This window comes from Curtobacterium sp. PhB78 (assembly GCF_003751685.1).
GTDB lineage: Bacteria > Actinomycetota > Actinomycetes > Actinomycetales > Microbacteriaceae > Curtobacterium.
On the sequence record NZ_RKIA01000008.1, the window covers coordinates 1 to 57,480 of the forward strand.

At 71.2% G+C, this 57,480-nt stretch carries 54 protein-coding genes (1 of these 54 only partly in view); 33 read left to right on the forward strand and 21 right to left on the reverse strand.

Annotated elements, in window-relative coordinates:
* Positions 1–258 precede the first annotated feature (258 nt).
* Positions 259–1,644 carry an FAD-binding oxidoreductase gene (locus EDF53_RS16880; protein WP_123294641.1) on the reverse strand — a complete coding sequence of 462 codons (1,386 nt, stop codon included), beginning with the start codon at positions 1,642–1,644 and terminating at the stop codon, positions 259–261.
* A gap of 140 nt (positions 1,645–1,784) precedes the next feature.
* On the opposite strand from EDF53_RS16880, the gene EDF53_RS16885 reads away from it, so the two are divergent.
* Positions 1,785–2,738, forward strand: coding sequence for a manganese catalase family protein (locus EDF53_RS16885; protein ID WP_123294642.1), 954 nt, complete (start codon positions 1,785–1,787; stop codon positions 2,736–2,738).
* Between the two features lie 19 nt (positions 2,739–2,757).
* On the opposite strand, the gene EDF53_RS16890 is transcribed toward EDF53_RS16885, so the two are convergent.
* On the reverse strand, positions 2,758–3,192 hold the full coding sequence (locus EDF53_RS16890) for a VOC family protein (RefSeq protein WP_123294643.1): 435 nt from the start codon (positions 3,190–3,192) through the stop codon (positions 2,758–2,760).
* 119 nt (positions 3,193–3,311) lie between these two features.
* Positions 3,312–4,184 (reverse strand): DUF808 domain-containing protein, encoded by an 873-nt coding sequence (locus EDF53_RS16895; RefSeq protein ID WP_123294644.1) that lies wholly within the window; start codon positions 4,182–4,184, stop codon positions 3,312–3,314.
* Positions 4,185–4,282: 98 nt separating this feature from the next.
* Between EDF53_RS16895 and EDF53_RS16900 the strand changes: the two genes are divergently transcribed.
* On the forward strand, positions 4,283–4,552 hold the full coding sequence (locus tag EDF53_RS16900) for a hypothetical protein (RefSeq protein WP_123294645.1): 270 nt from the start codon (positions 4,283–4,285) through the stop codon (positions 4,550–4,552).
* Positions 4,553–4,556: 4 nt separating this feature from the next.
* On the opposite strand, the gene EDF53_RS16905 is transcribed toward EDF53_RS16900, so the two are convergent.
* From EDF53_RS16905 to EDF53_RS16915, 3 genes are all read right to left on the reverse strand, one after another.
* Entirely contained in the window at positions 4,557–4,952 is a 396-nt protein-coding gene (locus EDF53_RS16905; protein WP_123294646.1) for an arsenate reductase ArsC, read from the reverse strand.
* Between the two features lie 70 nt (positions 4,953–5,022).
* The gene (locus EDF53_RS16910) at positions 5,023–5,436 is read right to left on the reverse strand and encodes a VOC family protein (protein ID WP_123294647.1); all 414 of its coding nucleotides are present in this window, start codon (positions 5,434–5,436) and stop codon (positions 5,023–5,025) included.
* 165 nt (positions 5,437–5,601) lie between these two features.
* Positions 5,602–6,123 carry a TetR/AcrR family transcriptional regulator gene (locus EDF53_RS16915; protein ID WP_260216001.1) on the reverse strand — a complete coding sequence of 174 codons (522 nt, stop codon included), beginning with the start codon at positions 6,121–6,123 and terminating at the stop codon, positions 5,602–5,604.
* Positions 6,124–6,278: 155 nt separating this feature from the next.
* Between EDF53_RS16915 and EDF53_RS16920 the strand changes: the two genes are divergently transcribed.
* The 10 genes from EDF53_RS16920 (at position 6,279) to EDF53_RS16965 (ending at position 16,092) form a co-directional block, all read left to right on the forward strand.
* Entirely contained in the window at positions 6,279–7,037 is a 759-nt protein-coding gene (locus EDF53_RS16920; protein ID WP_123294649.1) for an SDR family NAD(P)-dependent oxidoreductase, read from the forward strand.
* 28 nt (positions 7,038–7,065) lie between these two features.
* On the forward strand, positions 7,066–7,479 hold the full coding sequence (locus EDF53_RS16925) for a hypothetical protein (protein ID WP_111086883.1): 414 nt from the start codon (positions 7,066–7,068) through the stop codon (positions 7,477–7,479).
* A gap of 189 nt (positions 7,480–7,668) precedes the next feature.
* Entirely contained in the window at positions 7,669–8,496 is an 828-nt protein-coding gene (locus EDF53_RS16930; protein WP_123294748.1) for an ABC transporter ATP-binding protein, read from the forward strand.
* Positions 8,497–8,509: 13 nt separating this feature from the next.
* Entirely contained in the window at positions 8,510–9,352 is an 843-nt protein-coding gene (locus EDF53_RS16935) for an ABC transporter permease (protein WP_123294650.1), read from the forward strand.
* Between the two features lie 169 nt (positions 9,353–9,521).
* Positions 9,522–10,670, forward strand: a complete 1,149-nt coding sequence (locus EDF53_RS16940; protein WP_260216004.1) for an ABC transporter substrate-binding protein — start codon at positions 9,522–9,524, stop codon at positions 10,668–10,670.
* A gap of 48 nt (positions 10,671–10,718) precedes the next feature.
* Positions 10,719–11,783: an LLM class flavin-dependent oxidoreductase gene (locus EDF53_RS16945; RefSeq protein ID WP_111086881.1), complete on the forward strand. Its 1,065-nt coding sequence runs from the start codon at positions 10,719–10,721 to the stop codon at positions 11,781–11,783.
* A complete protein-coding gene (locus tag EDF53_RS16950; protein WP_123294651.1) occupies positions 11,780–12,532 on the forward strand; it encodes a cysteine hydrolase family protein in 753 nt (250 codons plus the stop codon). The genes EDF53_RS16945 and EDF53_RS16950 overlap by 4 nt, the downstream gene beginning before the upstream one ends.
* Positions 12,529–13,863 carry an NtaA/DmoA family FMN-dependent monooxygenase gene (locus EDF53_RS16955; RefSeq protein WP_123294652.1) on the forward strand — a complete coding sequence of 445 codons (1,335 nt, stop codon included), beginning with the start codon at positions 12,529–12,531 and terminating at the stop codon, positions 13,861–13,863. The genes EDF53_RS16950 and EDF53_RS16955 overlap by 4 nt, the downstream gene beginning before the upstream one ends.
* Before the next feature lies 1 nt (position 13,864).
* Complete coding sequence (locus EDF53_RS16960; RefSeq protein ID WP_260216006.1) at positions 13,865–15,574, forward strand: MDR family MFS transporter; 1,710 nt, start codon at positions 13,865–13,867, stop codon at positions 15,572–15,574.
* 14 nt (positions 15,575–15,588) lie between these two features.
* Positions 15,589–16,092, forward strand: a complete 504-nt coding sequence (locus EDF53_RS16965) for a flavin reductase family protein (RefSeq protein ID WP_123294653.1) — start codon at positions 15,589–15,591, stop codon at positions 16,090–16,092.
* Positions 16,093–16,200: 108 nt separating this feature from the next.
* On the opposite strand, the gene EDF53_RS16970 is transcribed toward EDF53_RS16965, so the two are convergent.
* Together EDF53_RS16970 and EDF53_RS16975 are read right to left on the reverse strand one after the other, a co-directional pair.
* Positions 16,201–16,788 (reverse strand): TetR/AcrR family transcriptional regulator, encoded by a 588-nt coding sequence (locus EDF53_RS16970; RefSeq protein WP_123294654.1) that lies wholly within the window; start codon positions 16,786–16,788, stop codon positions 16,201–16,203.
* Positions 16,789–16,861: 73 nt separating this feature from the next.
* Positions 16,862–19,081 carry an MDR family MFS transporter gene (locus tag EDF53_RS16975; RefSeq protein ID WP_248704294.1) on the reverse strand — a complete coding sequence of 740 codons (2,220 nt, stop codon included), beginning with the start codon at positions 19,079–19,081 and terminating at the stop codon, positions 16,862–16,864.
* A 96-nt stretch (positions 19,082–19,177) separates the two neighbouring features.
* On the opposite strand from EDF53_RS16975, the gene EDF53_RS16980 reads away from it, so the two are divergent.
* From EDF53_RS16980 to EDF53_RS16990, 3 genes are all read left to right on the forward strand, one after another.
* Positions 19,178–19,642, forward strand: a complete 465-nt coding sequence (locus EDF53_RS16980) for a MarR family winged helix-turn-helix transcriptional regulator (protein ID WP_123294655.1) — start codon at positions 19,178–19,180, stop codon at positions 19,640–19,642.
* A 105-nt stretch (positions 19,643–19,747) separates the two neighbouring features.
* The gene (locus tag EDF53_RS16985; RefSeq protein ID WP_123294656.1) at positions 19,748–21,526 is read left to right on the forward strand and encodes a DEAD/DEAH box helicase; all 1,779 of its coding nucleotides are present in this window, start codon (positions 19,748–19,750) and stop codon (positions 21,524–21,526) included.
* Between the two features lie 265 nt (positions 21,527–21,791).
* Complete coding sequence (locus EDF53_RS16990) at positions 21,792–23,120, forward strand: fibronectin type III domain-containing protein (protein ID WP_148058381.1); 1,329 nt, start codon at positions 21,792–21,794, stop codon at positions 23,118–23,120.
* Between the two features lie 384 nt (positions 23,121–23,504).
* Here EDF53_RS16990 and EDF53_RS16995 read toward each other — a convergent pair whose 3' ends face one another.
* Complete coding sequence (locus EDF53_RS16995) at positions 23,505–24,431, reverse strand: NAD-dependent epimerase/dehydratase family protein (protein WP_123294658.1); 927 nt, start codon at positions 24,429–24,431, stop codon at positions 23,505–23,507.
* 124 nt (positions 24,432–24,555) lie between these two features.
* On the opposite strand from EDF53_RS16995, the gene EDF53_RS17000 reads away from it, so the two are divergent.
* The 4 genes from EDF53_RS17000 (at position 24,556) to opgC (ending at position 30,483) form a co-directional block, all read left to right on the forward strand.
* The gene (locus EDF53_RS17000; RefSeq protein WP_123294659.1) at positions 24,556–25,296 is read left to right on the forward strand and encodes a TetR/AcrR family transcriptional regulator; all 741 of its coding nucleotides are present in this window, start codon (positions 24,556–24,558) and stop codon (positions 25,294–25,296) included.
* Positions 25,297–25,550: 254 nt separating this feature from the next.
* On the forward strand, positions 25,551–27,575 hold the full coding sequence (locus EDF53_RS17005) for a glycosyltransferase (RefSeq protein WP_395873827.1): 2,025 nt from the start codon (positions 25,551–25,553) through the stop codon (positions 27,573–27,575).
* Positions 27,572–27,982, forward strand: a complete 411-nt coding sequence (locus EDF53_RS17010) for an ATP-binding protein (RefSeq protein ID WP_111084901.1) — start codon at positions 27,572–27,574, stop codon at positions 27,980–27,982. The genes EDF53_RS17005 and EDF53_RS17010 overlap by 4 nt, the downstream gene beginning before the upstream one ends.
* Complete coding sequence (opgC, locus tag EDF53_RS17015) at positions 27,979–30,483, forward strand: OpgC domain-containing protein (RefSeq protein ID WP_148058382.1); 2,505 nt, start codon at positions 27,979–27,981, stop codon at positions 30,481–30,483. Before EDF53_RS17010 ends, opgC begins: the two co-directional genes overlap by 4 nt.
* A 68-nt stretch (positions 30,484–30,551) precedes the next feature.
* Here the strand turns inward: opgC and EDF53_RS17020 are convergent, their stop codons facing one another.
* The 8 genes from EDF53_RS17020 to EDF53_RS17055 all read right to left on the reverse strand — a co-directional run bounded on the left by EDF53_RS17020 (position 30,552) and on the right by EDF53_RS17055 (position 38,868).
* Positions 30,552–31,445 (reverse strand): hypothetical protein, encoded by an 894-nt coding sequence (locus EDF53_RS17020; RefSeq protein WP_123294662.1) that lies wholly within the window; start codon positions 31,443–31,445, stop codon positions 30,552–30,554.
* A 95-nt stretch (positions 31,446–31,540) separates the two neighbouring features.
* Positions 31,541–32,155, reverse strand: coding sequence for a response regulator transcription factor (locus EDF53_RS17025; protein WP_221181228.1), 615 nt, complete (start codon positions 32,153–32,155; stop codon positions 31,541–31,543).
* Positions 32,152–33,525, reverse strand: a complete 1,374-nt coding sequence (locus EDF53_RS17030) for a sensor histidine kinase (protein ID WP_123294664.1) — start codon at positions 33,523–33,525, stop codon at positions 32,152–32,154. The genes EDF53_RS17025 and EDF53_RS17030 overlap by 4 nt, the downstream gene beginning before the upstream one ends.
* Before the next feature lie 257 nt (positions 33,526–33,782).
* The gene (locus EDF53_RS17035) at positions 33,783–34,886 is read right to left on the reverse strand and encodes a Gfo/Idh/MocA family protein (protein WP_260216014.1); all 1,104 of its coding nucleotides are present in this window, start codon (positions 34,884–34,886) and stop codon (positions 33,783–33,785) included.
* Positions 34,883–35,713 carry a ThuA domain-containing protein gene (locus tag EDF53_RS17040; RefSeq protein WP_123294665.1) on the reverse strand — a complete coding sequence of 277 codons (831 nt, stop codon included), beginning with the start codon at positions 35,711–35,713 and terminating at the stop codon, positions 34,883–34,885. The genes EDF53_RS17035 and EDF53_RS17040 overlap by 4 nt, the downstream gene beginning before the upstream one ends.
* A gap of 47 nt (positions 35,714–35,760) precedes the next feature.
* Complete coding sequence (locus tag EDF53_RS17045; RefSeq protein WP_111084887.1) at positions 35,761–36,651, reverse strand: carbohydrate ABC transporter permease; 891 nt, start codon at positions 36,649–36,651, stop codon at positions 35,761–35,763.
* Positions 36,648–37,508, reverse strand: coding sequence for a carbohydrate ABC transporter permease (locus tag EDF53_RS17050; RefSeq protein WP_111084886.1), 861 nt, complete (start codon positions 37,506–37,508; stop codon positions 36,648–36,650). The genes EDF53_RS17045 and EDF53_RS17050 overlap by 4 nt, the downstream gene beginning before the upstream one ends.
* Positions 37,509–37,656: 148 nt before the next feature.
* Positions 37,657–38,868, reverse strand: coding sequence for a sugar ABC transporter substrate-binding protein (locus EDF53_RS17055; RefSeq protein WP_123294666.1), 1,212 nt, complete (start codon positions 38,866–38,868; stop codon positions 37,657–37,659).
* Between the two features lie 174 nt (positions 38,869–39,042).
* Between EDF53_RS17055 and EDF53_RS17060 the strand changes: the two genes are divergently transcribed.
* The 8 genes from EDF53_RS17060 to EDF53_RS17095 all read left to right on the forward strand — a co-directional run bounded on the left by EDF53_RS17060 (position 39,043) and on the right by EDF53_RS17095 (position 47,551).
* Positions 39,043–40,059: a LacI family DNA-binding transcriptional regulator gene (locus EDF53_RS17060; RefSeq protein WP_173170643.1), complete on the forward strand. Its 1,017-nt coding sequence runs from the start codon at positions 39,043–39,045 to the stop codon at positions 40,057–40,059.
* A 363-nt stretch (positions 40,060–40,422) separates the two neighbouring features.
* Positions 40,423–41,742, forward strand: coding sequence for an ABC transporter substrate-binding protein (locus EDF53_RS17065; protein ID WP_123294667.1), 1,320 nt, complete (start codon positions 40,423–40,425; stop codon positions 41,740–41,742).
* Entirely contained in the window at positions 41,739–42,710 is a 972-nt protein-coding gene (locus tag EDF53_RS17070; RefSeq protein ID WP_185021092.1) for a carbohydrate ABC transporter permease, read from the forward strand. Before EDF53_RS17065 ends, EDF53_RS17070 begins: the two co-directional genes overlap by 4 nt.
* Positions 42,710–43,558: a carbohydrate ABC transporter permease gene (locus tag EDF53_RS17075; RefSeq protein WP_228510603.1), complete on the forward strand. Its 849-nt coding sequence runs from the start codon at positions 42,710–42,712 to the stop codon at positions 43,556–43,558. The genes EDF53_RS17070 and EDF53_RS17075 overlap by 1 nt, the downstream gene beginning before the upstream one ends.
* 123 nt (positions 43,559–43,681) lie before the next feature.
* Complete coding sequence (locus EDF53_RS17080; protein WP_185021093.1) at positions 43,682–44,416, forward strand: acyl-CoA dehydrogenase; 735 nt, start codon at positions 43,682–43,684, stop codon at positions 44,414–44,416.
* An 8-nt stretch (positions 44,417–44,424) separates the two neighbouring features.
* Positions 44,425–44,976: a signal peptidase I gene (locus EDF53_RS17085; RefSeq protein ID WP_185021094.1), complete on the forward strand. Its 552-nt coding sequence runs from the start codon at positions 44,425–44,427 to the stop codon at positions 44,974–44,976.
* Positions 44,973–45,707 carry a hypothetical protein gene (locus EDF53_RS17090; protein ID WP_123294670.1) on the forward strand — a complete coding sequence of 245 codons (735 nt, stop codon included), beginning with the start codon at positions 44,973–44,975 and terminating at the stop codon, positions 45,705–45,707. Before EDF53_RS17085 ends, EDF53_RS17090 begins: the two co-directional genes overlap by 4 nt.
* Positions 45,704–47,551, forward strand: coding sequence for a choice-of-anchor G family protein (locus EDF53_RS17095; RefSeq protein ID WP_123294671.1), 1,848 nt, complete (start codon positions 45,704–45,706; stop codon positions 47,549–47,551). Before EDF53_RS17090 ends, EDF53_RS17095 begins: the two co-directional genes overlap by 4 nt.
* 67 nt (positions 47,552–47,618) lie before the next feature.
* Here the strand turns inward: EDF53_RS17095 and EDF53_RS17100 are convergent, their stop codons facing one another.
* Complete coding sequence (locus EDF53_RS17100; RefSeq protein WP_123294672.1) at positions 47,619–48,065, reverse strand: MarR family winged helix-turn-helix transcriptional regulator; 447 nt, start codon at positions 48,063–48,065, stop codon at positions 47,619–47,621.
* 121 nt (positions 48,066–48,186) lie between these two features.
* On the opposite strand from EDF53_RS17100, the gene EDF53_RS17105 reads away from it, so the two are divergent.
* The gene (locus EDF53_RS17105) at positions 48,187–49,170 is read left to right on the forward strand and encodes an AraC family transcriptional regulator (RefSeq protein WP_123294673.1); all 984 of its coding nucleotides are present in this window, start codon (positions 48,187–48,189) and stop codon (positions 49,168–49,170) included.
* 7 nt (positions 49,171–49,177) lie between these two features.
* Here EDF53_RS17105 and EDF53_RS17110 read toward each other — a convergent pair whose 3' ends face one another.
* Complete coding sequence (locus EDF53_RS17110; RefSeq protein ID WP_123294674.1) at positions 49,178–50,209, reverse strand: LacI family DNA-binding transcriptional regulator; 1,032 nt, start codon at positions 50,207–50,209, stop codon at positions 49,178–49,180.
* A gap of 145 nt (positions 50,210–50,354) precedes the next feature.
* Here EDF53_RS17110 and EDF53_RS17115 point away from each other — a divergent pair, with 145 nt between their 5' ends.
* The 4 genes from EDF53_RS17115 to EDF53_RS17130 all read left to right on the forward strand — a co-directional run bounded on the left by EDF53_RS17115 (position 50,355) and on the right by EDF53_RS17130 (position 56,096).
* Positions 50,355–51,653 carry an ABC transporter substrate-binding protein gene (locus EDF53_RS17115; RefSeq protein ID WP_123294675.1) on the forward strand — a complete coding sequence of 433 codons (1,299 nt, stop codon included), beginning with the start codon at positions 50,355–50,357 and terminating at the stop codon, positions 51,651–51,653.
* Positions 51,654–51,655: 2 nt separating this feature from the next.
* On the forward strand, positions 51,656–52,678 hold the full coding sequence (locus EDF53_RS17120; RefSeq protein WP_111084878.1) for a carbohydrate ABC transporter permease: 1,023 nt from the start codon (positions 51,656–51,658) through the stop codon (positions 52,676–52,678).
* Positions 52,678–53,559, forward strand: coding sequence for a carbohydrate ABC transporter permease (locus EDF53_RS17125; protein WP_123294676.1), 882 nt, complete (start codon positions 52,678–52,680; stop codon positions 53,557–53,559). Before EDF53_RS17120 ends, EDF53_RS17125 begins: the two co-directional genes overlap by 1 nt.
* A gap of 125 nt (positions 53,560–53,684) precedes the next feature.
* Complete coding sequence (locus EDF53_RS17130; protein WP_123294756.1) at positions 53,685–56,096, forward strand: beta-glucosidase; 2,412 nt, start codon at positions 53,685–53,687, stop codon at positions 56,094–56,096.
* Positions 56,097–56,160: 64 nt separating this feature from the next.
* On the opposite strand, the gene EDF53_RS17135 is transcribed toward EDF53_RS17130, so the two are convergent.
* A complete protein-coding gene (locus EDF53_RS17135; RefSeq protein WP_123294677.1) occupies positions 56,161–56,340 on the reverse strand; it encodes a hypothetical protein in 180 nt (59 codons plus the stop codon).
* Positions 56,341–56,462: 122 nt separating this feature from the next.
* Positions 56,463–57,317 carry a helix-turn-helix transcriptional regulator gene (locus EDF53_RS17140; RefSeq protein WP_123294678.1) on the reverse strand — a complete coding sequence of 285 codons (855 nt, stop codon included), beginning with the start codon at positions 57,315–57,317 and terminating at the stop codon, positions 56,463–56,465.
* A 101-nt stretch (positions 57,318–57,418) separates the two neighbouring features.
* On the opposite strand from EDF53_RS17140, the gene EDF53_RS17145 reads away from it, so the two are divergent.
* Positions 57,419–57,480: the beginning of an aldo/keto reductase gene (locus EDF53_RS17145; protein ID WP_123294679.1), read on the forward strand. The gene runs 796 nt beyond the window's last position; the window shows 62 of its 858 coding nt (coding positions 1–62); the start codon lies at positions 57,419–57,421; the stop codon falls past the right edge of the window.

A 57,480-nucleotide genomic window follows, 5' to 3' on the forward strand; every position in this document is an offset into this window, starting at 1 on the left:
GGTGTCGCGCTCGGCGCGGCTGCTGTGTGCGCGCCGAACACACCCTGGTGCAGGGTGGAGAACCAGCAATGTGCGGCTGGTGAGCGCTCCGGGTGGTTCCCGGTCTGTGCAGGTGATTCGGGGGCCTCCGGCAAAAGGTTTGGACCGATCTGTCCTCGTTACCGGTCTGTGACCTTCGCGCCCTGGACGCGACCAGCGGACGGACGGGAGGCCCGGTGCCAGCTGGCACTGGGCCTCCCGTCCGTCGTCCACGTGGGTTCAGAACGCCTTGCCGGGATTCAGGGTGCCCTCCGGGTCCAGGGCGTCCTTGACGGCACGGTGCATCGCGAGGACCCGCTCGCCCAGCTCCTGCCGCAGGCCGGGCAGCTTGAGCAGGCCGACGCCGTGCTCACCCGTGACGGTGCCGCCGAGTGCCAGGCAGTCCGCGACGATCTGGTCGAACGCCTGCTTCGCGCGGGCCTTCGCGGCGTCGTCGCCCTCGGGAGCGATGATCAGCGGGTGCAGGTTGCCGTCGCCGGCGTGCGCGATGTTCGCGATGGTGACGTCGTGCGCTGCCGCCGTCGCCTGGATCCGTCGGAGCATCTCGGGCACCGCGCTGCGGGGCACGCAGATGTCCTCGGTGAGCACCGGTCCGAGCCGCTCGAGTGCCGGGTACGCGAGTCGCCGTGCCTGGAACAGCCGGTCGATGTCGTCGGGGTCCGTGGCGCGCTCGACGTCGGTGCCGCCGGCCTGCGCGAAGACGGCTGCGACCTGGTCGGCGAGCTCGTCCCCCGCGGCACCACGCTCGTCGACCCGGGCCAGCAGCAGGGTGTCGACGTCGGACGGCAGCCCGAGGTGCATCCAGTCGTCGACGGCCCGCAGGCAGGTCCGGTCCACGATCTCGAGTGCGGCGGGGATGATCCCGGCAAGCGAGATCGCAGCGACGGCGTCCCCGGCGGCGCTGAGCGAGGGGAAGTACCCGATCACAGCACGTTCGTCGCGTCCGGCAAGGGGGAGCAGCTTGACGGTGACCGACACGACGATGCCGAGCGTGCCCTCGGACCCGACCATCAGGCCGGCCAGGTCGTACCCGGCGACGCCCTTCGCCGTGCGGCGTCCGAGCTCCACCACGGAACCGTCTGCCAGCACCACGGTCATCCCGAGCACGTAGTCGCGGGTGACGCCGTACTTCACGCAGCAGATCCCGCCGGCGTTCGTCGCGACGTTGCCGCCGATCGTCGAGATCGCCGAGCTCGCCGGGTCCGGCGGGTACCAGAGTCCGTGTTCCGCGACGGCAGCCCGCAGTGCGTCGTTGACCACACCGGGCTGGGCGATGGCGTAGCGCTCGTCGGTGTTCACCTCGAGCACCGCGTCCATCAGCTCGAGGGACAGGACGACCGATCCGGCCATCGCGTTCGCCCCGCCGGACAGCCCGGTTCCGGCGCCGCGCGGCACGACCCGCACGCCGGCGGCTGCCGCCCACCGGACGGTGGCGACGACGTCGTCGGTGCTGCGTGCGAGGACGACGGCGAGCGGTGCGGTTGAGTCGGCCCACTCGGCGTCGTCGTGGCGGTACCGCTCGAGCGACGCCGGGTCGCGGAGGACCTGGTCCGGCTCGAGCAGGTCGTCGAGGGCGGCTGTGTCGACGGCGTGACTGACGGTCATCGGTTCGGGGGTCCTTCCGGGCGCGGCGGTGCGGCGCCGACGACGATACCGCGCTGAGTGGACGACCCGTGTCGCCTGCCAGGGACGCCGGACGACGGTGAGGCACGCGGCGGATCCGTCGCGGTGAGCAAGGAGGCCCCATGTACTTCCACGCACAGACCTGGATCAACGAGATCGCCGACGGCGAGCCCGACCCGGCAGCCGCCAACGCCCTGCAGGAAGGGCTCGGCGGGCAGTTCGGCGAGATGCGCACGATGATGCAGTACCTGTTCCAGGCGATGAACTTCCGTGGCCCGGCGGCGAAGCCGTACCGCGACCTCATCCAGGGCGTCGGCACCGAGGAGATCAGCCACGTCGAGCTCATCGGCACCACGATTTCCCGCCTGCTCGACGGCTCGCCCGAGTACACCGGCAAGCTCACCGACCCGCTCGACAAGCCGGGCGCGAAGGGTGCGACGCCGCTCAACATCGCGCTCGACACGAGCAACATCCACCACTACCTGGTCGGCGCCCAGGGTGCCCTGCCGGTCGACGCGGCCGGCAACCCGTGGAGCGGCAGTTACGTCTACAACTCCGGCAACCTGCCGCTCGACCTGCTCTACAACCTGATGCTCGAGTCCACCGGTCGGCTGCAGAAGTGCCGCATCTACGAGATGACGGACAACCCCACCGCCCGCAGCACCGTCGCGTACCTGATCGTCCGCGACCAGGCGCACGAGAACGCCTACGCGAAGGCGCTCGAGACCCTCGGCGTCGACTGGAAGACCCTGCTGCCGATCCCGAAGACGAACGCCGAGCGGTTCCCGGAGGTCAAGGAGCTCCTCGACCTCGGGCTGCAGAGCAAGCAGTACAGCTTCGACCTCGACGGGGCGTCCGAGGCGGGCAAGATCTTCCGCGGGGCGTCACCGTCGAAGGACGGCACGGACCTGACGGCGACCGAGCAGGCCCCCGCCGGCGTGCCGTCGTTCATCGCTCCGGAGCGCCTCGAGGAGTTCGCTCCCGGGCTCGACGCCGACCTGCTGGCGCTCATCCAGCAGACGGCGGAGCTCGAGCTCGACGCCGTCGAGGTGAGCACGTACGGGCCGGTGGCCTGAACCTGCGCGGGCTCGCGGATCAGTCGAGGCAGAACTCGTTGCCCTCGACGTCCTGCATCACGATGCAGGACTCGTTGACCTGATCCGCGAGCATGCGGTGGAACTGCGTCGCGCCGAGCGCGACGAGGCGAGCGCTTTCTGCATCGAGCGCTGCGAGACGTTCCTCGCCGACCAGACCGGTGCCGACCCGGACGTCCAGGTGCACGCGGTTCTTCACCGTCTTGCCCTCGGGCACCCGTTGGAAGAACAGCCGCGGCCCGACGCCCGTCGGGTCGACGCACGCGAAGGCGGAGTCCTGGTGCTCGTGCGGGAGCGAGGCGTTGAACGCCTGCCAGTCGTCGAACCCGGGCGGGGGAGCAGGCACCTCGTAGCCGAGGACCTCGCACCAGAACCGGGCGACCCGCTCCGGCTCGGCGCAGTCGAACGTCACCTGGACCTGTCGCACCGTTGCCATGCGCGCCAGGGTAGGCGCGCGGCGCGGGTCGCGCGCACCCGTTCTGCGACGCTCCACGAGTCGTTCGACGCGTGCACCGTCGGAACACTCGTGTTCCGACGGCGGAACAGAAGTGTCAGTCAGTGCTTCCCGCGGAGGCGACCGATGCCGAGGACGATCGCCACGACGACCATGCCGAGGACGACGCCGGCGACCGCCGAGACCGCGGTGTCGACGATCCACGTGATGACCGGGCCTGTTGCCTCGATCGCGTGCTCGATCGTGTGCAGCAGGTCGTACGGGCCGTGCCAGAAGGTCTCGGCGAGGTTCGCGATGACCAGGTGCCCGCCCACCCAGAGCATGGCCACGGTGCCGATGACGCTGATGACCCGGAAGACCGTCGGCATCGCCCGCACGATCCGCGCTCCTGTGCGACGGGTCCGGCGGACCGAGTTCTTCATCATCTGGAGACCGACGTCGTCGATCTTCACCAGCAGGGCCACCGCTCCGTAGACGACCGCGGTCATGACGAGCCCGATCACGATGAGGGCACCGAGCGTCGGCCAGAGCCCGAGGTCGGGGTCGAGCCCGGCCAGGGCGATGAGCATGATCTCGGTGCTCAGGATGAGGTCGGTCCGGATGGCGCCGAACACGAGCTTCGGTTCGGTGACCGAGTCGGTGGAACCGGCGCCGTGGTGGACACCGAACCACTCGGTGACCTTCTCCGCGCCCTCGAAGCACAGGTACGTCCCGCCGATGAGCAGGAGGTACGGCAGCACCCAGGGCGCGAACGCGGTGAGCAGCAGCGCCAGCGGGATGATGATGATGAACTTGTTGAACAGGCTGCCGAGCGCGATGCGTCCGACGACCGGCAGTTCCCGGGCCGGCGCGAGTCCCTGCACGTACTGCGGGGTGACCGCGGCGTCGTCGATGACGACCCCGGCGGTCTTCGCGCTCGCCTTCAGGGCCGCGGAGAGGATGTCGTCCACCACGGCGAGCAATCCGACTGACATGACTTCGTTCTCCGCTCGTCCGGGCCTGTGACGGTGCTCAGCGTAGTGGGCGCGGCGGACCCTGAACGCCGCCGGGGCACCGTCCGTAGGCTGACGGCATGGCTGACTTCACCGCTGCACAGGCCGCCGTCGTGCGGATCGAACGCGCCGAGGAGGGGCGTTGGGACCTCACGGTGATCAGCGACTCGGGCGTGAAGATGGGGCACGGCGTGTACCTGTTCGACGCCGCGCACGACGACGCCGAGGACGAGCAGGCCGCCGCACTCGACTTCGTGCGGGACTACGGCTTCCGCTTCGAGCGCGACGCCGTGCAGGCCGACGGCGCGGACGCCTACTGGGCGCCGCTGCTGCCGTCCGACCAGCAGTAGCCGACTACAGGGACGCGATCAGCCGCTCGACCCGCACCCGGATGTCGTCGCGGATCGGGCGGACCTGCTCGATCCCCAGCCCGGCCGGGTCGGCGAGGTCCCAGTCCTCGTACCGCTTGCCGGGGAACACCGGGCAGGCGTCCCCGCAGCCCATGGTGATGACGACGTCCGACTCGCGCACGGTCTCGGTCTCGAGCACCGCCGGTCGGGCGTCGGCGATGTCGATGCCCTGCTCGGCCATGGCCTGCACGGCGACGGCGTTGACCTGGTCGGCGGGCTCGCTGCCAGCGGAGAACACCCGGACGCGGTCACCGGCGAGGTGCTGCAGCCACCCCGCGGCCATCTGGGAGCGTCCGGCGTTGTGGACGCACACGAACAGGACGGCGGGGCGGTCGGTCATGCGCCCATCATCCCAGCGAGGGCGCCCGTCATCCCAGCGAGTGCGCCCGTCATCCCAGCGAGTGCGCCCGTCATTCCCGCGCTGACGCCTCGAACCCGATCAGCCACGTGACACCGAACGCGTCCCGCACGGTGCCGTCCCAGTCACCCCACGGCCGTTGCTGCAGTGCATCGACGACCGTGCCACCCTCGGCGAGCGCGTCGAACCACCGCCGCAGCACGTCGGGTTCTTCGGCCCCGAGGAGCGAGAACAGCAGGCCGGTCGCCGCGAACGGCTCGTCGGTCTCGCTCGCGTCGGCGGCGAAGAGCTGCAGCCCGCCGGTGAGCTGTCCGTGGGCGACCGCGTCGGCGGGGCCGTCGGTCCGTGAGAAGTCGGCGTAGGTCGCGATCTGGACCTCGCCGCCGAAGACACCCTGCCAGTGCTCGAGGGCCTGCCTGGCGGTGCCGACGAGTTGGAAGTACGGCGACGGTCCGGTGACGTTCATGCCCGGACGATACCGCCGAGCGACGGCGCGCGCACCGACGCGCTGTCGCGCGACGTCCGTGGGAAGCGAGCGATGGGCTGAGCCCGGCCGGGTGCCGGACGGGAGGCCCGTGGCACGCCCGCCACGGGCCTCCCGTCCGTCTGGTGGTCGTGTCCAGGGCGCGTCTCAGGAGAGCAGGGCGAGTGCGCGGTCCACGACGTCCTCCGGTCGGCCGTCGCCGTGCAGCGCCCACCACGTGAGGGCCGCGCTCGCCGCGGCCGCCAGGGCGTGCGCGCGCACCGACACCGCGAGGTCGTCGGGCGTCGCGCCGTCCCGCTCGGCCACGAACCGGACGATCGCGTCGGTCAGGGTCGTGACCGTGGCCGCGCCGACGTGCTCGAGGGAGGGGTTGGCGCGGATGACGCGGAGTCGGTGGCGGGTGACCTCGACGGCGTCGTCGGGGAAGGTCGCGCCGATCCGGTACGCCGCGCGGAGGGCGTCCGACGACGACTCCGTGGACGGCCGCTGTCGGAGTGCGTCACCGAACCGCGAGGCGAACTCGTCGAGCCCGCCCCAGACGAGCGCCGCCTTGTTCGGGAACAGCCGGAACAACGACCGGCGGCTCACCCCGGCAGCTGTCGCGACGTCGTCCATCGACACGGCGTCGAAGCCCTGCTCGTCGAACAGCCGGAGCGCCACGAGGGACACCGCGTCTGGGTCGATCGTGCGGGGGCGTCCCGTCGGTCGATCGTTCGCTGGCCGGTCGCTCGTCGGGTGGTCACTCGTCGGGCGCATGGAGTCCTTTCGGCACTGAGTGCTATAACCATCGTGGCGCAGCGAGCGCCTCTCAGTGAGGAGACGACATGACCGACACCACCGCCGGACGTTTCACCGGCAGGACCATCATCGTCACCGGGGCGGGTTCCGGCATCGGACGCGCCACGGCGACGCGCATCGCGAACGAGGGCGGGCGGGTGATCGCGACCGACGTCGTCGCCGACCGCCTCGACGCGCTCCGCTCCGAACTCGACGGCCTCGAACTCGAGAGCGTCGTCGGGGACGTCGCCGCGACCGAGACCATCGACGCCCTCATCGCGGCCGCGGGCGATCGCATCGACGGACTGGCGAACATCGCCGGCATCATGGACGCTTTCTTGCCGCCGAGCGAGGTCGACGACGCCACCTGGGACCGCGTCTTCAGCGTCAACGTCACCGGGCCGATGCGCCTCACCCGCGCCGTCCTGCCGCACATGATCGCCGCCGGCCGCGGCGCCGTTGTGAACGTCGCCTCCGAGGCCGCACTCCGTGCCTCGGCAGCGGGTGCCGCGTACACGGCGTCGAAGCACGCGATCGCCGGGTTCACCAAGAGCGTGGCGTTCTTCCACGGGCCGCAGGGCATCCGCGCCAACGCGGTCGCGCCGGGCGCGGTCGCGACGAACATCGAGGCGCCGATGCGCAGCGAGTACGCCGCCAGCCGGGTCGGCCCCATCATGCAGGTCGCCATCCCGCCGGTCGCGCAGCCGGAGCAGCTCGCAGCGGCCATCACCTGGCTGCTCAGCGACGACTCCGCCAACGTGAACGGCGCCGTGCTGCCGAGCGACGGCGGGTGGTCGGTCGTCTGAGGCGGGACGCGCCGCCTACACTGCCGACATGACCGAGGTCCCCGTCGCGCGCTCCGAGTGGGGCCGGTTCGCCCCCGACTCCGTCGAACGCCGGATGCTCGAGCACACCGGCACCGCCCTCGGCCTCGTCCTCCGCCCGCGCACGGTCGTGCTCGATCGCGCCCGGGTCGAGGTCGAGGGCATCGACGACGCCGACCGCGTCGTCGTGCAGCTCGTCGCGAACCAGGGCGCCTACAAGCCCGCCTGGCGCAACAAGGTGATGGCTGACCTGTTCAAGCTGCTGTGGCTGCGGCAGTCGGTCCCCGGCGTGGAACGAGCAGTGCTCGTCGTCGCCGAACCCGCGGCGAGGGCGCTCGCCGGGTGGGTGGCGGTGGCCGCCGAGGACCTCGGTGTCGAGGTGCTGCTCTGGGACGGGCAGACCGCGGTACCCTCGCCGCGCTGAGCCCAGTCGACCCGACCCGCGCACTCGTTCACACGTTCGCAACACATGTGGTCCGACTCCGTAACACGGGCGTCCTAGCCTCGTCACCAGCAGCGGATTTCCGCGTCGCAGACCAACCCGAGCTCGCGACGCACGCTCTCCGCCATACGAGACCGAGCCTGCGTGCTCGCCGACGGTATGGAGGAACGGATGACCACATCAGCGGTCCGCGTGGACGCGGTGCGCAAGGTGTACGGCAGCGGCCCGAGCGCCATGGTCGCGCTCGACGACGTCGAGTTGACCATCGAGCCCGGGAAGTTCGTGTCGCTCATCGGCCCGAGCGGCTGCGGGAAGTCGACGCTGCTCCGCCTGGTGGCCGGGCTCGAGCCCGCCGACCGCGGTGACGTCCGGGTGCACGGTGTCACGCCGGCCCAGGCCTGCGCGGCGAAGCTCATCGGACTCGTGCCCCAGGCACCGGCGCTGCTGCCCTGGCTCACCGTGCTGCAGAACGTGTCGCTCGCCGGGCGCGTGAACCCGGGTGCCGGTCGCCGCCGCGCCGCCATCGAGGACCTCGAGGAGCGCAGTACCGGCACCGGCCCGGACATGCGCGAACTCCTGCGGATGGCGGGACTCGGCGAGGCGATGGACAAGCTCCCCGCACAGCTGTCCGGCGGCATGCAGCAGCGTGCCGCGATCGTCCGTGCCTTCGGCCTGCGCCCCGACGTCCTGCTGATGGACGAGCCGTTCTCGGCGCTCGACGAGTTCACCCGCGAGAGCCTGCAGGACCAGCTGCTCGACCTGTGGGACGAGCTGCGCACGACGGTGCTCTTCGTGACGCACTCGGTGTCCGAAGCCGTCCGGATGTCGGACACCGTCGTCGTGATGGCGCCGCGCCCCGGCCGGATCGTCGACGTCATCGACATCGACCTGCCCCGCCCGCGCAACCAGCGGCTGTTCGAGGAACAGCGGTTCCACGAGTACGAAGACCTGGTCCGGACCCGTCTGCACAGCGCCTGGCGCATGACCGATGCGGCCTGAGGGAGACGGGACCATGAGCGCCACCACCACCTCCACACCCGCCGCGACCGCCACCACGGCCGACGCCGAACGACGCACCGCCCGCCGACCGGTGCCCGGTTGGCTCCGACCGACCGTCTGGTTGCCCCTCGTCGTGATGCTCGCCGTCCTGGCGGTGCTCTGGCAGATCGGCGCGACGGCGATGCCGTACCTGCTGCCGCCGTTGCCCGCGGTGGGGGAGACCCTCGCCACGCAGCTGCCCTACTACCTGCAGAACGCCGGCATCACCCTGGCGGAGTCGCTCGTCGGCCTGGCCATCGGGTTCCTCGCCGCCTTCGTGCTCGCGGTGCTGACGAGTGAGCTGCCGATCGTCCGCCGTGCGGTCATGCCGATCGCCATCGTGCTGAACGTCACGCCCCTCGTCGCGATCGCGCCGGCCCTGGTGGTGGCGTTCGGGTTCGGGCCGCTGCCGAAGCTCGTCATCACGGCGCTCATCTGCTTCTTCCCGATCCTGATCAACACCGCCGCAGGCCTGCGGTCCGTGCCGCAGCCCGTGCTGCAGGTCTACAAGACGATCGATGCCTCCCGGTTCGAGATGCTCGTGCACCTGCGGATCCCGAACGCCCTGCCGTTCGTGTTCGCAGCCCTCCGGATCGTGTTCCCGCTGTCGATCATCGGCGCGGTCGTCGCGGAGCTCTCCGCCTCGGGATCCACCGGAGGACTCGGCACCGTGATCAGCACGGCGTCGTCGATGAACCAGCTCGAAGTCGTCTACGCGGCGATCGCGATCCTCGCGGTGATGGGCGTGGTCCTGCTCGGACTCATCACGGTCGTCGAGCGCCGCGTCCTGCACTGGCACCGCTCCGCGAACGACTGACTCGCGGGGCGCCGGCCGCACCACGCGGCCGCCCCGCGGCCCTGCCGCACCACCCGCCGGCGCGAGCCTGCCCGCGCGACGTCAGCCGCGCCTCCAGGCCGACGTCCGGCGACCCACCGACCCACCCGCACCCGCCCTGCACCACCCATCCCTTCCCACAGGAGTGACCATGCAGCACAGCACCATGCAGCACCGCACCATGCACCGCACCACGCACCGCACCAAGGCCGCCCTCGCGGCCCTCGCCACCGCCGTCGTCGCCCTCGCGCTCACCGGCTGCAGCACCGGCTCGAGCGCCGGCACCACCTCGTCCGAGGGCAGCGCGATCTCGGCCGAGCGGTGCAAGGAGAACCAGGACGCCGGCAAGATCACCTACCTGTCCGGCTACCAGTACCAGTCGTCGGCGTCGATCCTCGAGTACATCGCGGCGGACGAGCTCGGCTACTTCAAGGACCTCTGCCTCGACGTGACCCTGAAGCCGGGCTCGGGTGACACCGCCCAGAACACGAAGCTCCTCGCCAGCGGCCAGGCCACCGTGTCCGCCGTCGCCGAGCAGGACCTCATCCAGGCCCGCGCGAACGGCATCGACATCACCGGGATCTCGTCGTACTCGAACGCCGGCCTCGACGTCCTGATGACGAACAAGGACATCACGAAGCTGCCGCAGCTCGACGGCCAGGTCGTCGGCCACAAGGGCTACGTCCCCGCCTCGGTCCGGGCGATGATGGAGAAGGCTGGTGTCGAGTGGGATTCCCTCACGCTCGTCAAGGAGGGCTACGACCCGTCCGTCCTGCCCCGTAAGCAGAACGGCCTCGAGGCGCTGACCGGCTTCGTGTCGAACGAGCCGAACCTGCTCAAGGCCGCCGGTGACGACGTCACCGTCTGGCAGCCCGTCGACTACGACATCCCCTCGTCGATCGGTGCGATGGCCGTGAACCCCGCCTTCGCGAAGGCGCACCCGACCGCGGTCGAGGACGTCCTGCGCGCAGCCCTGCACGCCTACGACTTCTGCTCCGCGAGCGAGGCGAAGACCAAGCAGTGCGTCGGGTACGCCGCGAAGCTGTCCGGCGCCACCTACGACACCGCCCAGAACACCAAGATCTGGACCACCGAGACGAAGGTCATCGCGGACAACCCGACGCCGGACCAGCCGCTCGGCGGGATCGACCCGGAGAACGTGACGAAGCTCGTCGACATGCTGCACCAGTTCGACATCGTCAAGAGCTCGGTGACCGCCGACGACGCGAAGCGCTGGTTCACGAACGAGTACATCGACGCCATCACGAAGGACGGCGAGACCGTGTGGCCCGCACCGTGAGTCCCATCGTCACCGAGTGTTCCGCAACGACCAGAAAGGCGGCGTGAGATGCCCGCGAAGGAGTACGGGATCTTCCTCCCGATCGGCAACGGCGGGTGGATGCTCTCCACCACGGCACCCCACCCCGAGGCGACCTACGCGTGGAACAAGCGCGCGGCGCTGCACGCCGAGACGATCGGCCTGGACTTCGTGATGTCGATGGCGAAGTGGCGCGGCTTCGGCGGCTCCACCGACCACTGGGGTCGCTCCCTCGAGTCGATGACGATGATGGCCGGCATCGCCGAGGCCACCGAGCGGGTCAAGATCTGGGCGACGATGCACGCCAACGTCCACAACCCGGCGGTCGCCGCGAAGATGTACACGACGCTGCAGGACGTCTCCGGCGGCCGGGCCGGCATGAACATCGTCAACGGCGCCTACGCGGCGGAGTTCGAGCAGTTCGGGATCTGGGACGCGGCCCTCAGCCACGCCGACCGGTACCGGATGACGGAGCTCTGGACCGAGGCGGTCACGCGCCTGTGGACCGAGGACAGCGTGACGATGCACACGCCGTACTTCGACCTCGACGCGTGCGAGTCCCGCCCCCACCCCGCATCGCGGCCGACCATCATCAGCGCCGGCAAGTCCGAGGCGGCCCGGGCGTTCCAGGCGAAGCACGCCGACGGCGCCTTCCTGGCAGCGGACAGCCTGGACGAGATGCGCGACCTGTCCCGCGACGTCCACGACCGCGCCGCCGCCGAGGGACGCGAGTGCCGCACCTACTCGATGCTCACGGTCGTGCAGGGCGAGACCGACGCCGCCGCGCAGCGGAAGGTGCGCGAGTGGGGTGCCGGCGTCGACCGCGAAGCACTGGCCTCGATGCGGGCGTCGTGGGGCGTCCCCGCCGAGCAGGCGCGTGCCTGGGCGGACGGTGCTGCCGGTGAGGACGCGTTCCAGACCGCGTACGTCGCCGGGTCCGCCGAGACCGTCACCGAGCACATCGAGTACATCGTCGACCGGGGCGAGCTCGACGGCCTGATGCTGATCTTCCCCGAGTACGACCAGGACATGGTGCTGTTCGGGGAGACCGTCCTGCCGGCGCTCCGCCAGCACGACGCGGCGGTCGTCCGGTGACCGGGGGACTCGACGCGGGTCGCGACCCGCGGCTGGCGCAGTTGCTGTCCGCTCCGCTCCGCCCCGCGCTCGTCGTCGTCGACGTGCAGCGCGACTTCGGTGAGCCGGCGCGGATCGCCCCCTACGGACTCGACGACCGCGCGTCCGTCGCCGTGGACGCCGCCGTCACCCGCATCGGCTCGCTCGTCGACGAGGCCCGCGCAGCGGGCGTCCCCGTCGTCTGGGTCGAACTCGGCAGCGACCCGGCCTCGCCGTGGCGCTCCAGCACGTGGCTGCGCGGCGGTGACCCGGACGGCCCGATGCCGGACGACGAGCCCTGCCGGATCGGCACGGAGGGCGCCGAGTGGTACCGCACGGCGCCCGAGCCCGGTGAGACACGCGTCGTCAAGCGCGGCTACAGCGGGTTCCTGGGCACCGACCTGGAGGCCCGGCTCACCGCCGCAGGGATCGGCTGGGTCACCGTCGTGGGACTCACGACCGAGTGCTGCGTCCTCGCCACCGCACAGGACGCGATGCAGCTCGGCTGGCCCGTGGTGGTCCCGCAGGACGCCACCGCCGCGTACGACACCGACGTGCACGACGCCGCACTGACCCTGATCGACCTCAACGTGGGCGTCGTGACCGACGCCGACGAGACGGTGGCGCTGTGGCGCGCGGCTGCTGACGCTGCTGCGTCTGATGCTGCTGCGTCTGCGTCTGCGTCTGCTGCGTCTGCGTCTGCGTCCGCTTCGCCGGTGGGTGCCCGATGAGCGGCATGCACCTGGCCTACGACCTGTCCTTCACCCACACCGAGGGGCGGTGGGCAGCGGCCGGCAGCTGGGTCGGCCAGGACTTCCCCGACGTCCGCATGTACATGGAGGTCGCCAGGACCGCCGAGCGCGCAGGCGTGGACATGCTGTTCTTCGGCGACGGGTCCGGTGTGCCGAGCACGTGGCGCGGCAGCATCGACCCGGCCGTCGAATGGGGCATCCAGTGGCCCCGGCAGGACATGTCGCCCGTGATCGCCGCGATGTCCACCGTCACGGAGCACATCGGGTTCGGGCTCACCTACTCGTCCACGTTCACCCACCCCTTCTCCGTCGCCCGACTGCTCAACTCGCTCGACCACGTCACCGGCGGACGGATGGCGTTCAACGTCGTCGCCTCGTCGCGGGGCGCGGACGCGGCGAACTACGGGTCCGACCACCTGATCGACCACGACCTGCGGTACGAACGGATGGAGGAGTTCATCGGCGTCTGCCGTGCGCTCTGGGACTCCGTCGCCCCCGACGCGATCGTCCGCGACCGCGCGACCGGCCGGTTCGCCGACCCGGCCGGGGTGCACCCGATCGACCACGACGGCCGCTTCTTCAAGGTGCGCGGCCCGCTCGCGAGCGTCCCGAGTCCGCAGCGGCACCCCGTCGTCGTGCAGGCCGGCAACTCGCCGCGCGGCATCGCCGCCAGTGCGTCGTTCGCCGACCTGGTGTTCGGGTTCGGGTCGAGCGTCGCCGGACAGCTCCGGCACCGGAACGCCCTCGACGCAGCGCTCACCGACGCCGGTCGGGACCCGTCCGGCGTCGGGATCCTCTGGGCGACCCAGGTCATCGTCGGCGCCACCGACGCCGAGGCCGCCGCCCGCCGTGACTCGCTGCTGTCGTTCTGGAACCGCGAGGCCGTCGGCACCTTCATCTCGCACAACGCCGGGTACGACTTCTCCACGCTCCCGGAGACGTTCCGCCTCGGCGAGCTGCGCGACGAGATCGTCGCCGCGCAGGCGAGCCCGGCCGGCCTGGTCGGCAGCCTGGTCGCCGAGTTCGGCGAGGACCACACCATGGACCGCGACGACTTCTTCGAGCACGGCTGGCGTGCCGCGACGGGCCTCGACCACATGCTGGTCGGCGACGCCGCGGGGGTCGCCGACGCCCTGCAGGCGAACTTCGCGGCCACCGGCGGACGCGGCGGCTACATGCTGTCCAGCCCGCTCGGCATGCCCACCGGGTTCGCCGACCTGAGCGAGCTGCTCGTGCCGGAGCTACGTGCCCGAGGTGCCCTGGCGCCCCGGTACCCGGGGTCGACGCTCCGCGAGAACCTGGCGGTGTGAGGTGACCCCGGCCCGTCGGTGGCTCGCGCTCGGCGGGCTCTGCCTCGGCTTCTTCATGCTGCTGCTGGACAGCACGATCGTGTCCGTCGCCCTGCCGGACATCGGCAGCGACCTCGGCACCGACGCGTCGCTGTCGGTCTGGGTGAACAGCGCCTACCTGTTCGCGTTCGCCGTGCCGCTCCTCGTCGCCGGACGGCTCGGCGACCGCTTCGGTCACCGCCGGGTCTACCTGCTCGGGCTCGCGGTGTTCACCGTCGCGTCGGTCGGGTGCGCGTTCGCACCGGGGATCGGCGCGCTCATCGTCTGGCGCGCCGTGCAGGGCGTCGGTGCCGCGCTGCTGACACCCCAGTGCCTGACCGTGATCCGCTCGTTGTTCGAACCACCCCGGCTCGCCGTCGCGCTCGCCGTCTGGAGCGCCGGTGGCGGTGCGGCGACCGTCGCCGGCCCGATCGTCGGCGGCGTGCTCGTCGAGGCGTGGGGGTGGCCGTCGGTCTTCCTGGTGAACGTGCCCGTCGGCATCGTCACCGCCGTCGCCGTGCTGCGGTTCGTGCCGGTGTCCCGACGCATCGCGGTGCCCCTGCCGGTGCTCGCCGTCGTCGGGGTGACCGCCGGGGTGTTCGCGGTGGTCGTCGGTGTCCAGGGAACGGGCGACGGCGTCCTCGCCGCACCCCTGCCGAGGGTCGGTCTGGTGGTGCTCGGCGCACTCGTCGTCGCCGCGGTGCTCACGGTGCAGCGCCGCGCGGGGGACCGGGCGCTCGTCCCGCTCGGGTTGTTCGGTGACCGCGGGTTCGTGACCGGTTCGTGGGGCGCGACCGCCGCGTCGTTCTGCGTCGGCTCTGCCCCGATCCCGCTCATGCTCGACCTGCAGGACGGACGTGGTCTCGGACCGGGGGCCGCGGCCCTCGTGCTCGTGCCGATGGGGGTCGCCTGCCTGGCCGCCGCACCGTTCGTCGGCCGCACGACGAACACCGCGGGCCCCCGTGCGACGGCGACCATCGGCGCCGTCCTGCTCGTCGTCTCGGTGGCACTGACCGCCGTGCTCATCGGGACCGCCGCACCCCTCTGGGCGGTGGCGACGGCGTTCACCGGCTTCGGGGTCGCGAACGCGTTCGTCTGGTCGCCGTTCTCGCTCGCGGCGGTGCTCGGGGCCGGACCGGCGACCATCGGTGCGGCGTCGAGCACCTTCAACACCGTGAAGCAGCTCGGTGCCGTCCTGGGCAGCACGGTGACCGCGGTGCTGCTCGCGGTGTCGACCGACGCGGTGGCCCTCGGCGCCCTGGCGCTGGCGGCCCTCGGGGCACTCGTGGCGGCGGCGTCCCTGCCAGGGCGAGCGCCGGCGGTCCTGACCGGCGCGGTCGTGCACGGCGCCGGGGTCGGGCACGGGCTCGGGTTCCCGACCGCCAACCTGCTGCCCGACGACGCGGGCGCTGTTCCGTCGGACGGGGTCTACGTCGGCTGGCTCACCGCGCCGACGTGGTCCGGTGCCCGTGAGGCGCTCGTGTCGATCGGCAGCAACAGCACCTTCGCCGACCGGCCGCGCACCGTCGAGATCCACGTGCTCGACTTCGACGGCGACCTGTACGGCACCCCCGTCGAGCTCACCGTCGGTCGTCGGCTCCGGCGGCAGCGCACGTTCCCCGGGCCGGACGCCCTCGTCGCCGCGATGCGTGCCGACGAGCGCCGTGCCCGCACCCTGCTCGCCCGCTCCTGAACGAAGGAACCACCATGCAGCACGACTTCACCGACGACCCGCTCGACATCCGCGAGGCGATCGCCGAGGTCCCCTCCGTCGTGGCCGCCATCGCCGCACGGGTCGAGGGCGTGCCGGTCGTCATGGTGGCAACGTCGTTGACCGTCGGGGTCTCGTACGACCCGCCGCTCGCGACGATCGCCGTGCAGCACTCGTCGACGACCTGGCCGGACCTGGCCGGTGCGCCGGTGCTCGGCATCTCCGTCCTCGCCGAGGGCCACGCGGCGCAGACCCGGCAGCTGGCCTCCCGCGACCGGGCACAGCGACTGGTCGGCGTGCCGCACGTCGACACCGGGTCGGGTGCCGTGCTGCTCGACGGCGCGCACTCGTGGCTGGAGTGCTCGGTCGAGGCCGTCCACCGTGCGGGCGACCACGACATCGTGGTGCTGCGGGTGCTCCGCTTCGCCCGCGACCGCGCCAACGCCGCGCTCGTGTGGCACCGGCCAGCTCGGCGGCCAGCAGGCGCCACCACCACCTGACGTTCTTTCCCAGAACGCGGGCGATGGGAAACGGAATCGGGCGTACCTGGTCAGAAGTTCCGACCCGGTACGCCCGAAACGACTCGGTACGCCTCGCGCGGCGCCCCGTCAGGAGGCCAGCGCCGCCATCTCGCGCACCACGGACCGGAGCCGCACCGCGAGCTCGTCGTTGTTCCGCACGGAGTCGCGGTGGGCGGCCTCGCTGAGCGCCGACATCACGAGCGTCACCGCCGTGCGAGCGGTCTGGTCGTCGGTCCTGGTGCCCACGACGCTGAGCAGGGACTGGCGCGACTCGGCCATCCACTGCATCACCATCGACGACATCTCGGGCCGGAGGACCAGCAGCTCCTTCATCCGGCGGCGGTCCTGGGACAGCGGTACGGTCGCCGCGACGAGGGTGCAGAGGTCGTCGACCAGGCCGCCACGAGCCTCGGTGAACCATGCTGCGGAAGGCTCCGGGACCTCGACGGAGTCGAGTCCGAGGGCGGCGTGCGCCTTGGACGAGAAGTAGTTGAAGAAGGTGCGGGGCGAGACGTCGGCATCGGCGCAGATCTGCTCGATGGTGACGCCGTCCAGCCCGTGCGCGGACACCAGCGTCAGGGCCGCGTCGTGCAGCGCCTGCCGGGTCTGCTGCTTCTTGCGCTCCCGCAGGGTGCACGGCTCCGTCGCCACTGCAGCTGCCGGGGTGGTGATCACGTGGACTCCTGGTGGTGGGGGTTGGTGGGCCGCCCGTGCCGGAAAGGGGGCACGGCACGGACGGCCCGGTCGGTCACCGACGGTGCGTCGGCGTGGATCCGGTCGAGCCCGAGCCGGTCGAGCCCGAGCCGGTCGGCACCGATCCGGTCGGCACGGACCCGGTCATCGGACCGGTGAACGAGCCGGCGTCGGCAGCGGCAGCGCCGGCTTCGGCCTCGAGCTGGGCCTCGGCGGACAGGTCGGCACGCTCCTGCAGGGCGGAGCGCTGACGCAGCGGCGGCACCCGGAAGAACCAGGTGAGCACGAACGCGAGCAGGATCACGCCGAGGCCGACCCAGTAGATCGTCACGGACGAGGCGTTGAAGCCCGCCATGAACGGCCGGGTGAGGCGGCTGTCGGCACCGGTCAGGAACGAGGTGTCGTTCGTGCTGGTGGCGCTGTCGCTCGTGGTGTTGCCGTCGTCGATCTTCTTCGCGAGCTCCGGGGTGAGCTCGTCGACCCAGTAGGAGCGCTGCGAGGCGTTCGACCAGTCGACGGACACGGTGCCGTCCTGCACGCTGGCGTGTGCCTGGTCGGCGACCTGCTCGAGGGCGGACTGCTCGGCCGCCGGCGTCGCCGCTGCGACCTGCTGGTCGATGACGGACTGGGCCGAGGCGGCGGGGACCGCACCGGCGGCGACCTGCTGCTGCACGGCTGCCGTGACCTGCTCGGTGACCGCGGCGTCGGCGGCCTGCGTCGCCTTCGCCGAGGCAGCGTCGAGCTGCGACTGCACGGTCTTCGTCAGCGGGGTGACGACGGGCGTCCAGATCTTGTCCATCGCGCCCTGGTTCGCCTTCGCGCTGGCGACGGTGGGGTTGAGCGCGGCGTCGAGTGCCGGGCCGAGGTCCTTCTCGTTCGCGGTGGCGTGCAGGATGTTCGCCGGCATCACCGAGAACAGGATCGACAGCAGGACGGCGGTGCCGAGCGTTCCACCGATCTGGCGGAAGAACGTGGCGGACGACGTGGCGACGCCCATGTCACGGGCCTCGACCGAGCCCTGCGAGGCCAGGGTCAGCGACTGCATGACCGAGCCGAGGCCGAGGCCGATCAGGAACATGCCGATCATCAGGAACCAGAGCGGCTTGTCGATCGACATGAAGGTCAGGACGACGTAGCCGGCGGACACGAGCGCGGTGCCGATGACCGGGAAGATCCGGTAGCGGCCGACGCGGGCGACGATCTGACCGCTCGTGATCGAGGCGATCATGAGACCGCCGACCAGGGGCAGCGTGGCGAAGCCGGACTCGGTCGGGGTGAGCCCCACGACGATCTGCAGGTAGAGCGGGATGGTGAGCATCGCACCGAACATCGCGAAGCCGACCAGGAACCCGATGACGGTCGCCATCGAGAACGTGCCCGAGCGGAAGAGCTTGAGCGGGATGATCGCCGCGTCGCCCATCTTCGACTCGATGAGCAGCAGCCCGACCAGGCCGACGACCCCGACGACGTAGCAGGCGATGGCGGCGGGGGATCCCCAGCCCCAGATGCGGCCCTGTTCGGCGACGAGCAGCAGCGGCACGAGGGTGACGATGACGGCGGTCGCGCCCCACCAGTCGACCTTGGGCTTCGCGTCGTCGGCACTGTGCACCTTCGGCAGGTGCAGGAAGACGATGACCATGAGGAGCGCGGCGACACCGATCGGCACGTTGATCAGCAGGACCCAGCGCCATCCCGTGATCCACAGGATCTCGGAGGAACCGGCGAGCAGCCCACCGATGAGCGGCCCGATGACGGACGAGATGCCGAACACGGCGAGGAAGTAGCCCTGGTACTTGGCACGTTCGCGCGGGGCGAGGATGTCACCCATGATCGCGAGCGGCAGCGACATGAGCGCACCGGCACCGATGCCCTGCACGGCGCGGAAGGCCGCGAGCATGAGCATCGAGGTGGACATCGACGACAGGACGGCGCCGAGGATGAACACGACGATGCCGAAGATGTAGAGGGGCCGGCGGCCGAAGATGTCGGAGAGCTTGCCGTAGATCGGCGTCGCGATCGTCGAGGTGATCAGGTAGGCCGTGGTGACCCAGGCCTGCTGGTCGAGGCCGTGCAGGTCGTCGCCGATGGTGCGGATCGCCGTGCCGAACACCGTCTGGCCGAGGGACGACAGGAACATGCCCGCCATCAGGCCGTAGATCACCAGGAGGATCTGGCGGTGGGTCATCAGGGGCTGCGGGCCGGTCCCGCCGGAGGCTGCTGGGGCCTCGGCGGTGTGCCGACCGTGCTGCACCTGGACGGGTGCGGTGGCGGTCATCGAACTCCTTTTTCGTGCTGTGTAACTTTGCAGACCGCGCAACGATACATCTGTTGCTTCCAGCAAGCAACTAAATGTGCCCACTACGCTGGCCCCATGTGCGACGACCGGCGTGCCGCCGAGCGACTCCTGCGATCCCAGCTCGACCGGCTGTGGGTCCGGCAGACCCTGCGTTCCTCGCTCATCGAGTCCAGCGGCGGCCTCGACCCGACCGCGCGGGTGATCCTGCGAGCCGTCGCCGGTCACGGACCCGTCCGTGCGACCGCGATCGCCGACGCGACGGGCCTGTCCCGCCCGGTGATCAGTCGCCGGGTGGCGTCGCTGGTCGAGGCCGAGCACCTGGTCGGCTCGCCGGACCCCGCCGACGGCCGAGCGACCCTGGTCTCGCTCGCACCCGCGGGCAAGCAGTTGCTCGACCAGCTCGACGCCGCCGGTGCCGAGGTCTTCGACGACCTCACCGAGGAGTTCGCCTCGGACGAGCTGCGCTCGCTCGCCGAGATGCTCACGCGACTGAACGACCGGGCCGACGCGGTCCTCGGGATCGGCACCACGCGCCCGTGACGTGACCAACAAGAGGACGGGAGGCGCGGGGCGGGCCCGCCCCGTTCCTCCCGTCCGCACGCCCCCCGGTCACTGCGGAGCGTGCATTCGAGATACCGTTGGTGTATGAGCACGGACACCGCCACCACCACCGAGACCACCGACGAGGGGCCCGTGGTGACCTTCGCCGATCTCGGCCTGAGCGATGCTGTGCTCAAGGCCGTCAAGGACATCGGCTACGAAACCCCTTCCGCCATCCAGGAAGCCACCATCCCCACACTGCTCGACGGCCGCGACGTCGTCGGCCTCGCGCAGACCGGAACCGGCAAGACCGCCGCCTTCGCGCTGCCGATCCTGTCCCGCATGGAGCCCGGCAGCAAGAAGCCGCAGGCCCTCGTGCTGTCCCCGACGCGTGAGCTCGCCCTGCAGGTGTGCGAGGCGTTCGAGCAGTTCGCGTCGCACATGAAGCACGTCCACGTCCTGCCGGTCTACGGCGGTCAGGCGTACGGCGTGCAGCTGTCCGCCCTGCGCCGCGGCGTCGACGTCATCGTCGGCACCCCCGGTCGCATCATGGACCACCTGGCGAAGGGCACGCTCGACCTGTCCGAGCTGAAGTACCTCGTGCTCGACGAGGCCGACGAGATGCTCAAGATGGGCTTCGCCGAGGACGTCGAGACGATCCTGGCGGACACCCCCGACGACAAGCAGGTCGCCCTGTTCTCCGCGACCATGCCCGCCCAGATCCGCCGCATCTCGCAGCAGTACTTGACGGACCCGGCCGAGATCACCGTCAAGACCAAGACCAAGACCGCCGCGAACATCACGCAGCGCTACCTGATGGTCTCGTACCCGCAGAAGGTCGACGCCCTGACCCGCATCCTCGAGGTCGAGGACTTCGAGGGCATGATCATCTTCGTCCGCACCAAGAGCGAGACCGAGACCCTGGCCGAGAAGCTCCGGGCCCGTGGCTACGCCGCAGCGGCCATCAGCGGTGACGTCGCCCAGGCCCAGCGCGAGCGGACCGTCAACCAGCTGAAGTCCGGCAAGCTCGACATCCTCGTCGCCACCGACGTCGCCGCCCGTGGCCTCGACGTCGACCGCATCACGCACGTCGTGAACTACGACATCCCGGTCGACATCGAGTCCTACGTGCACCGCATCGGCCGCACGGGTCGTGCCGGCCGCTCGGGTGACTCGATCAGCTTCGTCACCCCCCGCGAGCGTCGCCTGCTCTCCGCGATCGAGCGCCACACGAAGCAGCCGCTCACCCAGATGCAGCTGCCGACGATCGACGACGTCAACGAGACGCGCCTGACCCGCTTCGACGACGCGATCACCGCGGCGCTCGAGGACCAGGGTCGCATCGCTGCCTTCCGCGACGTCATCGCGCACTACGTCGAGCACCACGACGTCCCCTCGGACGACGTCGCCGCCGCCCTGGCCGTCGTGGCGCAGGGCGACTCGCCGCTGCTCCTGACCGCAGCCGACGACGCCCTCCGCACGCAGATGGAGCGCGACGCCCGTCGTGGCGAGCGCGACGACCGCGGTGCACGTGACGACCGCGGCCCGCGCAGCGACCGTGGCGGCGACCGTGACCGTGACCGTGCGCCCCGCCGTTCGCAGCCGATGACCGCCTACCGCATCGAGGTCGGCCGCCGCCACCGCGTCGAGCCGCGCCAGATCGTCGGCGCCCTGGCGAACGAGGGTGGCCTCCGCCGCGACGACTTCGGTGCGATCCGCATCCAGCCGGACTTCTCCATCGTCGAGCTGCCCGCCGACATGGACGGCGGCGTGCTCGACCGCCTGACCGACACCCGGATCAGCGGAAAGCTCATCGAGATCAAGCCCGACCGCCGTGGTGGTGGCCGCCGCGACGAGCGTCCGGAGCGCAAGCCGCGCTACTGACGCGAGTCGCGTCGTCGACGCGAGTTGCGTCCTGGACGCGACCACCTCTTGACGGGAGGCACGGTGCCAGCTGGCACCGTTCCTCCCGTCCGTCGTCCGGTCGCGTCTCCCGCCGCGGGCCGCCCCGCGTGCCGGCCTTGCGTCACCAGCTTTGCGGTGCGGGGAACCGCAGATCACGCTCGGATCCGTTCCCCTGGCGCCCGAGCGGTGCTGTGATACCTGGAGCCGTGACGCAGGGAGCCGCGGAGAAGGCAGGGGAACGAACGTGTACCGAGCACTCATCACCGTCGCAGCAGCGGCGGCGCTCGTCATCGGGGGAGTGGCGCCGGCGACGGCAGCCCCCTCGTCCTCGGCGCCCGGAGCGCCCACCACCGTCCGGGTCACCGGAGCCGGCGACAGCGCGACCGTGACCTGGGGCGCCCCGAAGTCGGGCGCGAAGGTGACCGGTTGGAAGGTCACGATCGCCCCCGCGCAGCAGCAGCCCGGCAACGGCGTCGACCGGCTGCCGGCGAAGGCGCGGTCCGACCGCTTCGGTGACCTGACGCCGAAGACGACCTACAAGTTCTCGGTCCGGGCGATCGGCGCGAAGAAGTCCGGCCGCACGATCCTGGTCCGCTACACCACGCCGTCCGTGGTCGACACGACGCAGTCGCTCTTCGCCCTCGACGCGTCCGGCAACGTCGTGCGCTTCGCCGAGGACGGTTCCGGCGCCGGGAAGGTCGTCGCCGCGAAGGGGACGGGCTTCGCCGCGGACGACGTCGGTGACGTGTTCACCCCCTCGGCGGACCTGACCTCGATCCTGTTCCACCCCGCCGACGGAAGTGCCACGCGGACGCTGGCGACCGGGCTGCACCTGACCCCCGACCTGCGTTCCGACGTCGCCGGCAACCTGTACTGGATCGACTCGGTGACGGGTGCGGTGCAGAAGCTCCCCGTCGGCAGTTCCACCGCGACGGCCGTGCTCGACCTGACTGCCACGGGCAGCGGGCAGCGGTTCTGGACCGTCACCCCCGACGGCAAGGTCGTCGTCGTCGGCGGTTCGCAGTTCTCCCCGATCGTCGTGGGCACCGGCATGACCGCACGGGCGATCACCCTCCCCGGCAGCTCCGGCGTCGGGTACCCCGCAGCGGTCCTCGCCGACTCGCACGGCAACGTGTACGTCGACATCCGTTCTCCCGGTGCCGCCGGTTCGTGGGCCTGGTACCAACTGAAGCCCGGTGCCACGGCGTTGACCACGATCGAGCCGCGACTGGCCTTCGAGTACGGTGCCGCGAACGCCGACGGCTTCTCGCTCCTGCAGTCCGCCGAGTGGTGCACCGCTCCGGCCGAGTACCCGACCAGTCCGACCGGCTGCAAGGTCGACCGCACGATCCCGGACAAGCTCGTGGTGGGCACCGGTGGGAAGTCCACCGTGGCGGTCTCCGGCATCACGGCGGGGTCGCGCGGGGCGAACACGGGTGCCGCCTCCGACGACGGCGACGTGTTCGCGAACGTCGACAGCGGGCCCTCGGCCGGGCTGTGGCGCGTGCCGGCCTCCGGCGGGGCTGCGCAGCAGCTGTCGTCGGCGCAGTACTCGCGGCTGCTGGTGATCTGACCGGCAGACCGAGGCAGGACGGGGTGGGACGCAACGGCGCGTCCCACCCCGTCCTGTGTTCCGGGGGTCGGGCGCGGTGGGTGCGGCGGGGCCCGAGGTTCCGAAATCTTGGAGTGTCGGAGCTCTTTCTGCCGCTCCGTGGAACCTCGGCGGCACACCGGCGGCGTGTTGTGGAACCTCGGCGCCACCCGGTGTCGCGGGGTGGGGGCGCGGGGTGGGGTGCAGGGTACGAGGTCCGAGGTTCCGAGATCTCGGAACCTCGCGCTCTCGGCCGTTCCGTGGAACCTCGGCGGCACACCGGCGGCATGTTGTGGAACCTCGGCGGCGCCGCAGCCCACCGCAGCCCGCCCCCGCCGCCCGCCCCCGCAGCGCCCCCAGCCCGCCTCACACCACCCCCACCACGGTCCGGCGACACACCTCGTCCCACGGGGTCGGCTCGATGCCGAACACCGCGCGACTCTCGGCATCGTCGACCACGTACGGCGCAGTCCACTGGTAGCTCATCTCGGCGAGCTCCCGCATCATCGGCGACACGACCCCGAGCGCACGGATCGCCGCCGCGGGCATCCGGTGGACGGCCACGGGTGCCTTGCCCGCCGTGGCCAGCACCTCGGTCAGCGCCTGCCGCTGGGTACGAGGAGGGTTGCTCGGCACCATCCACGTGCGGCCGTGCGCGCCCTCGTCCGAGGCTGCCAGCACCAGCGTCCTGGCGACGTCGAGCACGTCGGTGAAGGTGTGCGGCAGGTCGGTCCTGCCGATCATCGTCACGGCCTTCCCCTGCAGTGCGGCCGGCAGCACCCGCGTGACGTGTCCGTTCGCCCCGATGCCCGGCCCGACGTAGTCCGAAGCGCGGACCTCGACCGTGCGGATGCGTCCGGCACGGTGCGCGGCCAGGGCGTCGGCCCACAGTCGTGCGCGGAGGATCCCCTTGTGGTCGGTCGCCGCGTCCGGGGTGTCGGCGCGCATCGGGCCGTCGACCGGGCCGTACGGGTACAGGTTCCCGGTGATGGCGTAGACGGCTCCGGTCCGCTCGGCAGCGGTCAGCATCGACGCCGCGAGCGGTGGCCAGGTGCGCTCCCACTGGGTGTAGTCGCCGGGGTTCGCGCAGTTGTACAGCACGGCGGCGCCGTCGGCTGCCCGGGTGAGGGCCTCGGCGTCGGAGGCGTCGAGCGCGAGGTGATCGACCCCTGACAGGCCGGTGTCCCGACCCGAGCGGGTGGCGACGGTGACGTGCTCGCCGCGCTCGGCGAGCAGCGCGGCGACGTGGCGGCCCACCGGGCCGGCGCCGATGACGAGGTGGTGGTGCGACATGGTCCCTGCTTCCGTTCTGGTTGTGAGAGCGGTGCTCTCGCAACCAGGATGCGCGTCCGGCGACGAAAGAGCAAGAGCACTGCTCTCATTTGTGTGCAGTGCTCTCTTGTGGCATGGTGACCAGATGGCACCGACAGCACGCGAGCTCGCCCGGCAGACGATCCGGGCGGACATCCTGGCCGCCGCGCGCACCCGCCTCACCGACGAGGGGCCCGCAGCGCTCAGCCTCCGAGCCGTCGCCCGCGACGTCGGCATGGTGTCGTCCGCGGTGTACCGGTACTTCCCGAGTCGCGACGACCTGCTCACCGCGCTGCTCATCGTCGACTACGACGAACTCGGCGCAGCGGTCGAGGCTGCTGACGCTGCGGCCGGCCCGGAACCGGGTGCGCGCTGGGTCGCCGCGTGCCGCGCGATCCGATCGTGGTCCGTCGCGCACCCGGGCGACTTCGCGTTGCTGTTCGGGTCGCCCGTGCCGGGCTACGCCGCACCGCGCGAGACGGTCGTGCCCGCCGCGCGGACGACGCTCGCGCTGGTGCGGGTGGTGGCCGATGCGGTCGCGCCCGGCGGGGACGTCACGTCGGCGTCGGGGGCGGACGGGAGGCCCGGATCACCCGCCGCGCCCACGGCGGCTCCCGGGGTGGCCGGTCCCGCCGTCGCGGACGCAGTGACCACCCTGCGGTCGTTCGGCATCGCACTGCCCGACGAGGTCCTGGTCCGTACCCTGATGGCCTGGTCGACGGTGTTCGGGACGATCTCGTTCGAGCTCTTCGGCCACTTCGTCGGCTCGGTGTCCGACGGCGCGGCCTACTTCGACCAGGTGATCGCGCGGCTCGCCGACGACCTCGGGTTCGCCGCCGCGTTCTGACCCGGTCGTGCGGTCGCCCCGAGCCGTTGTCCACGACTCGCACTCGGGGCCTGACAGAGTGCCGGTCACTGCGGTAGACAGGTCCCTACGCCGAGGTCGTGCCCGACGACCGGAGCGGACGGCCGGCACGGTGTCCCCTGGGCAGCGGCCGGCCGGCACCACACCCGGGCGTGCGCTGCGGCCGGGGTCCGCGCGGATCAGGAGGCACCCTTGCGACGCAGCTCGGCCGGCGACCCCGCAGACGGAGTGACCGGGTGACGGCGCTCGACGTCAGCCGCCAGGACCGCCGCCGGCTCACCACCGGCACGGCCCGCCGACGACTCGTCACGGTGCGCACGGTCGCGCTCCTGGCGTCGATCGCCGGCGTGAACTACGTCGTCTGGCGCTGGGCCGCCTCGGTGAACTGGCACTCCTGGTGGATCGCCGTGCCGCTCATCCTGGCCGAGACCTACAGCGTGATCGACTCGCTCTTGTTCGCGTTCGGGGCGTGGCGGTTGCGCGAGCGTGGCGAGCCCCCGACGAAGCCGTCCTCCGACGTCACGGTCGACGTCTTCATCACGACCTACAACGAGCCCGTCGAGATGGTCGTGCGCACGGCCCGTGCGGCGCAGGCGATCACGCACCCGCACACGACGTGGATCCTCGACGACGGCAACCGCCCCGAGATGCGTGCGGCCGCCGAATCGCTCGGCATCGGTGTCATCACCCGCGGTGCCGACTGGATCGATCGTCCCCGGCACGCCAAGGCCGGCAACCTCAACAACGCCCTGCTCGCGACCCAGGGTGAGTTCCTGCTCATCCTCGACGCCGACCAGGTACCAGAGCCCGGCATCCTCGACCGCACGCTCGGCTACTTCAAGGACTCGCGGATGGCGCTCGTGCAGACGCCGCAGTGGTTCGAGAACGTCCCCGAGGCGGACCTGCTCGGCAGTCAGGCGCCGCTGTTCTACGGGCCGATCCAGCAGTCGAAGGACGGCTGGAACGCCGCGTTCTTCTGCGGGTCGAACGCGATCCTGCGGCGCGAGGCCCTGATGCAGCTCGGCATCTCCCGCTACGTGGTCGAGGTCGAGGCCTCGGTGCAGCGCACGATCACGACGTCGCGGAAGCTGCTGGCCCGTGCGCGTGAGACCGAGACGGACCCGCGGGTGCTCGGCGCTCTGGACGAGGCCGAAGCCGTCGTCGACCGCGCTCGCGACCAGGTCCGGGCCGGCGAACCGCTCGGCGACGTCACCTACGCGTTCCAGCGGGGGATCGACACGATCGCCTTCCGGTTCGCCGCCGCCGACCTCGAGTCGGTGCGGAACGACCTGCAGGAACTCGCCGCGATGTCGACCGACGCGAACACCTTCGCCGGGCTCGACGACGCCGCGCTCGACGTGCTCGGGCGGCGCGACGCATCGCCCGTGGCGGCCATCGAGTCGATCGCGGTCCTCGCACGGGCACTCGACGTCAACCGCGACGACGAGGCGCAGCCGATCATGCCGCTGGCGACGATCTCGGTGACCGAGGACATGGCCACCGCCATGCGGCTGCACGGGCTCGGCTGGAAGTCGGCGTACCACGACGAGATCCTGGCGAAGGGCCTGGCGCCGGAGGACCTGCCGACCATGCTCGTGCAGCGGCTCCGTTGGGCGCAGGGCACCATGCAGGTGTTCTTCCGCGAGAACCCCCTGGTGCAGAAGGGCCTGTCCTGGGGCCAGCGCCTGATGTACTTCTCGACGATGTGGAGCTACCTGTCCGGGTTCGCCGCGATCGTCTACATCGCTGCCCCGGTGCTCTGCCTGTCGTTCGGAGTCGTCCCGGTGCAGGCCTACAGCGTCGACTTCTTCGCACGGCTGATCCCGTTCCTCGTGCTCAACCAGCTGCTGTTCTGGGTGGTGGCCGCCGGCAGACCGACGTGGCGCGGGCAGCAGTACTCGCTCGCGCTCTTCCCGGTGTGGATCGAGGCGGTGACGAGTGCGTTCGAGAACGTGTTCCGCGGCAAGCCGCTCGGGTTCCGGGTCACGCCGAAGGTGCGTGACGAGACCGAGCAGAAGCCCCGGTGGGACCTCGTCAAGCCGCAGCTCATCGCGATGGGGACGCTGGTCGCGGCACTGCTCCTGATCGGCATCCGCTACCTGACCGGGCAGGCGTCGGGCATCGCGCCGCTCGTCAACACCGCGTGGGTCGTCTTCGACCTGTTCATCTTCAGCATCGTGATCCGGGCCGTGCTCTACCGCGGCCCGGGCACGGGAGTCCAGTCAGAGCACGAGTCGAGCACCGCCGGAGGACCACTGTGAGCGCCGAGACCACCTTCGACGTCGCCGCGACGCCCGTGTCGCTCGACGAGGTCCAGGATCGCTTCGGCGCCTGGTGGGACGGGCTCGGTATCGACGATGCCCGGCTCCGCTTCGCGCTGGAGACCGCGCTGGCCGAGGTCGCCGCGAACATCGTCGAGCACACCGCGCGTTCCGACCAGGAGGCCGGTCGGCGCTACACCGTGCGACTCGAGTCGACCGACCGGGCGCTCACCGCGGAGCTCACCGACAACGGTCTGCCCGTGGACATCGACCTGAGCGCCGTCACGATGGCCGACGTCGAGCAGGAGAGCGGACGCGGCCTGGCGCTCGCGATCGCCGCCCTCGACCGGCTGGAGCACCGGCACGAGCACGGGCACAACGTCTGGACGCTGGTGTGCGACCGGTGAGGCTGCTGGCGGCCCGCGTGGTCGCCGTCCTCGTCACGATCGCGACACTCCTGCTCGGCGGTGCACTGCCGGCGTCCGCGGTGACGGTGCACACGGCCGCGGCGACGGAGCCGGCGAGCGGGACGACGTGGTTCGGCCCGGACCTCGACTGGGGCGACGACTCCCCGGCGGGGTACGAGGGACGGCTCGGTGCGACGCCGTCGATGTACGGGGTGGAGATCGACTACCCGCTGGACCGCTCGGCCAGGCGAGAGCTCCTCCGCGCGACGCGTGCCGCGGCGACGCAGGGCGCGGTCCTCGTCGTGAGCCTCGAACCCGGGCAGTCGCTCCGGTCACTCGACGCCGCCGACGCCCGCGCCGCGAACACCGCGTTCCAGGAGATCCACGACCAGTACGACACCCAGGTGCTCGTGCGGTTCGCGCCGCAGATGAACGGCACGTGGGTGCGCTGGGGGCAGCAGCCGACCCAGTTCGTGCAGGCGTTCCGGACGCTCGCGACCGCCGTGCACGGCGGCGACTCCGACGCGCGCATGGTGTGGTCGCCGTCGTACGGTGCGGGGTACCCGTTCGGTGAGTCCGCGGGACGACTGGCAGACCTCTCCGCGACCGACGTCGCGAAGCTCGACACCAACGGCGACGGCGAGCTGACCGCGGCCGACGACCCCTACGAGCCGTACTGGCCGGGCGACGCCTCGGTGGACTGGGTCGGCTTGTCGCTGTACTACTTCGGCAAGGGCAAGTCGACCGAAGCCGCCGGTCGTGACGTCCCCCTCACCCGCAACGACGTGCCGGAGCGCGGCGAGGTCGAGTCCCGGTTCGACGAGACGTGGGGCTACGAGCAGCAGCAGGCGGACAGCTTCTACGAGCGGTTCGCCGTGGACGGTGACCGGTCGATGCTGCTCGACACCGGCGCGCTGTACGACCACACCCGCCGGGGCGATGCAGAGCTCCCGGTCAAACAGGGCTGGTGGCGGCAGGTGATCGCCTCGGTCCAGGACCGCCCGTTGATCCGGGGCGTGACCTTCCTCGAGACGAACCGCCGCGAGCCCGAAGCCGGGAACCGTGTCGCCGACTGGCGCGACACCGCGGTGCCGGGGATCGCCGGGTCGTTCCGCACCGACCTCGAGCGCGGTGACCACTTCGCCTTCGGGCCCGTCACCGACCGCATCACCACGCAGCAGGGCAACGCCGCGACCGACCAGCAGTACGACACCGGCGGCGACCAGATGGCGTGGATCGTCTGGGTCGCCGTGGGCCTGGCGGTGGTGTTCCTGCTGAGCGGGCTGTTCGGACGGTTGCTGCCGAGCTGGCGCTACCCCGACGACGGCAAACCCGGGCGTGACCTGCGGCTCGACCTGTTCCGCGGGTTCATCATCCTGGCGGTGGTGATCACCCACATCGAGATCGGCGGGCCGTACTCGTACCTCACGCTGCACGCGGTCGGTGCGATCACCGGTGCCGAGATGTTCGTGTTCCTGTCCGGCATGGTCCTCGGCATGACCTACCCGTTCGCCATCAAGAAGTTCGGCGAGTGGGCGGCCGCGATCGGGGCGTGGAAGCGTGCCCGCAAGCAGTACCTCGTCACGCTCGTGGTGATCGCGGTCGTCTTCGCGCTGAGCTTCGTCCCGTTCCTGAACACCGACGCGATCACGACGTTCACCGACCGGGGGACCGGCACCGGGGGCGTCGGTGCCGAGGGCCGGGTGTACGACCTGTACCCGAACGCGATGCAGCTGCTCGGCTACCCGCCGCCGTGGTACGCCATCCGACAGTTCCTGCTGCTCGAGATGGGCCCGTGGCCGTTCAACATCATGGGTCTGTTCGTGGTGCTGAGCCTGTTCATCCCACCGCTGCTCTGGCTGATCCGCCGCGGCTTCTGGTGGGTGGTGTTGGTCGTGAGCTGGGCGCTGTACGTGTTCCAGGCCCTCAACCCGGAGTTCCGCCCGCTGAACTCGCAGTTCGAGGCGGTCTTCCCGCTGCTCACCTGGCAGGTCGTGTTCACCCACGGACTCGTGCTCGGGTACTACCGACGGCAGATCATCGGCGCGCTCACCGGGCGACTCGGCAAGGTCCTGGTCGGCATCGGTGTCGGCGGCTACGCGGCGTTCCTGGTGTACGTCTGGGCGGCGAACCACGCCGGGTTCACACCGGTGCCGTTCCCGGCGTCGATGTACGAGGACCTGTACAACACGGCGTACCAGCGGGTGGACCTGCAGTGGGGCCGACTGGTCGACATCGCGTTCTTCGCGATCGTGTCGTACGCGATCCTGACGGTGTTCTGGAAGCCGATCTCGACGGCGATCGGCTGGCTCTGGATCCCGATCGGGCAGGCGAGCCTCTACGTCTTCGTGTGGCAGGTGTTCTTCGCGCTGGCGATCGCGTCGATCCCCGGCGTGCCGTGGGGCGACTTCTGGATCGGCTTCGTGGTGCACTCGGCGTTGATCCTGCTGGCCTGGTACATGGTCCGCAAGAAGTTCCTGTTCTCGGTCATCCCGCGCTGACGCGCGCACCGATGGACAGGAGGCCCGTGGCGGCGTCGCCACGGGCCTCCTGTCCCGCTCCGTCCGCGTCAGCGGATCGCGACCACCAGCGGCTGCGGGTCCACCGGGTCCGGCGGCACCGGCAGGGAGCCACGGATCTGGTTCTGCGCCTGGCACTGGCTCGTGCAGTTGGTGGCACCCTGCGACAGCTCGACGGCGTCCTCGCCGAGCACGCCTCCGAGCCGACCACCGGGCTGGACGGTCCACGTGGTGGTCGTCGCGGTCTGCGACGTCTTCGTGGCGACCTGCGGGCTGTCCTTGCCGAGGAGCATCTGGTGCGAACCACTGCCGGACGCCACGGCCGCGACGCCGTCGCCGAAGTTGATCTTGCCCGTGTACGGGTTCGTGAAGTAGACGAGTCCCGCACCGAGCGTGTGCGTGAACGTCACCGGGCCGGCGAACTCGGTCTCCATCTGGAAGACGCCGCCCTGGGCGCCGTCCTTCGCCTGGACCTTGAGCTTGCCGGCGGCGGTGGCGAAGATCGCGACGAGGGTGTCGTCCTTGACGTCGAGCGAGGACAGCTTGGTGCTGGCGAGCTGCGCGGCGGTGAGCGAGGGGACCTTCGACGCGAACACGACGGTGGGCTTCGTCACCATCCGCTGCGTGTCGGGCGCGCCGGTGAGCGTGTAGTCGTACACACCGAGGTCGGCGATGCGGATGTCGAAGCCGTTGTGCTTGCCACGGACCTTGATCGAGCCCGAGACGGCGACGTCCTTGACCTTGAAGTCCTTGCCCACTGCGGGGTTCGTCGTGGTCCCGTTCACCGTGACGGCGTAGTCGCCACCGGTCGAGGTCTTGCCGGACGCGTTCGCGGGGGAGACCCCGACGAGGGCGGCTGCGGCCACGGCGCCGAGGGAGACCGCGGCGGCGATGCCGGTGAGTCGGCGGCGGGAACGCCGGGTGGTGGGGGATGCCGTGTGCATGGGTGCCTCCTGGGGAGGGGCCGGGGTGGCCCGTACACGTCGATCGTCGCCGGACCCGGTCGTCGGCACCATCGGACCTTGGTACTAGTACCCGGTCACCAGCCGTGGTCGCGGGCCCAGAGCGCGGCGCTCGTCCGGTCGGCGACCCCGATCCGCCGGAACAACGAACCGACGTGCACCTTCACCGTCCGTTCGGCGATCCCGAGCTCCGTGGCGATCTGCCGGTTCGACAGCCCGCGAGCGAGCCGCACCAGGACGTCACGCTCGCGTGGGGGCAGGTCCGGTCCTGGGTCGACGTGCACGGCCCCGGGCAGGAGCGCACGGGCCACCCGCGGGTCGATGGGCGTCTCGTCCCGGGCAGCGGCGCGGACCGCGGCGACGACCTCGTCGGGGGAGGCGTCCTTGAGCAGGTAGCCGGTCGCTCCCGCGGCGAGCGCGGCTCGGACGCGGTGGTCGTCGGAGAACGTCGTGAGGACGAGCACCCGGACAGCGGGCAGCAGGGCGCGCACCTGCCGGGTTGCCTCGACCCCGCCGGCGCCCGGCATCGACAGGTCCATCACCACGACGTCGGGTCGGAGCCCGGGGGCGAGCGCCACCGCGTCCTCGCCCGTCGATGATTCGCCGACGACCGCGCAGTCGTCGGTCGTCGCGAGGACGGCGCGCAGGCCGCTCCGGACGAGGGCGTGGTCGTCGACCAGGAGCACCCTCACCGCAGGTCCTCGGTGTCCGCGGGGACCTCGAGCTCCCAGGTGGTGCCGGTGCCGGACCCGGTGCGGAGGCTCAGGGACCCGCCGGTGTCCTCGGCGACCTCGCGCAGCAGCGTCGTCCCGAGGTGCCCGGCGCGGATCGAGCCGACGACGACCGCCGGGTCGAACCCGGTGCCGTCGTCGGCCACGACCACCCGCACGACGGCTCCGGACCGGTCCACCGTGACCTCGACGCGGTTCGCTCCGGCGTGCTTGACGGCGTTCCAGACGGCCTCGCGGACGAAGCGCACGACCGCGAGGAGCGCCGCCGGCGAGGCGTCGACGACGTCGGGCGAGCGGACGACCGTGGTCAGTCCGGCGGCGCGGGCCCGTGCGCAGGCGTCCTCGAGCGCGGGACCGAGTCCGTCGGGCGTCGGGGCCGCTGGACGGATCGTCGACATCGACGTCCGGAGCGAGGACACCGCCGACCGGAGCACGACCGCGGCGTCGCGCGTGGCGGGGTCGGCGCCCAGGGACAGGGCGAGGCCGGCGACGTCCTGCACCGGGCCGTCGTGCAGTTCCGCGGCCATCCGGCGACGTTCGGCGGCCTCGGCGTCGAGCGCGCGGCCGAGCAGCCGTTCGCGCAGCCGCTGGCCGGAGCGGATGCGGACGAGCAGCCAGAGCAGCAAAGGGACGAGCAGTGCGAGCACGACGGCGACGACGCCGAACGCCAGGGCGGCGAACGACCCGCGCAGGTCCGCAGCTCGGGCGAGCACGTCGTCGTAGGGCTGGTACGCCTCGAACAGCAGCGCTTCCCCCGAGGGCGTGTGCACCGCCTGGTACGCCTCGAGCAGCGGCCCGTGTCCGCGTTCGTAGCGGTTCTCGGGCTCGTCGAGGTCGGACACCTCGGCGTCCGACCGGTCGGACGCCAGCGCCTCGAGGTCCTCGGCGGACAGCGGGAACCGCTCGCCGACCAGCCGCCGTTCATCGGACCACAGGACGGTCCCGTCCGCCGCCCAGAGCTTCATGCGCACGGCCGATCCGGCCCGGAGCTCGCCGGCGACCGCGTCGTCGAGTCGCGTTCGGGCGGCGGCGTGATCGGCGTCCGTCGCGGCCGGGTCAGCGATCACGTCGAGCAGCGCCGGCTCGACCACGACCCGTGCCAACGCCGCGGTGTCGGTGGTCGCGTCGCGGACGGCGAACGACTCGGCGATGCGCTGGGAGACGAGTGCCCCGGCGGTCGCGACGGCGGCGCCGCCGACCACTGCGGCGAGCACGACCCCGACGAGGACGCGGCCCCACGGAGTCCGCCCCGTCCGTCGCCGCGGGTCGGCGGCGACCACCACGACCGGCTGCGCGGTCGTGCCACTGTCCGACGACCGTTGTCCGTGCACAGGGACACCGTAACCGGCGCGCCCTGGTCGTGGGGGAAGGCGGACGGGAGGCCCGTGGCGGCGTCGCCACGGGCCTCCCGTCCGTCCTCGGTCACGTGCACCGCACGCGTCGCGCCCAGCGGAAGTGGTCGCGGTCCCACGACGCGCCGCTCACGTCCGCCGAGGTTCCGATCGGGGGCCTGACGGACGCCGACATGCCGAGATCTCGGAACCTCGGCGGAACACGCGCGGGCGTGCCGGGCGGGTGTGCCGGCGCGCTACGACGCGGGCACGGACGCACTCAGCGCCTCGCGCACCGAGCCCCACGCGGCCAGGTGGTCGCGGACCGCGTCGTGCCGCTCGGCGGCGAGTGCCTCGACGTGTGCGCGCTCGAGCACCTCGTCGATGACGATGCGCTGCCCGGTGCGGGTCGACGCGATCGCCGCCTCGACCATGGCGAGGCTCATGACGTTGCCGTGCACCTCACCGTCCGGGGTCTCGCCGGAACGCACGGCGTGCACGAACGACGTCAGCGCCCCGGCGATCTCGTGCCCGACGCTGGCGGCGGGCGACGGCGCACCGGCGGTGCCGTCGAGGTCGCTGGACGGGTCGTGGTCGCCGTCCCACAGCGCCGTGCCGGCCGCACCCGAGGCCCGCCAGTCGCCGTTCCACGAGGTCTCGGCCCCCGGCGCGCACCACGAGCCGTCGTACACGTACCGGACGTCGTCCTCGAAGGCGAAGACCGCTGCCGCCGCCGCGTCGCCGCGGTACCAGGACCACGACGGGTTCCACGACTCGCAGTACACCGACACCGGGTCCCGTTCGAGCACGTAACGGGCGGAGTCGAACGCGTGGATCGCCATGTCGAGCAGCAGGACGTCGTCCATCTGCTCGCGGAAGCCGCCGAAGTGCGGGGCCTTGGCGAACCGGGTGCCCAGGCCGCCGATCGTGCCCAGGCCGCGCACGTGCTGGCGGAACGCGACGAGCTGGTCGTTGTAGCGCCGCGACTGCGACACCATGAACAGCTTGCCGGTGGCCTCGGCGGCCGCGGCGAGCGACAGCGCCTCGGCGACGGTCTGCGCTGCGGGCTTCTCGCCGAGCACGGGGAGCCCGGCGTGCAGGGCCTGCAGCGTGACGGGGTGGTGCGCGACCGGGACGGTGATGTCGAGCACCGCCTGTGCACCGGTCTCGGCGGCGAGCACGGTCAGGTCGGTGCCGACGGGGATGCTCGGGTCGCCGGCGTGTTCGGCACCGGCCCGGGCGGCGTCGAGGTCGAGGTCGACGATGCCGACCAGCTCGACGTCGGGGTCGGCGGCGACGGTGCCGAGCCAGGCCCGGCCCATGCCGCCGGCACCGACCTGCAGGACGCGGAGCGCGGTCACGCCTGCGCCCCGGCGTGGTCGTCGACGGGGGCGTCGTCGACAGAGGCGTCGTCGACGGGCGCGTCGTCGAACGGGCCGCGGTAGTGCTGGCCCTCGAAGTACTCGCCCAGGTCGTAGCGGCGGAGCGTCGGGATCTCGCGCTCGCGCTCCGGCCGCGCCCACTCGGTGGCGTTCGCGATCACGCGGCGCACGTCCTTGTGGTGGTACACGGGGAAGTCCTGGTCGCCGGGCGAGAAGTAGAAGATCTTCCCCAGGCCACGGCGGTACGTCATGCCGCTCCGGAACACCTCGCCGCCGGTGAAGCCCGAGATGAACACGAGCTCGTCGGGGGTCGGTACGTCGAAGTACTCGCCGTACATCTCCTGCTCGGGGATGACGATCGGGTTCGGGACGCCGCGGGTGATCGGGTGCTGCGGGTTGACGGTCCAGACGAGTTCCTGGTCGTGCTCGCTCCGCCAGCGAAGAGTGCACGTGGTGCCCATCAGCTTGCCGAAGATCTTCGACCAGTGGCCGGAGTGCAGGACGACCAGCCCCATGCCGGACAGGACGTGCTTGTGCACCCGGTCGACCACGGCGTCGTCGACGTCCTGGTGCGCCGCGTGCCCCCACCAGGTCAGGACGTCCGTCGCGGCCAGGACCTCGTCGGTCAGGCCGTGCTCGGGCTCCTGCATGGTGGCGGTCCGGACGACGGCGTCGGGCAGGTTCTCGCGGATGCCGTCGGCGATCGCGCCGTGCATGCCGTCGGGGTACCGCTCGGCGACGTGCTGCTCGACCTGCTCGTGGACGTTCTCGCCCCAGACGGTGATGCGCAGCGGGGTGGTGGTCATGGTGTGCCTTTCAGACGGTGGTACGTGGTGGCGTCGGTCCGGGGCCGTCACTTGACGGCACCGCCGAGGGCACCAGCGGAGATGTACTTCTGCGCGAAGATCAGCAGGACGGCAGCGGGCAGGGACGCCAGCACCGAGGTCGCCATGACGGGTCCCCAGTCGGTGACGTTCGAGCCGATGTAGTTGTAGATGCCGAGCGTGATCGGTCGCACTGCGGTCGTCGACGTCAGGGTCAGTGCGATGAGGAAGTCACCCCACGCGCCGAGGAACGTGAAGAGCGCCGCGGTGACGATGGCGTTCCGGCTGATCGGCACGACGATCGACACGAACGCCCGGAAGTCGCTGGCGCCGTCGACCAGTGCGGCCTCGACCAGGCTCGGCGGGATCGACTCCATGAACGCCCGCATGAGCAGGATGGCGAACGGCACCTGGACCGCGCTGTCGGCCAGGATCAGCCCGACGTAGCTGTTGAGCAGCCCGATGTTGTTGAACAGCGTGTACAGCGCGTTCGCGATGACGATCGCCGGGATCATCTGGGTGATCAGCAGCACGAGCAGGAACACCCGGCCGCCGCGCATCCGGAACCGGGCCAGCCCGTAGGCGGCCGGCGTCGCGATGGCCAGCGTCAGCAGGACGGTTCCGAGGCCGATGATCATGCTCGACAGGAAGTTCTGCCCCTGCTGGGCGAACGCGGCCTCGTACCCGGCGAAGGTGGGGGAGAACGGGAACCACGTCGCCGTGGCAGCCCCGGACGTCGCCTGCAGGCTGGTGTTCACCATCCAGTAGACGGGGAACACCATGATCGCGAGGAACACGCACCCGAGGATCGTGAACGGGATGCCCTTGGCGGAACCGCGCGGGCGGGGTGCCCGGGTGGTCCGCTTCGTCGTGATCGCGCGGGTGGCGGTGACGGTCTGGTTCGCGAGTCCGACGCTCATTCGTCGACCGCCTTCCGGGAGATCGCGATGTAGACCATCGCGAAGACGAACGAGACGACGATGAGCACGTTGCTCACCGCGGCTCCGATGCCGAACTGGAAGTTGATGAACGACTGGTGGTACGCGTTCGTGGCGAGGGTCTGCGTCGAGTTCGCCGGCCCGCCGCCGGTCAGGCCGAGGATGATGTCCACGACCTTCAACGTGTAGACGACCCCGAGCACGACCACGACGCTGACCACCGACCGGATGCTCGGCCACGTGATGTACCAGAACGCCTTGAACCCGGTGGCGCCGTCGAGCGACCCGGCCTCGTAGAGCTCCGGCGGGACGGACTGCAGACCGCTGTACAGGATCGTCGTGTTGAACGGGATGCCGAGCCACACGTTGACGCCGATGACGGCGATGAGCGCGAGGCTCGGGCTGACCAGCCACGGGACCGGGGCGATGCCCACCAGGCCGAGGAGCTGGTTGAGTGCCCCGCTGTCCTGGTCGAGCAGCCACTTCCACACCGCGCTCGAGGCGATGAGCGGCAGGAGCCACGGCAGGAGCAGGAGCCCCCGCAGGAAGCCCGACAGCGGGAAGTGCCGACGGAAGAACAGCGCGAGGCTCAGCCCGATGACGAACTGCAGGATGATCGAGCCGGCCGTGAACAGGGCGGTGTTCACGAGGCTCGTCGTGAAGACCGAGCTCTGGAACACGGAGATGTAGTTGCCGAGTCCCACCCAGGGGGCCTCGCCGGTGAAGAAGGTCGCCGTCGTGTAGTCCTGGAAGGACATGATGATGTTCTTCACCACGGGGTAGCCGAAGAAGACGGCCACGAAGACCGCCGCTGGCACCACGAAGAGCCATCGGGTCACGCCGGATCGGAACCGGGCTCGTCGTTGCCCGGGTCGGGGTGTCGTCACGGGCGGGATCGTCCGTGGTCGTGTCTGTGTCGAGGCGCTCACGCCGGGGTCCTTTCCTGCACGCCGGAGGGAGCCGACCGGTCGGCCGGCTCCCCGTGGACTACTGCTCTTGCGACTGCGCCTGCTTGAGCGCTGCCTCGGGGCTGGCCTTGCCGGTGAGGGCGAGCTGGACGGCGGTGTAGATCTTCGTGGCGGCCTTGGGCCAATCGGGTCCGAGCTCACCGGTGCGCGCGCGGGCGGTCTGCACCGTGGTGACGAAGGACGCGACCTGCGGGTGGTCCTTCGCCCAGGCGGCGCCGGCCTCGAGGTTGGTCGGCACGTTGCCGCTGACCTCGGACAGGGTCTTCTGCATCTTCTGCGAGTGGAGGCAGCCGACGAACTTGCCGGCGAGCTGCATCTTGTCCTTGTCACCGGTCTGCGGGACGGTGAACGCCTCGCCGCCGAGCGGTGCGACCGTGGCCTCGCCGGTGCGTGTCGGGATCGGGACGCTGTCGAACTCGAGGCTCTTCTTCTCGTTGAGCGCCGGCAGCTGCCAGGGACCGTTGATCATCATCGCGGCCTTGCCGGCCAGGAACTGGTTGTTGACGTCCGCCTGGGCCCAGTTGATCGAGCTCTTCGACATCGAGCCGTCGTCCTGCAGGTCCTCGACGAGCTGCAGCGCCTGGGTGGCGTCCGCGGTGGCGATGTCCTTCTCGTCACCGCCGTTCGACCAGAAGAACGGCAGGAACTGCCAGGTGCCCTCGTACGTGTTGATGTTGCTCATCGCGAAGCCGTAGGTCGAGCCCTTGGTGAGCTTCTTCGCCGCGGCCTTGAGCTCGTCCCACGTCTTGGGCGGCTGGACGCCGGCGTCCGCCAGGAGCTTCTTGTTGTAGTAGAGCGCGATGGAGTTCGTGTTCGACTGCAGGCCGTAGAGCTTGCCCTTGTAGGTGCTCGCGGCCTTCACACCGGGGACGTCGCCGTCGGCGTCGAGACCGTAGTCGGACAGGTCGGACAGGGCACCGGAGGAGGCGATCTGCTGGACGTCGGGGTTGTCGAGCATGAGGACGTCGGGAAGCGTCTTCGACGATGCCTGCTGCAGCACCTTCGCGATCAGGCCGGCGCCGGCGACGTGGTTGATCGTGACCGTCGCGCCGACCTCCTTCGCGCACGTCTTGTAGACCGGGTTGTAGTTCGCGTCGTAGTAGTCCTCGATCGTCAGGGCCTTGCTGCCGCCCGACGAGGCCGATCCGGAGCCGGAGCAGCCGGACAGGACCAGGGGGATCGTGGCGACGACGGCGACAGCGCCGACGAGGGCGCGCGTCCGGCGGGACATGGAGGGGAATCTTTGCTTCATTGCAGAGCTCTTCTCTTGACGGGTGCTGGGGCAGGCACGCATCGACGAGGCCGCTGACGTCATCGTCGCTGTGCTCCTGGGGCGAGAAGCTAACAGATAAGCGCTTCACCTGTAAAGCGCTTTTCTGACTTCGTGCGCGCTAGGATCAGCGCCATGGCCACGATGCAGCAGGTCGCCGATCGGGCGGGGGTCTCGATCGCCACCGTGTCCTTCGTGGTGAACGGGACGAAGTACGTGACCCCCGGCACGACCGCGCGGGTGAAGACCGCGATGCGCGAGCTGAAGTTCCGCGGCAACGTCGTCGCCCGGGCCCTGGCGAGTCGGCGGACCCGGATCATCGCGCTGCTGTTCCCGACCACCGGCAACCGCTTCAGCCCGACGACCTCGCAGTTCTTCATGAGTGCGGCGGAACGGGCGTCCGAGCGGGGCTACCACCTCGTGCTCTGGCCGGTGGACCCCGCTGGAGACGACCTCGACGACCTCGTGTCGGGTGGGCTCGTGGACGGCGTCATCCTGATGGAGGTGCGGATGGACGACCCCCGCGTCGCCGTCCTCACCGACCTCGGCGTGCCGTTCACCCTGATCGGCCGGACCCGCGACAGCAGCGGTCTGCCCTTCGTCGACATCGACTTCGAGACGACCATCGAGGACAGCCTCGACCACCTCGAGACGCTCGGGCACCGCCGGTTCGGACTCGTGCTCGAGGACCTCGAGGGCACCCCGATGGCCGGCTACGCGCCACACCTGCGCGTCGAGGCGACCTTCCGGCGCGCGATCGCCGAGCGCGGGCTGGCCGGGACGGTCGTCACCGCCGGGCCGGGCAGCGACGGTGGACGGCAGGCCACGAGCGACCTGCTCGCGGCGGACCCCGACGTCACGGCGCTGCTCGTGATGAAGGACGACTCGTCCGCCGGCGTCCTCGTCGGCCTCTACACCGCCGGGCGGCGGGTCCCCGAGGACGTCTCCGTGCTCAGCATCGCGTCGTCCGAGGCCAACGCCGACCAGCACTACCCGCGGCTGTCGACCATGGTCGCGCCGGGTCAGGAGCTCGGGATCCGGGCCGCCGACGCCCTCATCGAGCAGCTCGACGGCACGTCCGACGACCTGCCGCACTTCCTGCTGCCGTGCACGCTCCGCACCGCGGAGTCCACGGCCCCCGCCCCCGCCTGACCACCTGCCAACCCCGCCCGCGAAAGCGACAGATCTCCGCGAACGGTTCGCGGCACACTGTCGCTTTCGCAGCACTGACGGGGGCACCTGCGCGCGTTCTGTCGCTTTCGCGACCACCTGCCGGACTGGAGGCGCGGGTCGTCCCCGCCACGGGCCTCCAGGCCGCCGCCCCGCGGCCCCACGTCCCCACCCGCGAAAGCGACAGATCCCTCCGAACGTTCCGCGGCAGGGTGTCGCTTTCGCGACAGTGACCGAGCCGCCAGCGACACCGTGCGGCCGCCGCCGCGCGCGCCCACCGGGCGCTCAGGGTCCGTTGGTTGTGTGGACGCACAGGTTCGCAGCACCACACGTCGAGGAGGACGGATGGCCATCGACCGCAGGATGTTCCTGCTCGGGGGAGCGGGGGTGCTGCTCCTCGCGGGTTGCTCCACGCGCCCCGAGCGCACGCTGGTCCAGGACTGGCCCACCGACCCGCCGGAGGGCGAGGCGACGATCAGCTGGTGGGCGGGCCAGGTCGCCTCGAAGGACGGCGGTGACCTGCGGCGCCGGCTCATCGCCGAGTTCCAGAAGGAGCACCCGAACATCCGGGTGCGGATCGTGAGCGCCCCGAGCGACACGGACACGAACCGGACGAGCCTGACGACGCAGATCGCGGCCGGCAGCAGCACGCCGGACGTCTACCTCGGCGACGTCGCGTGGCCCGGGCAGTTCGCGAAGAACAAGCTCGCCACCCCGGTGAACCAGCTCGTGGGCGAGGACTTCTTCGACCAGTTCCCCGAGGGCCTGCGGCAGGCGGCGAGCGTCGACGGGACGTACTACATGTTCCCGCTCTACATCGACGAGTCGTTCTTCCTGTACCGGAAGGACCTGCTCGCGAAGCACTCCCTGCAGGTGCCGGGGTCGTGGGAGGAAGTGCGCGAGACGGCCGCGAAGCTCGTCGACACCGGTGACGTCAGCTACGGGTTCGCGTTCCAGGGCGACGTGTACGAGGGCCTCACCTGCAACGTCACCGAGTTCGTCGCGGACGCCGGCGGCTCGCTGCTCAACGACGACCTGACGAAGCCCGAGACGACGAGCTCGGAGACGAAGCGCGCCTTCGAGTTCATGCGGTCCCTGATCACGGACGGCGCGAGCCCCCGGGCCACCCTGACGTACCAGGAGCAGGACACGAACGACGCCTTCTCGGGCGGCCGGGCGGCGTTCCTGCGCAACTGGTCGTACGCGTGGGGCATCGCGAACGGGCCGGACAGCCAGGTCGCGGGCAAGGTCGGGCTCGCCGCCCGTCCCACGTTCGACGGGCAGGACGAGCACCACTCGACCATCGGTGGGTGGGGGAACTACATCAACCCGCACACGCAGCAGCCCGCGGCGGCACTGACGTTCGCACGCTGGATGTCGAGCGAGACGGCGCAGCAGTTCCTGACCCGCGAGGGCGGCGTGCTGCCGGCCCGCAGCGCGTCGCTCGTCAGCGAGGACGCGAAGCGGCAGAAGCGCCCGACGTACGACACCGCGGCCGGCATCACGCTCGTGCCCCGTCCGACGTCGACGGCGTACTACCCGAAGGTCTCGCAGGGCGTGTACCAGAACGGCAACAGCATCCTCGGCGGACAGGCGTCCGTCGACGGCGGCACGAGCACGATGGCCTCGGCCATCGCGCTCGCCCTGCAGGGGGAAGCGCTGTGAGCGCCGGCACGGCCACACGGTCGGGCACCAGGCCGGGAGGCACGGGTCGCCAAGACCCGCCGCCCCGCCTGAGCGGGCGGTCGCGTCTCGACCGCATCCGCGCGCGGGGCGCGTGGGGCTTCGCGGCCCCGGCGCTCCTGGTCGTCGCGGCGGTGACGATCTTCCCGGTGGTCTACTCGATCGTCCTGAGCTTCGCGGACGTCGAGGTCGGCTACGAGGGGTTCACGATCCAGTCGTTCGGACTCGGCAACTACGCGGCCCTGCTGCAGAGCGCGGACTGGTACCGAGCCCTCGGGTTCACGGTGCTGTACACGGTCGTGACCGTCTCGGTGGAGCTCGTGCTCGGCATGCTCGTCGCCCTCGTGCTCGAGCGGCTCGGGGCCACGCGCGGCTGGATGCTCGCGCTCATGCTCATCCCGTGGTCGCTCGTCACCATCGTCAACGCGCAGCTGTGGAAGTACATCTACGACAGCACCTACGGCGTCGCGACGTGGTTCTTCGGCCTGTTCGGGGACGCCCCGGTGATCCTCGGTGAACCGGTGCCCGCGATCACGGGCCTGATGGTCGCGGACATCTGGAAGACGACGCCGTTCGTGGCGATCATCCTGCTCGCCGGGCTCGTGCAGATCTCCGAGGACCACTACGAGGCCGCTGAGCTCGACGGCGCCAGCACCTGGCAGACGTTCTGGCGGGTGGTGCTGCCGCAGCTCACCCCGACGCTGACGATCGCGGTGCTGTTCCGCATCCTGCAGGCGTTCGGCGTCTTCGACCTGCCGTTCGTGCTGACGAACGGCGGACCGGGCACCGCCACCCAGTCGCTCGCGATCATGGGCTACAAGGTCCTGTTCCAGGACATCAACATCGGCCCGGGCGCGGCGATCGCGACGTCCACCGCGATCATCGTCGCGGCCGGGTGTCTGCTGTTCCTCCGGGCGTTCCGGAACCAGGCGAAGGGAGGGGATGCCTGATGCCCCGTCAACGTGTGCGCAAGGGCTGGCGCAGGTGGGTCAACACCGTCAACGTCAGCGGCGTCGTCATCGCGGTGCTCACGGCGCTGCCGCTGTACTGGCTGGTGTCGACGTCGCTCAAGCCGGCGTCCGAGATCGGGCAGTCGCCGCCCACCGCGTTCCCCCAGTCGTTCACCCTCGACAACTTCGTGGTGGCCTTCCGCGACAACGCCCTCGGGCAGTACATGGTGAACAGCGTCATCGTGTCGGTGTCGACGACGGTGATCGTGCTCGCGCTGGCGTTCCTGGCGGGCTACGCGCTCGCCGGCCGGTGGATCAAGGGCCGCACGGCGATCATGACGTCGCTGCTCATGCTCTCGGTGTTCCCGGCGATCGCGGTGCTCACGCCGCTGTACCTGCTCGAGCGCAACCTCGGGCTGCTCAACTCGTACCCGGGCCTGATCGTGCCGTACGTCGCGTTCAACCTGCCGTTCGCCATCTGGATCATGCGGAACTACCTCGTCGGGATCCCCTCGACGATCGAGGAAGCGTCCGAGATCGACGGGGCGGGGGCGTGGCGCACCGTGCTCAGCGTGATCCTGCCGATGGCGAAGCCGGGCCTGTTCACGGTCGGCGTCTTCACGTTCACGGCGTCGTGGAGCGAGTTCCTGATGGCGCTGACGTTCAACAGCGAGAACTCGTTCCGGACGATCCCGGTCGGCATCGCGCTGTTCGGCACGCAGTTCACGGTGCCCTTCGCGCAGATCTTCGCGGCGAGCGTCGCGGCGACGGTGCCGATCGTGATCCTGGTGCTCGTGTTCCGCCGCTCGATCGTGTCGGGGCTCACCTCCGGTGCCGTCAAGGGGTGACGCGTCCATTGATTCCTGAGGGATAGTCCGCCAGGATCGGAGCAGACGTCGACGGCGACGGCCAGGACCAACCACCCCGGCCGTCGCCGCCACCGATCGGCGTCACGGATCAGGAGACACGTCATGGCTGACAGCACTGCGCCCCCGCGCGCCCGGAACCGCGGCCGTCGCGCGGACGACACCGCCCGCCGCTCCCGGCGTCGCAACCGGGTGTTCGCGCTCGCTGCCGGCGGGGTCCTCGTCATCGGTGGCGCGGGCTACACGCTCGCGTCGTGGACGGACACCGAGTGGGTGTTCGGCGGCAACGGCTCGGGTGGGCCGGGCGTGGGGACGTCCGGGTTCGAGGTCGAGCAGAACGTCACGGCGCCGTTCGCCGCGGCGGGCTTCACCTCGGACGAGACGAACCCGGGCCAGGCGCTCCGGTTCACCGTCGACGCGCTCGCCCTGTCGCCGGGCAGCGCGACCTACGCCCCCGTCGCGCTCCGGACCACCGCCGACTCGATCGCCGGCGACCTGGTGCTCCGGGCAGCGGTCCCGGCGTCCGGTGTCACGGTCTCCGACGCCGACGACCTGCTGTGGAACGCCCTGCAGGTCCGGGTCGCCGCGATCACGGACACCACCGCAGTGTGCGACGCCACCGCGTTCGACGTGCCGTGGACGAGCGTCGCGTCCGGGCCGCTCGGCACGGCTGCCGCGACGATCGCGCGGCCCCTCGCCGCGGCCAGCGGGTCGACGCAGGTGTACTGCTTCGAGGTCTCGCTGCCCGCGTCGCCGACCCTGCCCGCCGGCACGTCGGTCGACGCGCTCCAGGGGCGGACGGCCGCGCCCGCGTGGCAGTTCGCCGCCGAGTCCGACTGAGCGCGGCCGTGCGCGGCTCCACCGCGCCGACGTCCTCCGACGAGGGCGCGGCGCCGCCCCGTCGTCCCGCCGACCGCGTCCGCTCCGTCGTCCTGACGGTCGCCGGCGCGATCGGACTCACGTGCCTGCTCGCCTGGGCCGCCGTGGCGTTCACCGGACTGTCGTTCGTCGTCGTCACCACCGGGTCGATGGCCCCGACGATCCCTGCGGGTGGGCTCGCCATCACGCACCGCGTCCCCGCGGCCGAGATCGCCGACGGGGACGTCGTCACGGTCCCGCGCGCTGGGTCGACCCTGCCCGTCACCCACCGGGTGGTCGCGGTGGACCGGGTCCCGGGGGACACCGCGGCGCGGTCGCTGACCCTGCGGGGCGACGACAACGCCTCCGACGACCGCGACCCGTACGTCGTCCGGCACGCCGGACTCGTGCTGGCGCACGCCCCCGGCCTGGGCTCGGTGCTCGTCGTGGTCACGAGTGCCCCGGCCCGTGGGCTGGCGGTCGCGCTCGTCGGCGTGCTCGTCGCGTGGGCGTTCTGGCCGGCCCGGCGGGAGGACTCGTGACCCGCGTCCTCGCCACCTCCGCGGCGGTCGCCGCGGTGCTCGTCGGTGCGACCGGGATCGGCACGACGGCGGTGGCGGTCGCCTCGACGGACTGGAGGCCCGTGGCCGAGACCGGCACGCCCGGCCGGCTGGTACTGCACACCGGTCCGGAGCCCCTCGTGCTGCCCGGGGCGGGGAACGACGCGGACGTCACGTGGCAGGTGCGGACGAGCGTCGACGAGCCCGGCCCGGTCACCCTCGACCTGCAGCTCACGGGGCGGGGCGGCCTGCCGGGCGGGACCGACGGCGTGCTCGTGTCGGTCGCGACGTGCGAGCAACCGTGGGGGGACCCGTCCGGAGCCCCCACGTGCGGCGGACAGACCGCCGCCCTCGTCGACGCCGTCCCCCTCGTCGACTGGGCGACGACCGCGCCGTCGGTCCGTGTGCCCGACCCGGACGGCGACGGCTCGGCGTACCTGCTCGTCCGGTTGTCCCTCGGTGACGCCGCGACCACGGTGCCCCGGACCGCCGAGGTCGGCGTCGGCGTGACCGCGCGCGGCGGGGACCCCGTCGTGGCCGGACGCCCGACGCACGGCGACGGCGACGGCAGTGGCGACGGCGGGGGCGACGACGTCGGTCCGGTCGTCCTCGCGATGACGGGCGGCGGGTTCGCGGGGCCGGTGCTCGTCGCGGTCGCGGCCGTGCTCGCCGGCGTCGCCCTCCGATTCCGACGCCCCGGGAGCCGGTCGTGAGCCGGCGTCCGCTGCACCTGCGCCGTGGACGGATAGCGGTCGTCACCGGCATCGTCGTCGCAGCAGCCCTGGTCACGCCCACCGCCGTCCCGAGCACCGCGTCGTGGTCGGACCGCGAGTGGGCGCACGGGGCCGTGGGGACGTCGTCGTTCGACTGCGGCACCGACGCGGACTACACGTCGACGGCCTCGAGCCGGTTCCTGGGCGGGAGCATCGCCGGCATCGACCTCGACGACGTCGCCACGGTGCGCGGGGTCGACGTCGCGAAGACCGGAGCCGCACCGGCATCGGTCGAGCCGGCCACCGCGCCCGAGCTCGGCACCGGCGGCCGCCCGTTCACGCAGGCGTTCGGCAACCCGCTCGACGTCGGGCTGCTCGGCGACGTGGCGGGCATCGACCTCACCGGTCTCGGCCTCGGACTGCCGGCCGGTTCGGCGGGCGCGGTGAACCAGGTCGCGACGGCGTCGGGCACCGGTGACGCGGTGGCGGCATCCGGGCTCGTCGCGGACTCCGGTGGCGTGCTCGTCACGCCGACGACCCCGTCCGGCGACCTGCCCGACCCGGCCTCGATCACGCTCGGCCGCGCACTACCGGGCATCGCGGACGTCACCGACGTGGGGCTCGACGTCGGTGCCGTCGGTGCGAGTGCGCAGCTCGCCGGGTGCGACGCGATCAGCGACGACGTGTGGGGCGGGGTCGTCCAGCGGACGCTCGCGACGAACCTGCGGGCCGCGGTGCAGCAGGTGGCAGCTGACAGCGGCCCCACCGGGCTCGAGCGCGACTACGGCATCGCGAGCCTCGACCTCCGTGTGGACAGCCTGCTTGTCGGTGCGCTCGTCACGGCCGTGAACGACACCGTGGTGCAGCTCGACGCCACGGTCGACGCGCTCGGTGGCACGGACGGGGTGCTCGCACGGACGATCAACCAGGGCGTGCTCGGGGTGCTCGGCGGGCTCACCGGCAGCCTCGGGCTCGGCACCATCGGGGGCACGGTCGAGATCACCGGGCCGGACCTGGCGGGCGCGGTCGCGCCGCTGCTCGCCGAACCCGTGCAGGACGCCGGCGGAACGTTGTCGCTCGACTTGTCGGCCGGATCCGTCCGGGTCGACCTCGCGCACCTGCTCGGCGACGACGAGCACGGGCTCAACGACCTGCCGCCCAACCACGAGGTGGTGCTCGACGCCGTCACCCTCGGTGCGCTGGCCGACCGGCTCGGGCAGGTGGTGGACGCCTGGGCGGGGAAGATCACGACCGCCCTGACGACCGCGCTCGGGTCCCTGCACGTCCGGATCGCGCTCGCCGCCGACCTCAGCGCACCCCTGGTGCTCGGCATCCGCGTGAAGATCGCCACGCTGTCGATCGGCGTCGACACCGGGGTCGCGGCGCTCATGGCGGGGCAGACGAAGCTGTCGGTCGGGGTCGCGCTGCTCGGACTCGACCTGGGTGGCCTGCTCGGCGTCGTGACCGGCCTCGCGACGTCGCTCGTGAACCCGTTGACCCAGGCGGTGGTGGGGACGCTCACGACCCGGTTGTTCGCACTCGTCGGGACGCTCGGCACGACGCTGACGACGACGATCGGCGGCCCGGTCGTCCGCGCGCTCGGGACGGTCCTCGCGTGGCTGCCCGGGGTGCTCTCGCTCCGGGTGAACGTGCAGCAGGACCGCACGGCCGCCCCGACCCCGGCCGGCCGTGCAACGACCGGGCAGTACACGCAGACCGCACTCCGCCTGTCGATCGCGGACGCCCTGGTGCCCGGGGGACTGGCCCGCGTCGACCTGGCCAGCGCCGTGGTGGGGCCGAACTCGGTGTCGCTCGTCGGAACGGCCCGCCCCCGAGATAGGTAGCATCGTTACCTAGCTGCGCATGGTGGACAATCACCGGAGTCGCACGCTGACCGCCCGTAATCTGCCGTCAGGGGCTCGGGGCGCCGAGGTCGACGGCCGCGATGATGCGGTCGACGATCCGGACGAACCGGACCCTGTCCCGTTCCGAAAAGGAGGCCAAGAGCTCGTGCAGGTGCTTGTTCGTGCCGTCCATGGCGATCGAGTAGTCGCGTCTGGCGGTCTCGGTCAGCTCGATGTGGCGACTCCGTCCGTCGGCCGGGTTCGGCACGCGGCTGAGGTGTCCGCTCTGCTCGAGTCGGTCCACCATGCCGGTCACCGCCGGGCCGGTCAGGCCGAGGTGCTTCGCGAGGTCCTTCACGCGGACGGTCCGGTCGGCCGCTTCGGCGCGGGACACGAACTGCAGCACGGTCAGGTCGCTGCCCGAGACGTCGAGCTGGTCGCGCAGCCGCGCTCGCAGTGCGGACACTGCTGCTTCGAGTCGGGTCAGCGCCGCCACGAGGTCGAGATCGCTCACGAGCGCGCCCCCTTCGAACCGATCGGGTCCGCGCCACCGTACGCCGTGCTCACCGGGTCAGCGTATCCACATAACGAGTCGCACGGTCAGGTTCGGGTGTCCGGCACCGGGGCGTTGCACCGTGACTGACACGTACGAGGCCCCACCTGCCGGCGGACGCGCGAGCGAGTCGGTGCGCTTCGAGGTGTCCGGCACCGATCCGGAGTCGGCGGCGCGTGACCTGGCCACGGTGCACGGCGCCGACCAGTGGTCCGCCCAGCAGACCGGCAGCGAGTTCCTCTACCGCTACACCGCGGTCGGCGACACCGAGATCAGCATCCGTCGGTCCCAGATGCGCGGCGTCCTGCGCGGTGCGATGCCGATCAGCACCGACTACATCGTCGCGTGGATGACGAGCGGCAGCGCCCACCTCGACGTCGGCGGGCAGCGGGTGGACCTGCACCGGAACGTGCCGACGCTGCTGCCCTGCGACACCGCGTTCGTCTTCGCGGCCGAGGACCACGACCAGCGTCTGGTGCACCTCGACCGGGAGCTCGTGCACCGGGTCGCCGGCGAACAGCTCGACCTGGGCGACCGCCCGCTGCGCTTCGACCACACGCGCGAACCGGACAACGCGATGTACGGCCGGTGGCAGGGTGCCCTCGCCGCGCTGTCCCGCGCGCTCCGTGTCGGCGGTCCGGACTCCGACACCTGGGTCGCGGCGAAGTCGCTCGCGATCGCCGCGTTCCTCGAGACCTTCCCGCCGCAGCTCGACGACCTGCCGGCGGAACTGGCCCTGCCGCGGAACGCCCGCTTGCGCGCCGCTGTCGAGTACATCCACGCGCACGCGTCCGAGACCGTGACCATCGCCGACCTCGCCGCGGTGGCCGGCCTGAGCGTGCGGTCGGTGCAGGAGTCGTTCCGTCGGGTGTTCGACGTGTCGCCGCTCACCTACCTGCGGGACGTCCGTCTGGACCGCGTGCGCAGCGAACTCCTCGCACTCGACCCGCAGGTCGGAGCGATCGGCGACGTCGCCCGACGCTGGGGGTTCGCGCACCTCGGCCGGTTCTCGGCGTCGTACGCAGCCAGGTTCGGCGAGTACCCGAAGCAGACCCTGCGCCGCTAGCCGGGGGTCAGGCCCGCGGTGCGGGGCCGGTGCTGGAACGCACCCGCAGCGTGGTCGACAGACGGACGTGGTCCGACGCGGCCTCGCCACGGAGCATCGTCAGCAGCATCTCGACCGCACGGGACCCGAGTTCGGCCAGCGGCTGCGACACGGTGGTGAGCGGCGGGGTGGTGATCGACGCCTGGGGGACGTCGTCGAACCCGACGACGGACAGGTCCTCCGGCACCCGCAGGCCGAGCTCCGCCGCGGCTCGCAGCACACCGACGGCCGACGAGTCGTTCGCGGCGAACACCGCGGTCGGTCGCTCGTCCATCGTGAGCAGGTCGCGCGCGACAGCCGCGGACTGCTCCTCTTGGTAGTCGCCGTCGCGGACGAGCCGCTCGTCGATCGGGAGTCCGGCGGCGGTCAGTGCGGAGCGGTACCCGGCCTCGCGCAGCTGGGCGGACGCCAGATCGACGCGGCCGCGCAGGTGCGCGATCCGGGTGTGCCCGAGCGCGAGCAGGTGCTCGACGGCCTGGACCGCCCCGCCCTCGTTGTCGGCGTCGACCGTCGCGTGGCCCTCGGGCCCGGTGTGCGGGTCGATCGCGACGACCGGGATCGACGAGCTCGACAGGGCCGTGGTCGGGGTGACGACGATGGCGCCGTCGATGAGGGTGCCGGACAGGCGGGACAGCGACCGGCGTTCCCAGCCCGGGCGGTCGGCGCCGGTCATCAGGCCGGCGTAGGCGAGCAGCTCGTAGCCGGTGCCGGTCGTCGCGCTCGAGATGCCGCGCAGGAGCTCGGTCGAGAAGGGCTCGAACTCGGGCACCAGGATCCCGACGACCCCGGTGCGGGAGCTCCGCAGACTGCGGGCGACCAGGGACGTCTCGTAGCCGAGGTCGGCGACGACCTGCTGCACGCGGATCATCGTGGCCGCGGCGACGCCGTCGCGCTGGTTGATGACCTTCGACACGGTGGGGATCGAGACCCCCGCGACCCGTGCGACGTCGCCGATCGTCACCCGGCCGGCACCGGGACGCGCGCCGAGTGCCGAGTCCATGTGCTCACCGTACCGCTGATGGCATGTCGAAACGGCGTAGAAAACGTTATCGATATCGATTGACAAGCGGCAGGAGCACCTGGCACGCTCTCCGCAGCGGCAGTGGATGTCGCTGCATGTCAACGACGACACGAGGAGTTCCACGATGACGAGGAAGATCCGTGCCGCGGCAGCCATCGCGCTGATCGGGGCGACAGCACTGGTGGCCACGGGCTGCTCGGCAGGCGGCAACGCGGCCGACGACGGCAACGGGAAGGTCACGATGACCTTCTGGCACAACTCCACCACCGGACCGGGCAAGGCCTACTGGGCCTCGACGGTCAAGGCGTTCGAGGCGAAGTACCCGAACGTCACCATCAAGACCCAGGCGATCCAGAACGAGGACCTGGACGGCAAGCTGCAGACCGCGCTCAACTCGGGCGACGGACCGGACGTCTTCCTGCAGCGCGGCGGCGGCAAGATGGACGCGATGATCGCCGCCGGGCAGCTCATGGACATCTCCGACTCCATCAGCGCCGACGCGAAGAAGTCGATCAGCGCCGGGACGTTCGCGGGCTACGAGAAGGACGGCAAGACCTACGCCATGCCCGGCGCCGTGCTCCCCGAGGGCATCTGGTACTCGAAGGACCTGTTCCAGAAGGCCGGCATCGACGGCACCCCGACGACGATGGACGAGCTGAACGACGACATCGCGAAGCTCAAGGCCGCCGACATCGACCCCGTCGCCGTCGGTGCGAAGGACGCCTGGCCCGCCGCCCACTGGTACTACAACTTCGCGCTGCGCGAGTGCAGCCAGAAGACGCTCGAGGGCGCGGCGAAGTCGCTGAAGTTCGACAACGCCTGCTGGACGAAGGCCGGCGAGCAGCTCGAGGACTTCACCGCGACGAAGCCGTTCAACGACGGGTTCCTGACGACCGCGGCCCAGCAGGGTGCTGGCAGCTCCGCCGGACTCCTGGCCAACCACAAGGCCGCCATGGAGCTCATGGGGGCGTGGGACCCGGGCGTGATCAGCTCGCTCACCCCGGACGGCAAGCCGCTGGCCGACCTCGGCTGGTTCCCGTTCCCGACCATCGACGGTGGCAAGGGTGACCCGAAGTCGATGATGGGCGGCGTCGACGGCAACTCCTGTTCGGCGAAGGCCCCGAAGAAGGCCTGCACGGACTTCCTCAACTTCATCGTGCAGAAGGACAACCAGGAGGCCTACTACACGGCGTTCCAGGCCATCCCGGTCAACCAGGAGGCCCAGTCGGTCGTCGACGCGGACTACCTGAAGTCGGCGCTCGCCGCCTACCAGGACGCGCCGTTCGTCTCGCAGTACCTGGACACCCTGTACGGCCAGAACGTCGGCAACGCGCTGAACACCAGCGTCGTCGACCTGCTCGCCGGCAAGGGCAGCGCGAAGGACATCGTGGACACCACCAACCAGGCTGCGGCCAAGGGCTGACCATGACCCTCGACACCTCGCTCGGCACGACACCGGCCACCGGGTCGGACACGGCCGCGGGGACGTCCCCGGCGGGGAGCGGTACGCCGCTCCCCGCCGGACGGCGGTCCACGCGCCGCATCGCGGACTGGCGGAAGCGCGTCGAGATCGCGGTGCTCGCCGGCCCCGCGGTCATCGTCTTCGTCACCTTCGTGATCCTGCCCGTGGTGCTCGCCGCCTACTACGGGTTCTTCAAGTGGCAGGGCTACGGCCCGCCCACCGACTTCGTGGGGCTGCAGAACTACCTGATCATCTTCCAGGACAAGGCGTTCCACGCGGTCCTGATGCACAACGGCTTCATCGTCGTGCTGTCCCTCGTGCTGCAGGGGCCGATCGCCATCGTGCTCGCGCTGCTGCTCAACCAGAAGATGCACGGCCGCGGGCTCGTCCGCGTGCTCGTGTTCGTGCCGTACGTCATCTCCGAGGTGATCGTCGGCACCGGCTGGAGCCTGATGCTCCAGTCGAACGGCGCGGTGAACGACCTGCTCCAGGGCATGGGGCTCGGCGGGCTGCGGGCCGACTGGCTGTCCAACCCGGACATCGCCATCTGGACCCTGCTCGTGATCATCTCGTGGAAGTACATCGGCTTCGCGGTGATCCTGTTCCTGGCCGGCCTGCAGAGCATCCCCGAGGAGCTGTTCGAGGCCGCGGCCATCGACGGCGCCGGGTACTGGCAGATCCAGCGGCGGATCACCCTGCCGCTGCTCGGCCCCACCATCCGGATCTGGGCGTTCCTGTCGATCATCGGCTCACTGCAGCTGTTCGACCTCGTCTACATCATCTGGGGGCAGTACATCTCGTCGACCGCCGGCACCTCGACGATGGCGACGTACATGGTCGCCAACGGTCGCACGTCCGGCAACTTCGGTTTCGGCAGCGCCGTCGCTGTGGTCATGTTCGTGATCTCGCTCGCCGTCGCTCTGATCTACCAGCGCTTCGTGCTCCGCCGCGACACCGCGGGTGCACTCACCGAGAGGAAGAACTGATGGCCACCACGAGCATCGTCGCCCCCGGGCGGCGGGCCACGCGGGAGCGGCGGTCCAGCGCGGCCATCGGTCGCGCGAACCCGCTCACCTACCTGGTGGCGATCCTGTTCGTCGCCGCGAACCTCGCCCCGGTGCTGTACATCGTGCTGGGCGGCTTCCGGACGAACTCGCAGATCACCACGAGCCCGGCCGGGCTGCCAGCGCCGTTCGAACTCGGCAACTACGGATCCGTCCTGTCCAGCGGGATCTTCTGGCAGCAGCTCGCGAACTCGACGATCAGCGCCGTGACCACCACCGCGGGCGTCGTCGTGCTCGGACTGATGGTGAGCTTCGTGCTCGCCCGCTACCGGTTCGCCGGCCGCGGTGCGCTGTACGCCCTGTTCGCCGCCGGTCTGATGTTCCCGATCACCGTCGCGATCACGCCGCTGTACCTGCTCGTGAAGGACCTCGGTCTGACGAACAGCCTGGCCGGCGTGATCCTGCCGCAGATCGCCTTCGCGCTGCCGACCTCGGTCATCATCCTGGTGCCGTTCCTGCGGGCGATCCCGGACGAGCTCGAAGAGGCAGCGTCGATCGACGGCGCCAGCCGCCTCGGGTTCTTCTTCCGCATGGTCGTGCCGCTGTCGCTGCCGGGCGTCGTCACGGTCGGCATCCTGGCGTTCATCGCGAGCTGGAACAGCTACATCCTGCCGCTGTTCATCCTGAACAACGAGGGCAGCTACACCCTGCCGCTCGGCGTGCAGGCGTTCTCGTCGCAGTACTCGGTCGACACGGCCAAGGTGCTGGCGTTCACGTCGATGTCGATGATCCCGGCACTGGTGTTCTTCACCATCTTCCAGCGCCGCATCGTCGGCGGCCTGACCGGGGCGGTGAAGGGGTGACGACGACGGACGCGACCCGGGACACCGGACGCCAGCCGCGCCTCCAGGACGACAACGACGCACCCGACGCACACGACGCACCCGACGCGACCGGACCCGACCGCGCCACCGCCCTGCTCGCCGCCATGACGCTCGACGAGAAGGCGGCGCAGCTCGTCGGCTACTGGCTCGACCAGACCGGCGTCGTCGCGCCCATGCAGGGTGAGATGGCGGCGGCCGCCGACGGCCGCACCCTGGCGGACATCACCCGCGACGGCATCGGCCAGTTCACCCGCGTCTACGGCACCCGACCGGTCGAACCCGACGACCGCGCGGCGTGGCTGTGGGCGGAACAGCGGCGACTCAAGCGCGAGACCCGGCTCGGGATCCCTGCGCTCGTGCACGAGGAGTGCCTGACCGGGCTCGCAGCGTGGAAGGCCGCGACGTTCCCCACCCCGCTGGCGTGGGGTGCGGCCTTCGACCCGGAGCTGGTCGAGCAGGTCGGCGCCGCCATCGGCGCGTCGATGCGGCAGCTCGGCGTGCACCAGGGCCTGGCGCCGGTCCTCGACGTGATCCGCGACCCGCGATGGGGGCGGGTCGACGAGTGCATCGGCGAGGACCCGTACCTGGTCGGCACGGTGGGGACCGCCTACGTGCGCGGCCTGCAGTCGGCCGGCGTCGACGCGACCCTCAAGCACTTCCTCGGGTACTCGGCCTCGCAGGCGGGGCGGAACCACGCGCCCGTGCACGCCGGGCCGCGCGAGGTCGCCGACGTGTACCTGCCGCCGTTCGTGATGGCCCTGCGCGACGGGGGCGCCCGGAGCGTCATGAACTCGTACGCCGAGATCGACGGCGTGCCCGTCGCGGCGAACGGCGAACTGCTGACCGGCCTGCTCCGTGACGAGCTCGGCTTCGACGGCACCGTCGTCGCCGACTACTTCTCGGTCGCGTTCCTCGAGGTCATGCACGGCATCGCCGCCGATCGTGGCGAAGCCGCGGCGCTCGCGCTCGAGGCGGGCATCGACGTCGAGCTGCCCACCGGGGACGCGTACCTCGCGCCGCTCGTCGAGCGGGTGCGTGCCGGTCTGCTCGACGAGCGCCTGGTCGACCGGGCGGTCCTGCGGGTGCTGCGGCAGAAGGAGCGACTGGGGCTGCTCGACCAGCAGGCGTTCGAGGACGAACCGCCGACCGGCATCGACCTGGACACCCCGCTGCACAGGTCGTTGGCGAAGCAGTTGGCGGCGCGGTCGCTGGTGCTGCTGTCGAACGACGAGGTGGTCGCTGGCGCTGGCGCTGGCGCTGGCGCTGGTGCTGGCTTGCCGGCGGCCGCGCCCGTGCTCCCGCTGCGCGTCGGGGCGTCCGTGGCCGTCATCGGCCCGAACGCCGACCGTGCCGAGGCCCTGCAGGGCTGCTACTCGTTCGCCAACCACGTGCTCGCGTCGCACCCCGACCTGCCGCTCGGTTTCGCCATCCCGACCGTGCGCGAGGCGATGGTCGACGCCCTCGGCGACGACGCCGTGCGCTTCGCCGCGGGCTGCGCCGTCACCGGGTCCGACCGTGCCGGGTTCGCGGACGCCGTCGCCGTGGCCGCCGCGTCCGACGTCGCGGTCGTCGTCGTCGGCGACCAGGCCGGCCTGTTCGGCCGCGGCACGGTCGGCGAGGGGAACGACACCGAGTCGCTCGACCTGCCGGGCGTGCAACGCTCGCTCGTCGAGGCGGTCGTCGCCACCGGCACGCCGACCGTGATGGTGCTGCTCACAGGGCGGCCGTACGCCATCGGGTGGGCGCTCGACGGCGGCGGCGACGGCGTCGTCGCCGCCGGCCCGGCCGGCGCGGGACGTCCGGCCGCCGTCGTGCAGGCCTTCTTCCCCGGCGAGGAGGGCGGCACCGCCATCGCCGACCTGCTCACCGGCGCCGCATCGCCGTCCGGTCGCCTGCCCGTCTCGCTGCCCCGTGCCGCCGGCGCCCAGCCGTACACGTACCTGCACCCGCGGCTCGGGGGGCCCTCGGACGTCACCGCCGCCGACTCGACGCCGGTCCGCCCGTTCGGCTTCGGCCTCGGCTACACGACGTTCACGTACGACGACCTGGTCGTCGACGCGTCCGTCCGCTCCGACGCCGTGTTCGAGGCATCCGTGACCGTCCGCAACACGGGCGCACACGCGGGCGAGGACGTCGTCCAGCTCTACGGCCACGACGTGCACGGCAGCGTCACCCGACCCGAGGTCCAGCTGCTCGGCTACGCGCGCGTCGCGCTCGCCGCGGGGGAGTCCACCCGGGTCCGCTTCTGCGTCCCCGTCCAGCGGTTCGCGTTCACCGACCGTCGCATGCGCCGGGTCGTCGAACCCGGTGCCGTGCAGGTCTGGGTCGCGTCCCACGCGGCGGCGTCACGACCGGGAGGCCCGGTGCCGGCAGGCGGGATCGTCGCGTCCGGCGACGGGCCGGTCCGACACCCCGTCCCCGGCTCCGCGACGGAGCGCGCCACGGTCGACGTGACGGGGCCGGTGCACGAGGTGACGCTGGACGACCCGCGGGTCGTCGAGTGGACGGTGGCCTGAACCGGGGCTGCGCCGACGGGGCGGGCCGTGCGGACGGATCAGGACACACGGACCGTCGCCGCGCTCAGTGCTCCTTGACGTTGTTGCCGTCGGGGTCGCGCACGAACGCCGTGTCGGCGCGGTACTCGGGCCAGTACCGAGGTTCGTGGCGCGAGACTCCGCCGGCTGCGACGGCCGCCCGGTGGAACGCGTCGACCTCGGTGTGGCTCGCGGCCTCGAACGCCAGGTGCAGGCCACGGGTCACCGCCGCTGTCGCGGGTGCGGTCTCGAGCGAGACGCTCGGAGTGTCCTGGCCGGTGACCCAGTACTCCGCGATGGAGTCGGTGCGGTAGGCGACGACCGGGCACGGAAGGGACGGTACCCGGGTCAGCTCGTGGCGGAGGTCGCCGACAGGCTGCCGAGCAGGGTGAGACGTTCTTCGGTGGGGGACCCGGCTGTCGCCGTGCAGGCGTACATGGTCCACCCGGGGCTGTCGGGCAGGTCGAACGCCTCGTACGTGAACTCGAGGTCGCCGACGTCGGGGTGGTGGATCCGCTTCGCGCCGGTGCGGTGGAACCGGACGTCGTGGGCAGCCCAGCGGGCCCGGAACTCGTCGGATCGGGTCACGAGCTCCCCGATGAGTCCGGTGAGGTCCTTGTCGTGCGGGTGTTGTCCGGCAGTCTGTCGGAGCGTCGCGACGATGCTGTTCGCGCCCGCCACCCAGTCCGGGTAGAAGGTCCGGGCCGCAGGGTCGAGGAACGTGAAGCGTGCGTTGTTGCCCTGCGCGCCCGGGGCGTCGAGGACCGGCGCCAGGAGCGCCCGGCCGAGCGGGTTCGTCGCGACGATGTCCATCTGCCGGTTCCGCACCCACGTCGGTGTCCCGGTGACCGTGTCGAGGAAGCGCTGGAGACTCGGACGCACGACCGGTTCCGCCGTGGTGGTCCGCCGACGGAGCGGGGCCGGAGCCGCGCCGCGGGCGAGGTCGTGCAGGTGCTCGGTCTCGGCGTCGTCCAGTTGCAGCGCACGGGCGATCGCCTCGAGGATCTCGGTCGACACCCCGGAGAGGTTCCCGCGCTCGATCTTTGCGTAGTAGTCGATGCTCGTCCCCGCGAGCATCGCGACCTCCTCGCGACGGAGCCCGGGGACGCGCCGCCGACCGCCGCTGATGAGGCCGGCCTGCTCGGGCGTGATGCGAGCACGCCGGGTGCGGAGGAAGTCGCTGACCTCGGCCTGGTTGTCCATACTCCTCACCGTACGACGACGCGCTGTAGTGGAGGAGTGACTGCTGGTACACGGAAGAGCCCGCCCTCCCACGCACGCCGCCGCGGGGGTCTCATGGAGTCATGGCCAACACGACTCCCACAGTGACCCTCAACACCGGTACGACGATGCCGCAGCTCGGCTT

Coding starts and splice junctions, on each gene's coding strand:
- EDF53_RS17140 (WP_123294678.1), bottom strand. CDS start 57,317: ATGGACAACCAGGCCGAGGTCAGCGACTTCCTCCGCACCCGGCGTGCT.
- EDF53_RS17000 (WP_123294659.1), top strand. CDS start 24,556: ATGGCACCGACAGCACGCGAGCTCGCCCGGCAGACGATCCGGGCGGAC.
- EDF53_RS16995 (WP_123294658.1), bottom strand. CDS start 24,431: ATGTCGCACCACCACCTCGTCATCGGCGCCGGCCCGGTGGGCCGCCAC.
- EDF53_RS16905 (WP_123294646.1), bottom strand. CDS start 4,952: ATGACCGACCGCCCCGCCGTCCTGTTCGTGTGCGTCCACAACGCCGGA.
- EDF53_RS17040 (WP_123294665.1), bottom strand. CDS start 35,713: ATGACCACCACCCCGCTGCGCATCACCGTCTGGGGCGAGAACGTCCAC.
- EDF53_RS16940 (WP_260216004.1), top strand. CDS start 9,522: ATGCAGCACAGCACCATGCAGCACCGCACCATGCACCGCACCACGCAC.
- EDF53_RS17130 (WP_123294756.1), top strand. CDS start 53,685: ATGACGCTCGACGAGAAGGCGGCGCAGCTCGTCGGCTACTGGCTCGAC.
- EDF53_RS17125 (WP_123294676.1), top strand. CDS start 52,678: ATGGCCACCACGAGCATCGTCGCCCCCGGGCGGCGGGCCACGCGGGAG.
- EDF53_RS16895 (WP_123294644.1), bottom strand. CDS start 4,184: ATGTCAGTCGGATTGCTCGCCGTGGTGGACGACATCCTCTCCGCGGCC.
- EDF53_RS16980 (WP_123294655.1), top strand. CDS start 19,178: ATGTGCGACGACCGGCGTGCCGCCGAGCGACTCCTGCGATCCCAGCTC.
- EDF53_RS17115 (WP_123294675.1), top strand. CDS start 50,355: ATGACGAGGAAGATCCGTGCCGCGGCAGCCATCGCGCTGATCGGGGCG.
- EDF53_RS17055 (WP_123294666.1), bottom strand. CDS start 38,868: ATGTCCCGCCGGACGCGCGCCCTCGTCGGCGCTGTCGCCGTCGTCGCC.
- EDF53_RS16935 (WP_123294650.1), top strand. CDS start 8,510: ATGAGCGCCACCACCACCTCCACACCCGCCGCGACCGCCACCACGGCC.
- EDF53_RS17110 (WP_123294674.1), bottom strand. CDS start 50,209: ATGGACTCGGCACTCGGCGCGCGTCCCGGTGCCGGCCGGGTGACGATC.
- EDF53_RS16975 (WP_248704294.1), bottom strand. CDS start 19,081: ATGACCGCCACCGCACCCGTCCAGGTGCAGCACGGTCGGCACACCGCC.
- EDF53_RS16945 (WP_111086881.1), top strand. CDS start 10,719: ATGCCCGCGAAGGAGTACGGGATCTTCCTCCCGATCGGCAACGGCGGG.
- EDF53_RS16930 (WP_123294748.1), top strand. CDS start 7,669: ATGACCACATCAGCGGTCCGCGTGGACGCGGTGCGCAAGGTGTACGGC.
- EDF53_RS17120 (WP_111084878.1), top strand. CDS start 51,656: ATGACCCTCGACACCTCGCTCGGCACGACACCGGCCACCGGGTCGGAC.
- EDF53_RS16910 (WP_123294647.1), bottom strand. CDS start 5,436: ATGAACGTCACCGGACCGTCGCCGTACTTCCAACTCGTCGGCACCGCC.
- EDF53_RS17045 (WP_111084887.1), bottom strand. CDS start 36,651: ATGAGCGTCGGACTCGCGAACCAGACCGTCACCGCCACCCGCGCGATC.
- EDF53_RS16890 (WP_123294643.1), bottom strand. CDS start 3,192: ATGGCAACGGTGCGACAGGTCCAGGTGACGTTCGACTGCGCCGAGCCG.
- EDF53_RS16880 (WP_123294641.1), bottom strand. CDS start 1,644: ATGACCGTCAGTCACGCCGTCGACACAGCCGCCCTCGACGACCTGCTC.
- EDF53_RS16925 (WP_111086883.1), top strand. CDS start 7,066: ATGACCGAGGTCCCCGTCGCGCGCTCCGAGTGGGGCCGGTTCGCCCCC.
- EDF53_RS16900 (WP_123294645.1), top strand. CDS start 4,283: ATGGCTGACTTCACCGCTGCACAGGCCGCCGTCGTGCGGATCGAACGC.
- EDF53_RS16885 (WP_123294642.1), top strand. CDS start 1,785: ATGTACTTCCACGCACAGACCTGGATCAACGAGATCGCCGACGGCGAG.
- EDF53_RS17065 (WP_123294667.1), top strand. CDS start 40,423: ATGGCCATCGACCGCAGGATGTTCCTGCTCGGGGGAGCGGGGGTGCTG.
- EDF53_RS16965 (WP_123294653.1), top strand. CDS start 15,589: ATGCAGCACGACTTCACCGACGACCCGCTCGACATCCGCGAGGCGATC.
- EDF53_RS16985 (WP_123294656.1), top strand. CDS start 19,748: ATGAGCACGGACACCGCCACCACCACCGAGACCACCGACGAGGGGCCC.
- EDF53_RS17020 (WP_123294662.1), bottom strand. CDS start 31,445: ATGCACACGGCATCCCCCACCACCCGGCGTTCCCGCCGCCGACTCACC.
- EDF53_RS17060 (WP_173170643.1), top strand. CDS start 39,043: ATGGCCACGATGCAGCAGGTCGCCGATCGGGCGGGGGTCTCGATCGCC.
- EDF53_RS16920 (WP_123294649.1), top strand. CDS start 6,279: ATGACCGACACCACCGCCGGACGTTTCACCGGCAGGACCATCATCGTC.
- EDF53_RS17080 (WP_185021093.1), top strand. CDS start 43,682: ATGGCTGACAGCACTGCGCCCCCGCGCGCCCGGAACCGCGGCCGTCGC.
- EDF53_RS17075 (WP_228510603.1), top strand. CDS start 42,710: ATGCCCCGTCAACGTGTGCGCAAGGGCTGGCGCAGGTGGGTCAACACC.
- EDF53_RS16955 (WP_123294652.1), top strand. CDS start 12,529: ATGAGCGGCATGCACCTGGCCTACGACCTGTCCTTCACCCACACCGAG.